51 protein-coding genes (2 of these 51 running past the window's edge) are annotated in these 56729 nt (G+C 64.2%); 30 read left to right on the top strand and 21 right to left on the bottom strand.

Annotation, left to right across the window (positions count from 1 at the left end; genetic code table 11):
• The 3 genes from AUL31_RS13375 to AUL31_RS13365 all read right to left on the bottom strand — a co-directional run.
• Nucleotides 1-633 carry the start of a L,D-transpeptidase family protein gene (locus AUL31_RS13375; RefSeq protein ID WP_060608079.1) on the bottom strand. It extends 696 nt beyond the left edge of the window, so the window shows 633 of its 1329 coding nt (coding positions 1-633); the start codon lies at nt 631-633; the stop codon falls past the left edge of the window.
• A gap of 247 nt (nt 634-880) precedes the next feature.
• Nucleotides 881-1405: a transcriptional regulator LdtR gene (gene ldtR, locus AUL31_RS13370; RefSeq protein WP_060607391.1), complete on the bottom strand. Its 525-nt coding sequence runs from the start codon at nt 1403-1405 to the stop codon at nt 881-883.
• Between the two features lie 148 nt (nt 1406-1553).
• On the bottom strand, nt 1554-2006 hold the full coding sequence (locus AUL31_RS13365) for a DUF6163 family protein (RefSeq protein WP_073469337.1): 453 nt from the start codon (nt 2004-2006) through the stop codon (nt 1554-1556).
• A 131-nt stretch (nt 2007-2137) separates the two neighbouring features.
• On the opposite strand from AUL31_RS13365, the gene hemB reads away from it, so the two are divergent.
• The 3 genes from hemB to AUL31_RS13350 all read left to right on the top strand — a co-directional run bounded on the left by hemB (nt 2138) and on the right by AUL31_RS13350 (nt 4555).
• The gene (gene hemB, locus AUL31_RS13360) at nt 2138-3160 is read left to right on the top strand and encodes a porphobilinogen synthase (protein WP_060607385.1); all 1023 of its coding nucleotides are present in this window, start codon (nt 2138-2140) and stop codon (nt 3158-3160) included.
• Nucleotides 3161-3228: 68 nt separating this feature from the next.
• The gene (locus AUL31_RS13355) at nt 3229-3693 is read left to right on the top strand and encodes an RDD family protein (protein ID WP_060607382.1); all 465 of its coding nucleotides are present in this window, start codon (nt 3229-3231) and stop codon (nt 3691-3693) included.
• Between the two features lie 103 nt (nt 3694-3796).
• Nucleotides 3797-4555 carry an arginyltransferase gene (locus AUL31_RS13350; RefSeq protein ID WP_060607379.1) on the top strand — a complete coding sequence of 253 codons (759 nt, stop codon included), beginning with the start codon at nt 3797-3799 and terminating at the stop codon, nt 4553-4555.
• Nucleotides 4556-4559: 4 nt separating this feature from the next.
• Here AUL31_RS13350 and AUL31_RS13345 read toward each other — a convergent pair whose 3' ends face one another.
• Together AUL31_RS13345 and parC are read right to left on the bottom strand one after the other, a co-directional pair.
• Complete coding sequence (locus tag AUL31_RS13345; protein WP_060607376.1) at nt 4560-5696, bottom strand: iron-containing alcohol dehydrogenase; 1137 nt, start codon at nt 5694-5696, stop codon at nt 4560-4562.
• A gap of 56 nt (nt 5697-5752) precedes the next feature.
• On the bottom strand, nt 5753-8005 hold the full coding sequence (gene parC / locus AUL31_RS13340; protein ID WP_060607373.1) for a DNA topoisomerase IV subunit A: 2253 nt from the start codon (nt 8003-8005) through the stop codon (nt 5753-5755).
• 202 nt (nt 8006-8207) lie between these two features.
• Between parC and AUL31_RS13335 the strand changes: the two genes are divergently transcribed.
• Complete coding sequence (locus tag AUL31_RS13335) at nt 8208-9386, top strand: hypothetical protein (protein WP_060607370.1); 1179 nt, start codon at nt 8208-8210, stop codon at nt 9384-9386.
• 79 nt (nt 9387-9465) lie between these two features.
• Here the strand turns inward: AUL31_RS13335 and aspS are convergent, their stop codons facing one another.
• A complete protein-coding gene (gene aspS / locus AUL31_RS13330; RefSeq protein ID WP_060608075.1) occupies nt 9466-11253 on the bottom strand; it encodes an aspartate--tRNA ligase in 1788 nt (595 codons plus the stop codon).
• A gap of 168 nt (nt 11254-11421) precedes the next feature.
• On the opposite strand from aspS, the gene rnd reads away from it, so the two are divergent.
• The 6 genes from rnd (at nt 11422) to AUL31_RS13300 (ending at nt 19426) form a co-directional block, all read left to right on the top strand.
• A complete protein-coding gene (gene rnd / locus AUL31_RS13325; RefSeq protein WP_060608072.1) occupies nt 11422-12582 on the top strand; it encodes a ribonuclease D in 1161 nt (386 codons plus the stop codon).
• A gap of 103 nt (nt 12583-12685) precedes the next feature.
• Entirely contained in the window at nt 12686-13486 is an 801-nt protein-coding gene (locus AUL31_RS13320) for a FadR/GntR family transcriptional regulator (protein WP_073469283.1), read from the top strand.
• 43 nt (nt 13487-13529) lie between these two features.
• The gene (locus tag AUL31_RS13315; RefSeq protein ID WP_060607367.1) at nt 13530-14513 is read left to right on the top strand and encodes a substrate-binding domain-containing protein; all 984 of its coding nucleotides are present in this window, start codon (nt 13530-13532) and stop codon (nt 14511-14513) included.
• 73 nt (nt 14514-14586) lie between these two features.
• Nucleotides 14587-16482 carry a sugar ABC transporter ATP-binding protein gene (locus AUL31_RS13310; protein ID WP_060608069.1) on the top strand — a complete coding sequence of 632 codons (1896 nt, stop codon included), beginning with the start codon at nt 14587-14589 and terminating at the stop codon, nt 16480-16482.
• A gap of 11 nt (nt 16483-16493) precedes the next feature.
• Complete coding sequence (locus AUL31_RS13305) at nt 16494-17477, top strand: ABC transporter permease (RefSeq protein WP_060607365.1); 984 nt, start codon at nt 16494-16496, stop codon at nt 17475-17477.
• Complete coding sequence (locus tag AUL31_RS13300) at nt 17474-19426, top strand: hypothetical protein (RefSeq protein WP_060607361.1); 1953 nt, start codon at nt 17474-17476, stop codon at nt 19424-19426. Before AUL31_RS13305 ends, AUL31_RS13300 begins: the two co-directional genes overlap by 4 nt.
• Nucleotides 19427-19478: 52 nt before the next feature.
• Here the strand turns inward: AUL31_RS13300 and AUL31_RS13295 are convergent, their stop codons facing one another.
• From AUL31_RS13295 to AUL31_RS13270, 6 genes are all read right to left on the bottom strand, one after another.
• Nucleotides 19479-20270 carry a class I SAM-dependent methyltransferase gene (locus AUL31_RS13295; RefSeq protein WP_060607357.1) on the bottom strand — a complete coding sequence of 264 codons (792 nt, stop codon included), beginning with the start codon at nt 20268-20270 and terminating at the stop codon, nt 19479-19481.
• Complete coding sequence (locus AUL31_RS13290; protein WP_060607354.1) at nt 20267-22225, bottom strand: HAD family hydrolase; 1959 nt, start codon at nt 22223-22225, stop codon at nt 20267-20269. The genes AUL31_RS13295 and AUL31_RS13290 overlap by 4 nt, the downstream gene beginning before the upstream one ends.
• Before the next feature lie 132 nt (nt 22226-22357).
• The gene (locus AUL31_RS13285; RefSeq protein WP_082646941.1) at nt 22358-23917 is read right to left on the bottom strand and encodes a Ppx/GppA phosphatase family protein; all 1560 of its coding nucleotides are present in this window, start codon (nt 23915-23917) and stop codon (nt 22358-22360) included.
• Nucleotides 23865-26060, bottom strand: a complete 2196-nt coding sequence (locus AUL31_RS13280; RefSeq protein WP_060608063.1) for an RNA degradosome polyphosphate kinase — start codon at nt 26058-26060, stop codon at nt 23865-23867. Before AUL31_RS13280 ends, AUL31_RS13285 begins: the two co-directional genes overlap by 53 nt.
• 323 nt (nt 26061-26383) lie before the next feature.
• Nucleotides 26384-27043 carry an HdaA/DnaA family protein gene (locus AUL31_RS13275; protein WP_060607351.1) on the bottom strand — a complete coding sequence of 220 codons (660 nt, stop codon included), beginning with the start codon at nt 27041-27043 and terminating at the stop codon, nt 26384-26386.
• On the bottom strand, nt 27040-28221 hold the full coding sequence (locus AUL31_RS13270; RefSeq protein WP_060607348.1) for an AI-2E family transporter: 1182 nt from the start codon (nt 28219-28221) through the stop codon (nt 27040-27042). The genes AUL31_RS13275 and AUL31_RS13270 overlap by 4 nt, the downstream gene beginning before the upstream one ends.
• 190 nt (nt 28222-28411) lie before the next feature.
• On the opposite strand from AUL31_RS13270, the gene purM reads away from it, so the two are divergent.
• Both purM and purN read left to right on the top strand, forming a co-directional pair.
• Nucleotides 28412-29482 carry a phosphoribosylformylglycinamidine cyclo-ligase gene (gene purM / locus AUL31_RS13265; RefSeq protein ID WP_060607345.1) on the top strand — a complete coding sequence of 357 codons (1071 nt, stop codon included), beginning with the start codon at nt 28412-28414 and terminating at the stop codon, nt 29480-29482.
• Nucleotides 29479-30135: a phosphoribosylglycinamide formyltransferase gene (gene purN, locus AUL31_RS13260; protein ID WP_073469285.1), complete on the top strand. Its 657-nt coding sequence runs from the start codon at nt 29479-29481 to the stop codon at nt 30133-30135. The genes purM and purN overlap by 4 nt, the downstream gene beginning before the upstream one ends.
• Before the next feature lie 12 nt (nt 30136-30147).
• Here purN and AUL31_RS13255 read toward each other — a convergent pair whose 3' ends face one another.
• Both AUL31_RS13255 and AUL31_RS13250 read right to left on the bottom strand, forming a co-directional pair.
• Nucleotides 30148-32256: a molybdopterin-containing oxidoreductase family protein gene (locus tag AUL31_RS13255; protein ID WP_060607342.1), complete on the bottom strand. Its 2109-nt coding sequence runs from the start codon at nt 32254-32256 to the stop codon at nt 30148-30150.
• Between the two features lie 88 nt (nt 32257-32344).
• Nucleotides 32345-33457, bottom strand: a complete 1113-nt coding sequence (locus AUL31_RS13250; protein WP_200801677.1) for an alkene reductase — start codon at nt 33455-33457, stop codon at nt 32345-32347.
• 139 nt (nt 33458-33596) lie between these two features.
• Here AUL31_RS13250 and AUL31_RS13245 point away from each other — a divergent pair, with 139 nt between their 5' ends.
• From AUL31_RS13245 to AUL31_RS13230, 4 genes are all read left to right on the top strand, one after another.
• Nucleotides 33597-34445 carry a 23S rRNA (adenine(2030)-N(6))-methyltransferase RlmJ gene (locus tag AUL31_RS13245; RefSeq protein WP_060607336.1) on the top strand — a complete coding sequence of 283 codons (849 nt, stop codon included), beginning with the start codon at nt 33597-33599 and terminating at the stop codon, nt 34443-34445.
• A gap of 53 nt (nt 34446-34498) precedes the next feature.
• Nucleotides 34499-34972 carry a hypothetical protein gene (locus tag AUL31_RS13240; RefSeq protein ID WP_060607333.1) on the top strand — a complete coding sequence of 158 codons (474 nt, stop codon included), beginning with the start codon at nt 34499-34501 and terminating at the stop codon, nt 34970-34972.
• Nucleotides 34938-35594 (top strand): glutathione S-transferase family protein, encoded by a 657-nt coding sequence (locus AUL31_RS13235; protein WP_244489407.1) that lies wholly within the window; start codon nt 34938-34940, stop codon nt 35592-35594. The genes AUL31_RS13240 and AUL31_RS13235 overlap by 35 nt, the downstream gene beginning before the upstream one ends.
• Nucleotides 35595-37136: 1542 nt before the next feature.
• Nucleotides 37137-37409 carry a hypothetical protein gene (locus AUL31_RS13230; RefSeq protein ID WP_060604092.1) on the top strand — a complete coding sequence of 91 codons (273 nt, stop codon included), beginning with the start codon at nt 37137-37139 and terminating at the stop codon, nt 37407-37409.
• A gap of 69 nt (nt 37410-37478) precedes the next feature.
• On the opposite strand, the gene AUL31_RS13225 is transcribed toward AUL31_RS13230, so the two are convergent.
• From AUL31_RS13225 to AUL31_RS13200, 6 genes are all read right to left on the bottom strand, one after another.
• On the bottom strand, nt 37479-37847 hold the full coding sequence (locus AUL31_RS13225; protein ID WP_244489416.1) for a DUF2155 domain-containing protein: 369 nt from the start codon (nt 37845-37847) through the stop codon (nt 37479-37481).
• Between the two features lie 38 nt (nt 37848-37885).
• Nucleotides 37886-38272 (bottom strand): NADH:ubiquinone oxidoreductase subunit NDUFA12, encoded by a 387-nt coding sequence (locus AUL31_RS13220; RefSeq protein ID WP_409359969.1) that lies wholly within the window; start codon nt 38270-38272, stop codon nt 37886-37888.
• Between the two features lie 76 nt (nt 38273-38348).
• Nucleotides 38349-39845 carry an Asp-tRNA(Asn)/Glu-tRNA(Gln) amidotransferase subunit GatB gene (gene gatB, locus AUL31_RS13215; RefSeq protein ID WP_060607330.1) on the bottom strand — a complete coding sequence of 499 codons (1497 nt, stop codon included), beginning with the start codon at nt 39843-39845 and terminating at the stop codon, nt 38349-38351.
• Nucleotides 39846-39911: 66 nt separating this feature from the next.
• Entirely contained in the window at nt 39912-41393 is a 1482-nt protein-coding gene (gene gatA, locus AUL31_RS13210) for an Asp-tRNA(Asn)/Glu-tRNA(Gln) amidotransferase subunit GatA (RefSeq protein WP_060607327.1), read from the bottom strand.
• A gap of 45 nt (nt 41394-41438) precedes the next feature.
• Nucleotides 41439-41726, bottom strand: a complete 288-nt coding sequence (gene gatC, locus AUL31_RS13205; protein ID WP_060607323.1) for an Asp-tRNA(Asn)/Glu-tRNA(Gln) amidotransferase subunit GatC — start codon at nt 41724-41726, stop codon at nt 41439-41441.
• A 105-nt stretch (nt 41727-41831) separates the two neighbouring features.
• Complete coding sequence (locus tag AUL31_RS13200; RefSeq protein WP_060607320.1) at nt 41832-42533, bottom strand: metal-dependent hydrolase; 702 nt, start codon at nt 42531-42533, stop codon at nt 41832-41834.
• A 65-nt stretch (nt 42534-42598) separates the two neighbouring features.
• Between AUL31_RS13200 and ruvX the strand changes: the two genes are divergently transcribed.
• From ruvX to rpmG, 11 genes are all read left to right on the top strand, one after another.
• Complete coding sequence (gene ruvX / locus AUL31_RS13195) at nt 42599-43084, top strand: Holliday junction resolvase RuvX (RefSeq protein ID WP_060607316.1); 486 nt, start codon at nt 42599-42601, stop codon at nt 43082-43084.
• On the top strand, nt 43081-44034 hold the full coding sequence (locus tag AUL31_RS13190; RefSeq protein ID WP_060607312.1) for an aspartate carbamoyltransferase catalytic subunit: 954 nt from the start codon (nt 43081-43083) through the stop codon (nt 44032-44034). The genes ruvX and AUL31_RS13190 overlap by 4 nt, the downstream gene beginning before the upstream one ends.
• A complete protein-coding gene (locus AUL31_RS13185) occupies nt 44031-45338 on the top strand; it encodes a dihydroorotase (protein WP_060607308.1) in 1308 nt (435 codons plus the stop codon). The genes AUL31_RS13190 and AUL31_RS13185 overlap by 4 nt, the downstream gene beginning before the upstream one ends.
• A complete protein-coding gene (gene plsY / locus AUL31_RS13180; protein ID WP_060607305.1) occupies nt 45335-45946 on the top strand; it encodes a glycerol-3-phosphate 1-O-acyltransferase PlsY in 612 nt (203 codons plus the stop codon). Before AUL31_RS13185 ends, plsY begins: the two co-directional genes overlap by 4 nt.
• A gap of 5 nt (nt 45947-45951) precedes the next feature.
• Nucleotides 45952-47043: a DNA-processing protein DprA gene (gene dprA, locus AUL31_RS13175; protein WP_060607302.1), complete on the top strand. Its 1092-nt coding sequence runs from the start codon at nt 45952-45954 to the stop codon at nt 47041-47043.
• A gap of 131 nt (nt 47044-47174) precedes the next feature.
• Entirely contained in the window at nt 47175-49829 is a 2655-nt protein-coding gene (gene topA / locus AUL31_RS13170) for a type I DNA topoisomerase (RefSeq protein WP_060607299.1), read from the top strand.
• Nucleotide 49830: 1 nt separating this feature from the next.
• The gene (rnr, locus tag AUL31_RS13165; protein WP_082646940.1) at nt 49831-52110 is read left to right on the top strand and encodes a ribonuclease R; all 2280 of its coding nucleotides are present in this window, start codon (nt 49831-49833) and stop codon (nt 52108-52110) included.
• Complete coding sequence (locus AUL31_RS13160) at nt 52110-52535, top strand: DUF983 domain-containing protein (protein ID WP_060607293.1); 426 nt, start codon at nt 52110-52112, stop codon at nt 52533-52535. Before rnr ends, AUL31_RS13160 begins: the two co-directional genes overlap by 1 nt.
• 5 nt (nt 52536-52540) lie before the next feature.
• On the top strand, nt 52541-53242 hold the full coding sequence (locus tag AUL31_RS13155) for an NUDIX hydrolase (RefSeq protein WP_060607292.1): 702 nt from the start codon (nt 52541-52543) through the stop codon (nt 53240-53242).
• 13 nt (nt 53243-53255) lie between these two features.
• Nucleotides 53256-54446, top strand: coding sequence for an MFS transporter (locus AUL31_RS13150; RefSeq protein WP_060607290.1), 1191 nt, complete (start codon nt 53256-53258; stop codon nt 54444-54446).
• Between the two features lie 92 nt (nt 54447-54538).
• Complete coding sequence (gene rpmG, locus AUL31_RS13145; protein WP_039190164.1) at nt 54539-54706, top strand: 50S ribosomal protein L33; 168 nt, start codon at nt 54539-54541, stop codon at nt 54704-54706.
• Nucleotides 54707-54770: 64 nt separating this feature from the next.
• Here the strand turns inward: rpmG and AUL31_RS13140 are convergent, their stop codons facing one another.
• A complete protein-coding gene (locus AUL31_RS13140) occupies nt 54771-55145 on the bottom strand; it encodes a response regulator (protein ID WP_060607288.1) in 375 nt (124 codons plus the stop codon).
• Nucleotides 55146-55275: 130 nt separating this feature from the next.
• Between AUL31_RS13140 and AUL31_RS13135 the strand changes: the two genes are divergently transcribed.
• The 3 genes in view from AUL31_RS13135 to AUL31_RS13125 are tightly spaced (at most 4 nt apart) and all read left to right on the top strand, a layout consistent with a single transcriptional unit that may run on beyond the window.
• On the top strand, nt 55276-55584 hold the full coding sequence (locus tag AUL31_RS13135) for a DUF3572 domain-containing protein (RefSeq protein ID WP_073469292.1): 309 nt from the start codon (nt 55276-55278) through the stop codon (nt 55582-55584).
• A 1-nt stretch (nt 55585) separates the two neighbouring features.
• Nucleotides 55586-56248 carry a hypothetical protein gene (locus AUL31_RS13130; RefSeq protein WP_060607282.1) on the top strand — a complete coding sequence of 221 codons (663 nt, stop codon included), beginning with the start codon at nt 55586-55588 and terminating at the stop codon, nt 56246-56248.
• A gap of 4 nt (nt 56249-56252) precedes the next feature.
• On the top strand, nt 56253-56729 hold the 5' end (the start) of the coding sequence (locus tag AUL31_RS13125) for a DNA polymerase IV (RefSeq protein WP_143190231.1). 813 nt of this gene lie beyond the right edge of the window; only the first 477 of its 1290 coding nucleotides appear in the window; the start codon lies at nt 56253-56255; its stop codon lies off the right edge, out of view.

Here is a 56729-nt window from a genome sequence, read left to right as displayed (position 1 = left end):
CTCGACAGCCTCGATCGACGCCGCCGGGATATTCACCATGACGAAGCGCGGCGCGTCGTAGCTTTCGGCCTGAAGGCGCTGCAGGTTCACCTGCAACTGGCTGAGGCGCACGCTGGTCGGCACGTTCATGGCCTTGAACGTATGCTCGGAAACGACACCGTCGGACGGCAGGCCGTGCCGGGTCTGGAAGCGCTTGACCGCCGCGTCGACATAGGTGTCGAACGAAGCGGACTGCCCGGCCGAGCGCGGCAGATCGCCCGAAATGGCAAGGCGCTCGCGCAGGGCCATGACGGCGGGATGCTCGACACCCAGCTTCAGCACCTGGCCTTCCGGCACCATCGGCCAGCCGCCGGCCATCGAAATCTGGTTATAGGCGGCAATGGCCTGCTGCATGGCAGCCGCCGTGTTGGGCGAGAAAACCGGCTGGTTGGACCGCACGGAGGCGACATTGGCCGACCGGGTGTCGAACTGGTCGTTCCAGCCGCCACGGTTGGGGGCCATGAGCACGTCCTGCAAGGCCGACTGGGCCAGTGCCGAGCCCGGAAGGGCGGCAAGCCCCGCAACCGTTGCCGCACCGGCAACGACGCTGCGACGCGTGAATCTTGCACGTCCGAACCTGGAAATCGCATCCATGATGAGCACCCCCTGCAACCTGAGCCGGCCTTTGAGCCGAAATCCCTACCATGCGCATGGTAAATCAATTGGAAATCCGGCAGGCTGAGCCCTTGCCGCAAGAATTTCCTGCAAGCCATGTCAATATGGCCAAACCGTGGAAACGGAAAGGGAATCCGTTGCCACCCGCCACATTTGCCAATGTACGACAAGGCGCTGCGACAGAAGTGTCACAGCGCCCTGATGCCTGTTCGAAAGATATGCCCGGTTACAGGCGATACATGATGGTGTCGTTCCAGAACCTGTCGAGCCGCTGCAGCGACCGATTCATCTTCTGGAATTCCTGCTCGCCGAGGCCGCCCACCTTGTCGATGGACACGATGTGCCGATCGTAGAGTTCGGCCACGGTTTCGGCGATCGCAAGCCCCTCGGGCGTCAGCGAAATGCGCACGGCGCGCTTGTCGCTGGCCGACTTCTGATGGTCGATGAAACCGAGCTCCACCAGCTTCTTCAGATTGTAGGAGACATTCGACCCCAGGTAGAACCCGCGTGAGCGCAGCTCCCCCGCGGTCAGGATGCTATCCCCGATATTGAAGAGCAGAAGGGCCTGCACCGCATTGATATCGGTGCGTCCGGCGCGGTCGAACTCGTCCTTGACGACATCCAGCAGACGCCGGTGCAGCCGCTCCACCAGTTGCAGTGTTTCGAGGTAGAGCGTCTTCAGCGGAGCATCGTCCTCCGACGCTCCCTCCCTTTGGGCCGCCGCTGCCTGGGCGTTCCTCTGGTTACTCATGAATGGTGCTCCGGTCCTTGTACAGGTAGCCGCACATGACGGCACGATGGGCCGGAGCCTCGCGCGGGGCGCCTAAACGGCTGCTTAATGGGCAGAGTCAACGAAACCTTAAATACCGGTTCCGGCGCAATCGCGCTTAACAAGACGTTTACGAATGCGCCGGAGCCGCCCCGTTGCGCGCGCTCCGCGACCGGGCACGCCGGGCCACGAGATCGGCAATCCTGAGCAGCAGAATAAGCGAAAGTCCGACGCCATGGGCAACGGCGATCGGCCAGTTGACCGAAAACTCCACCGGGCGACCGATGACCAGCCCAGCCTCGATCAAGGCCACCAGCCCCCACAGGACGGCGCCCCAGGAACCGGCAAGCCAGAGGCCCAGACCGGCAAACGGGTACAGCACGGCAAAGGTGCATGCCGCCATGCGCCAGCCCAGCGGCATCAGATCGAAGCGCCACAATGGCGCGTCATACACGCCGGCAAGGCGCACCCAATAATAGGCGCCGGCGGCAAAAAACGCAATTGCTACAATTCGATATATGAATATGCTAATGTTTCGGATTAGGCTGCTGGATGGATTCGCTTGGGGGGTCGAACGCTTCATGCAGTGATTGTGCGCGTGCCGGCGCCGCTTGTGAAGGCGCAAACGGGTACGGCGCGCCTGTACTTTGCGGAATGGTTCCAATTTGCGCCCTCGTGTTCTAGAACGCCGCCAGAGTTCGAAAGGGTTACCGCATGACCGGCCGAGAGCATCGTGACACCACACGCGCCATAGACGCAGCCACGGGCGGCCGGCGCATGCGACGGCTTCGCCAGAACGAATGGTCGCGCCGGCTGGTCCGCGAGACGCGGCTGGCACCGGCAGACCTGATCTGGCCGATCTTCGTTCGGGATGGCGACGGCGCCCCGGAGCCTGTCGCCTCGATGCCGGGCGTGCACCGCCATAGCGTGGCCGGTGCGGTGGAAGCTGCGCGCCAGGCACGAGATCTCGGCATTCCGGTGCTGGCGCTTTTTCCATTCAACGAGGGGGGCTGCCGCGACGAGAACGGCAGCGAGGCGCTGAACCCGGACAATCTCGTCTGCCGCGCCACCCGGGCCATCAAGACGGCCGTGCCGGAAGTCGGCATCCTGTGCGACGTTGCGCTGGACCCTTATACGAGCCACGGCCATGACGGCATCGTGCACAATGGACGCATCGACAACGACCGCTCGGTCGAGGTTCTGTGCCGCCAGGCGATCGTGCAGGCCGAGGCCGGCTGCGACATCGTCGGCCCGTCCGACATGATGGACGGGCGGGTGGCGCTGATCCGGCAGGCGCTGGACGATACCGGGCTGCAGGATACGATGATCATGTCCTACGCGGCCAAATACGCGTCGGTCTTCTACTCCACATTCCGCGATGCGGTCGGCTCGTCCGGCGTTCTGAAGGGCGACAAGCGCACCTACCAGATGGATATGGGCAATTGCGCGGAGGCGCTGCGCGAGGCCGCGCAGGATATCGACGAAGGCGCCGACATGATCATGGTGAAGCCCGGTTTGCCCTATCTCGACGTGCTGACGCGCCTTGTGCAGGAGTTCAACATACCCTGTTTCGCCTATCAGACATCGGGCGAGTACTCGATGATGATGGCCGCCGCCGAACGCGGCTGGCTGGACGGCGATGCCGCCATGATGGAAGTTCTGACGGCCTATAAACGCGCCGGCGCGGCCGGCATCCTCACCTATTTCGCGCCGCGTGCGGCGACAGCGCTGGCCTGAGACTTGCGAAGGGCGTGCGGCAGGGCCATCTGCAAGGGGTCACAGCGATGAAAGAGACGAGACCGCTTATGAGCCAGACCGCCGACGTGAATACCAATCAGGCGATCGTCAACGATGTACGGGCCTATCGCGGCGTGCGTACCCGGCGCATCTTTTCCTTTCTGGTCGACTACGCGATCGTGCTGGCACTGGCCGTACCCGCGGCGATCGTCGTTGCCATACTGGGGCTGCTGACGCTCGGTCTCGGCTGGGCGCTCTACGCGGTGATGCTGCCGCTGATCGCCATTCTCTACATTGGCTTCACGATGGGCGGCCGTGCACAGGCAACGCTTGGCATGCGCCTTTTCGATATCCGCGTGGCGCGGCTCGACGGGCAGGCGGTAGACCCCGTTCTGGCGGTGCTTCACGGTGTGCTGTTCTGGGCCAGCGTGTCGCTTCTGACACCGCTTGTGCTTCTGGTGTCGCTGTTCACCCGGCACAAGGAGCTGCTGCACGACTACCTGCTCGGTACCGTCGTCGTCAGAAATCACTGATTGTTCGCCGCGTGTCCGACGCGCCACTTCCCTACTGCCCGGCTTTGGGTAAGATATGGCAGGCAACCGGCGCATCCGGCGCTCGGTATCGGTTCGGTGAGAGATGACAGCGCATCATCCGCAAACGCCGCAGTTTTTCCTGACGTCCCCATCCGTTTGCCCGTATCTACCCGGACAACTCGAACGCAAGGTCTTCACGCATCTCGTCGGCACGCGTGCCGGAGAGTTGCTGGATCTGTTGACGCAGGGCGGTTTCCGGCGCAGTCAGAACATCGCCTACAGGCCTGCCTGTGAGCGGTGCCGCGCCTGCATTTCCGTTCGCATCCTCGTGGACGAGTTTCGCCCCACGCAATCCATGCGCCGGGTGATGCGCAACAACCGCGATCTCATCGGCCGGATGGATTCCGCCTCGGCCAGCAGCGAGCAGTATTCGCTGTTCCGCCGCTATCTGGATACGCGCCATGCCCAGGGCGGCATGTCGGAAATGTCGGTGCTGGACTACTCGATGATGATCGAGGACAGCCAGGTCGATACCCAGTTGATCCAGTATCGCAGGCGGGGGCCGGACTCGGCTTTCTCGCGCTCGTCCGATGGCGCACTGGTGGGCGTGGCCCTGACCGACGTGATGGCCGACGGTCTGTCGATGGTCTACTCGTTCTACGAGCCCGCCGAGATCGACCGCAGCCTCGGCACCTACATGATCGTCGATCATGTGGAGCGCGCCCGCGCCCTGGGCCTTCCCTATGTCTATCTCGGCTATTGGGTCGAGGGGTCCGAGAAGATGGGCTACAAGATCCGCTTCCAGCCACAGGAGCATCTGCGCCCCGCCGGCTGGGAACGGTATATGCCGCCCGAGGTCTAGCGCGTTACTCCGAAGCGCGCAGCATATCGAGATAGTCCTGCCGGCTCGCCTCGCGCGGGTTGGTCTGGTGCGTATGATCCTTCAAGGCGCCATCGGCAACGGCATCGAACATGTCCGGCCCGACGCCCAGTTGCGACAGGCCGGTCGGCAGGCCGAGGCGCGCCGACAGGGCAGCAAAGGCCGGAATGACGGCATCCTCCCCCGGAAGGCCCATGACGGCCGCCAGCCGCGCAAACTTGCCGTCGGCGCTTACGCTGTCCGCACCGCGGTTGAAAGCCAGCACCGCGGGAAGGAAGATCGCGTTCAGCGTGCCGTGGTGCAGCTTCGGGTTCAACCCGCCCAGCGCATGGCTGAGGCTGTGGACGCAGCCAAGCCCCTTCTGGAAGGCCATGGCCCCCATCATCGATGCAGCCATCATGTCGCGGCGGGCGGCGCGGTCCTGCGGAGACTCGGTCGCGCGGACGATGGCGCCGTAGCCGAGCCGCAGTCCCTCCAGCGCGATGCCGTCGGCCGGCGGGTTGTAGGCTGCCGAAAGATAGGTTTCCACGCAATGCGACAGGGCATCCATGCCCGTCGCCGCCGTCAGCCCGGCCGGAAGCGTTACCGTCAGGTCAGGATCGCAGATGGCACGGCGCGGGATAAGGTAGGGCGACAGCAGCCCGACCTTGCGCCCATCATCGAGAATGATGATCGCGCCCCGCCCCACTTCGCTGCCGGTACCTGCCGTCGTCGGCACCGCCACCACGGGCGCAGTGCGCGCCGTAATGCGCGCCGCACCGCCGGCGATCACGGCATAATCCTTCAGCGGGCCGTCATGGGTGGCCGCGATGGCAACACCCTTTGCCAGGTCGATGGCCGAGCCGCCACCGATGGCGACGATGCCGTCCGCCCCGCTTTCCAGATAGGCGGCGGCTGCCGCCCTGACGGCGGCCTCCGTCGGGTTGCCGGGCGTTTCGTCGAAGATGCCGGCGGTCTTTTCTGCAAGGCTGGCAAGCGCCTTGTCCAGAAGGCCGGCCTGGCGCACCCCCTTATCCGTCACGACAAGCGGACGCTCTATCCCCAATGCCGCAAGTTCCTGCGCCAAAAGGCCAACCGCGCCCTCCGCAAATTGTATCTGCGTCAGGTAATTGATCAGCGCCATCCGGTTTCCTCCCTCGGTTGGCTTATCGGGTTTTGCGCAGTCGCCTGGAAAATCCGTCAACTACCGGAGAAGCGACCGCTTTTCGGGAATCCCTTGGGCACCAGCCGCCCGGCCTGTGCGCGGTCGCCGCGCCATTCCAGAAGCTCGGCCTCGCCACGCACGAAAAGACGGCCGCCGCCATCGGTCCATGTCAGCCCATCTGCCATCCGGAAGACCTTGGCGTCGGCAAGGCCGCCATCCTTGTAGCGTTGCAGGCGCACACCCTTGCCACGCGCCATGTCCGGCACCTGCGACAGCGGGAACACCAGCAATTTGCGGTTTTCGCCGACAACGGCGACGCTGTCGCCATCCACCGGCACGGCCAGCGCCAACCGTCCCTTGGCGGTGACGTTCAGGATCTGCTTGCCGCGCCGCATACCGGAGACGAGGTCGCCCTCGCCCACGATGAAACCATTGCCGTCATCGGCAACAACCAGCCGGCGCGCACTTGGATTGGCGACGAAACCGGTGACGATGTCCTGATCGTCTTCCAGTTCGATGGCCAGCCGGATCGGGTCGCCATGGCCCCGCCCGCCCGGCAGCTTGTCGGCCGCCAGCGTGAACGCCCGCCCGTTGGTGGACAGGAAGACGAGCTTGTCGGTCGTATGGGCGGCAAACGCCATCTTCAGCTTGTCGCCCTCCCGGAAGGTCAGGGTGGACGTATCGGCCATGTGGCCACGCATCGCCCGCAGGAAGCCCTTCTGCGACAGGACGATGGTTACCGGCTCGCGCTCGATCATCGCCTCGGCGATCACGTCCGCATCGTGGTTGGGCGCCTCCGCAAACAAAGTGCGCCGGCGCCCGATCGCCGTCTTCTTGGAGAAGGTCTCGCGAACCTCGCGGATCTCCTCGCCGATGGCCGACCATTGAAGTTCGGCAGACGCCATCAACGCTTCCTTGCGCGCCTTCTCCTCGCTCAGCGAGTCGAACTCGCGCCGCAGTTCCATCTCTTCCAGCTTGCGCAAAGACCGCAGGCGCAGGTTGAGGACGGCTTCGGCCTGGACATCCGTCAACTCGAAGGTGCGCATCAGCTCGGCCTTCGGCTCGTCCTCCTCGCGGATGATCCGGATCACCTCGTCGATGTTCAGGAAGACGACCAGATAGCCGGACACGATCTCGAGCCTGCGGGCTATCTGCCCAAGGCGGAAGGCGGTGCGCCGCTGCAGCACTTCGCGTCGATGGGCAAGCCATTCCACCAGCACGTCGCGCAACGACATGACCCGGGGTACCTTGCCGCCGGACAGGACGTTCATGTTCAGCGGAATGCGGCTTTCCAGGTCGGTCAGGCGGAACAGCGATTCCATCAGCAGTTCCGGGTCGACGGTGCGCGAGCGCGGCTCGAGGACGATGCGCACGTCCTCGGCGGATTCATCGCGCACATCGGCCAGCAGCGGCAGCTTGCGGGCGGTCAGAAGGTCGGCGATCTTTTCGATCAGCCGCGATTTCTGCACCATGTAGGGGATCTGCGTAACGACCACGACATATGAGCCGCGCCCGGTGTCTTCCTTGTCCCAACGGGCACGCACCCGGAAAGAGCCCCGGCCGGTGGCATAGGCTTCGCGGATGGCGGCTGCATCTTCCACGACGACGCCGCCCGTGGGGAAGTCCGGCCCCTGCACGAAACGCAGAAGCGCTTCCACGGGCGCGTCGGGCGTTTCGATAAGCTTTAACGCCGCATCGCAGATCTCGGCCACGTTGTGCGGCGGTATCGACGTTGCCATGCCCACGGCGATGCCGGACGCGCCATTGGCAAGAAGGTTCGGGAACGCGCCCGGCAGGACGATCGGTTCCTGGTCTTCCTCGTTGTAGGTGGGGCGGAAATCCACGGCGTCTTCATCGATGCCGCGCAGAAGCAGCGTCGCGACATCCGTCATCCGCGCTTCGGTGTAGCGCATGGCGGCGGCGCTATCGCCATCGACATTGCCGAAATTGCCCTGCCCGTCGATCAGCGGATAGCGGATCGCGAAATCCTGCGACAGGCGGACCAGCGCATCGTAGATGGAGGCATCACCGTGCGGATGGAACTTGCCCATCACATCGCCGACGATGCGCGCGCACTTCTTGTAGCCTTGGCCCGGATCCAGCCGCAGCACCCGCATGGCGTGCACGATGCGGCGGTGCACGGGCTTCAGCCCGTCGCGCACATCGGGCAAGGCGCGCCCCATGATGGTTGACAAGGCATAGGCCAGATAGCGCTCTTCCAGCGCGGTCTTCAGATCTACCGGTTCGATGTCGCCGCCGCCGGCGGGCGGTTCAACGCTTTTGCCCATGGTTTCCGGCCTAGCCGAAGGACATGAAAAGAACAAGCGATGAACAGAGCTTATCCAAGGCTTTGCGCGGTCGGGACGCTTTTTGCAGACACCATGGATTGCCTTCCGTCGCGCCTGCGCCATAAACCGGGCAGAAAGTCGAGATTCGACACATATTGCCGGACCGCGCTGACGCGGCGGCCGTTTGATGAGGTTGCAATCGATGATGCATTTCCGCACCCGTGGCATAATGGCCGGCCTGATCGTCGGACTGATGAGTTCGACGGCGGCGCATGCCGCGGATGGCGAGGCTTTCGCCCAGCGCCTGAAGACCCTTCTGGCGCCGCAGGGCGTCACGCTCAACTATACGGGCGTCTCGGAAAGCGGCAGCGATGTCGTCCTGCAGGGCGCGTCGATCGCCAGTGAAGGCGAGTCGCTGGACCTTGGCGACCTGACCTTCGAGAATGTCGACGGCACCGCCGAGGATGGCTTCACGGCCGATCGAGTCGGTCTGCGCGATGTCGACCGCACCGAAAGCGACAGCCGCCTGCAGGTGACGGGCATGGAAGTCGAGGGGCTGCGCCTTGCCGGCACCGCCGCCGCGACAGACCCGGCCCTGCCCAGCAACATCCAGATCGACCGTGCCGGCTTCGATGCCATCACCATGCAGCATCAGGGCAAGGACGTGCTGACGGTCGGCACGACCGAACTGACGAGCCAGCAAGGCTCGGCCGGGGGAATCTCCGGGACGTTCGACGTCAGCGAATTCAGCTTCGACACCACGGTCGAGCCGGAGTCGGAAGGTGCCCGCACCATGGCCGCCATCGGCTATCCGCAGATTCACGGCAGCATGAGCGGACAGGCCGAGTGGAACCCCGCCGACGGCCTCCTGAAGCTCGATCCGCTGAAAGTCGTCTGGGACGATGCAGCCGAACTGGAGTTCGCTTACACCATAACCGGTTACACGCCCGCCTTCATTCAGCAGCTTAGCCAGCTCCAACAGCAGATGGCGGCCAACCCGGAGGGCAGCGACTCTACCGGCATGGCCATGCTGGGCCTGATTTCGCAGCTCTATCTCAACAATGCCCGGCTGGCGATCACCGACAATTCGCTGACCAACAAGCTGCTCGACCATTATGCCCAGCGTAACGGCCAGACCCGCGACCAGCTCGTGCAGCAGTTGCAGGCAATGCTGCCGTCCATGCTTGCCTATATCCAGAACCCGGCCTTCCAGACCAAGGTGCAGGAGGCGGTCTCCGCTTACCTCACCAACCCCGAGAACCTGTCCATCGTGGTCGCGCCGCAGACACCGGTTCCGGCAACCCAGGTCATGGGAGCGGCAATGGGCGCGCCGCAGACGCTGCCGGAGGTTCTGAACCTCGACATCACCGCAAACCAGTAACCCTAAAAACACCAAGAACCCGGCTTCGCCTGTGGCGAAGCCGGGTTTTTTATCGCTCGAATGTCAGATGGCGGCCGGCTCAGGCTTTGGGCTGCGGCGTGGTGCGGATTGCCAGCTCACGTAGCTGCGCCGTCGACGCTTCCGAAGGCGCGTTCATCAGAAGATCGTAAGCCTGCTGGTTCATCGGGAACATGGTGATCTCGCGCAGGTTGCGCACGCCGCACAACAGCATCACGATCCGGTCCACGCCGGCCGCCATGCCGCCATGCGGCGGGGCGCCGTACTGGAAGGCCCGGTACAGGCCGCCGAACCGGTCTTCCACGTCCTGACGCGAATATCCGGCAATCTCGAACGCCTTCACCATGGTTTCCGGCAGATGGTTGCGGATACCGCCCGAGGCGATTTCAAAGCCGTTGCAGACGATGTCGTACTGGAAGGCCTTGATGGTCAGCGGCTCCTGCCCTTCCAGTGCCTCGATGCCACCCTGCGGCATGGAGAACGGGTTGTGCGAGAAGTCGATCTTCTTTTCCTCTTCCTGCCACTCGTAGAAGGGGAAATCGATGATCCACGCCAGCTCGAAGCGGTCGCGGTCCACAAGGTTCAGTTCTTCGCCGACGCGCGTGCGCGCAGCCCCGGCGAAATCGACGAACTTCTTCGGCTGCCCCGCCACGAAGAAGCAGGCGTCGCCGGCTTCCAGCCCCATGGCCTGGCGCACCGCTTCGGTCCGCTCTTCGCCGATATTCTTGGCCAGCGGGCCGGCGCCGGCCACCTTGCCGTCTTCTTCGCGCCAGAAGATGTAGCCCAGGCCCGGCTGTCCCTCGCCCTGCGCCCAGCTGTTCATGCGGTCGCAGAAGGCGCGCGAGCCACCGGTGCGCGCCGGAATCGCCCAGACCTCGACCGAGGGGGCGGAGGCGATCATGTTTGCGAACACCTTGAAGCCCGACCCGGCGAAATGCTCGGTCACGGCCTGCATCTCGATAGGGTTGCGCAGATCCGGCTTGTCGCTGCCGTATTTGCGCATCGCCTCGTCGTAGGGGATGCGGCGGAACTCCTGCGAGACCGGCTTGCCCTCGGAGAATTCCTCGAAGATGCCGCGGATCACCGGCTCCATCGTCTGGAAGATGTCTTCCTGCGTGACGAAGCTCATTTCCAGGTCGAGCTGGTAGAACTCGCCCGGCAGCCGGTCGGCGCGCGGATCCTCGTCGCGGAAGCACGGGGCAATCTGGAAGTAGCGGTCGAAGCCGCTCATCATGATGAGCTGCTTGTACTGCTGCGGCGCCTGCGGCAGCGCATAGAACTTGCCCTGGTGGATGCGCGACGGCACCAGGAAGTCGCGTGCGCCCTCCGGCGAGGACGCCGTCAGGATCGGCGTCGAGAATTCGGTGAAGCTGGCCTCGCCCATGCGGCGGCGCATGGCGGCGATGATCTGCGTGCGGCGCATGATGTTCCGGTGCAGCGTCTCGCGCCGCAGGTCGAGGAAGCGGAACTTCAGCCGCGTATCTTCCGGATAATCCGGCTCTCCGAATACGGGGAGCGGCAGCTCCCGCGCCTTGCTGAGCACCTCGATCTCGGCGGCGAACACTTCAACCTCGCCGGTCGGCAGCTTGGCGTTGACCGTCTCGGGCGAGCGCGCCTTGACCGCGCCGTCGACGCGGATCACCCATTCGCTGCGCACGGTTTCGGCCGTTGCGAAGGCCGGCGAGTCCGGGTCCACCACGATCTGCGTGATGCCGTAATGATCGCGCAGGTCGATGAACAGCAGTCCCCCATGGTCCCGAACGCGGTGGACCCAGCCCGACAGGCGGGCGGTGCTTCCGACGTCGGCGGCCCGGAGGGCCGCGCATGTGTGGCTGCGATAGCGATGCATGGTCTCTTTCTTCCCGGCGCCGCCACAGGCCGCGCCCAATCCTGTCCCGGGTGTCGGGCGTTCAATTCGCGCGGAAAAGCGCATGGCGCGCCTGTCCTGTCAAGATTTTCGCGCCCCCTGCCGCAGAACGCGGTTCAAAGGCGGCGGCCGTTGATCTATGAAGACCTCATGGAGCCCATCACCACCTCATCCGCCCTTGCCGAAGCCTGCGACGCCCTTGCCCGGGCGCAATTCGTGACCGTGGACACCGAGTTCATCCGGGAAACGACCTTCTGGCCCGAACTGTGCCTCATCCAGATGGCCAGCGACGAGCACGCCGTGCTGGTGGACCCGCTGGCCGAGGGGATGGACCTTGCCCCCTTCTTTGCGTTGATGGCCGACACCGCCGTCGTCAAGGTGTTCCATGCCGCGCGCCAGGACGTCGAGATCATCTACAAGCTCGGCAACATCATACCGGCGCCCCTGTTCGATACGCAGGTCGCCGCCATGGTGTGCGGCTTCGGCGAGGCGATCGCCTACGACCAGCTCGTCGCCCGGACCACCGAAGGGCGAATCGACAAGACTTCGCGCTTCACCGATTGGCGCGCCCGCCCGCTGTCCCCCAGCCAGCTTCAATACGCCCTCGCCGACGTTACCTATCTGCGCGACGCCTATCGCTATCTGACCGCGATGATCGACAGGCAGGATCGCCGCGAGTGGCTGGACGGCGAAATGGCCATCCTGACGGCGCCGGAAACCTACGATCTGCACCCCGACCTTGCCTATACGCGGGTGAAGATGCGGGTGAAGAAGCCCATCGAGCTGGCCGTACTCAAGGAAGTGGCCGCCTGGCGCGAGCGTGAAGCGCGCCTGAAGAACCTGCCGCGCGGCCGCGTGCTGAAGGACGATGCCCTACAGGAGATCGCCCAGCAGCAACCGCGCACCGAAGAAGCGCTCGGTCGCCTGCGCACCATTCCGCGCGGCTATGAGCGTTCGTCGGCCGGACGTGAGATCCTGGCCGGCGTCCAGCGGGCCCTTGCCATTCCCAAGGCCGAACTGCCGGCATTGCCGCGCCCGCCGGCCCTGCCCGAGGGTACGGGTGCGGCGGTCGAGTTTCTGAAGGTCCTGTTGAAGATCGTGACCGAGGAAGAAGGCGTCGCCGCCAAGATCCTCGTCAGCGGCGACGACCTCGAAAAGCTGGCGGTCCACGGCGAGGCCGCACAGATCGAAGCGCTGTCCGGCTGGCGCCGGGAGATATTCGGCAAGCGCGCGCTGGAGCTTCTTTCGGGCCAATCCGCGCTGGTGTACCGAAACCGCAAGGTTGAAATCGTCCCCATGCCCGACGCCTGAACCAGCGGCCCGGGATTACCGCTTTTGCGGTATCTTGACAGGTGCGACGTTTCGTCATTCTCTGAAGTGGTCTACTGGTCCAACCAGTCCATCAGAGGGCTCCATGGGTGCTGCCGGGCATACGCTGCAGCTGTCCGACCTGCCGATCTTCCGCGAGGGGATCGTGCGAAAGCCCATTCGCGAAGTCATTGCCGATAAGCTGTCGACCCTCGTTGCCAGCGGCATATTGCAGGTCGGCGACACGCTGCCCGGCGAGCGCGACCTGGCATTGGCGCTCAATGTCAGCCGCGAGGCCGTGCGCGGCGCCATACAAACCCTTGCCGCGCGCGGTATCCTCGAAGTCAGCCATGGCGCTCGCACCCGTGTTCTCAGCGCCGATGTCGGCCCCGTCACGGTGGGTCTGGCGCTGGCGCGCGCCATCGACGCCTACGATATCGACAATGTCCATGCGGCGCGCACTCTGGTGGAGCAGAAGCTCGTTGCCGATGTCGCGCACATGGCCAACCGCCGGCTCTGCCGCACCCTGCGCGACCTTTTGCAGGCGCAGGCCGGCATGCTGGACGACCCCGTCCGCTTTCTGATCTGCGACCGCGAATTCCATGTGGCGATCTACCGGGCGCCGGGCAACCGGCTTCTGGCCGACTTCGCCACCGACCTCTACACCTACATGATGGAGTACCGGCGCCGGGCCATCGGCCAACCCGATGCGATCGGCCGCAGCTACGCCGAGCACGAGGCCATCGTCTCCGCCATCGAGGCCGGAGACGCGAATGCGGCGGTGTCGGCTTTCGCCGTCCATACCGGCCGCATCTACACCACGACGCGCTTCGTGATGGAGGGGCAGGCACCCCCGATCATTGGCAGCGCCCCAGCCGGCAAAGACCGGCGGCGGCGCAAAGCCTGACACTTCGGAAAATCCAACATTTCGTTCGGGAGGAGAACACGAAATGGAACGCAGAACAGTCTTGAAGCTCGCCATCGGCGGCGCCGTCATGGCAGGCACCGGTTTCTCGGCCTTTACCTCGGCCATCGCCCAGGGCAAGGACATCGTCTACCTGACGCCCGGCCTCGACCTGCCCTTCTGGCGCTATCTGTCCAAAGGCATCGAAAGCGCGGTGAAGGCCAAGGGTTACGGCTTCCAGGCGCTTGATTCCCACAACAGCGCGCAGACCCAGTTGCAGAACGCGCAGGATTCCATCACGCGCGGCGTGGGTGGCATCATCATTTCGCCCACCGATTCCTCGACCGCGCCCAGCGTGCTGCAACTTGCCCAGCGCGCCGGCATACCGGTGGTCATTGCCGATATCGGCACCAATAGCGGCGAGTATGCCTCGTTCATCATCTCCGACAATTATCGCGGCGCGCACGACGTGGGCACCGCGCTGGCAGCGGCATTGAAGGAAAAGGGCTGGGAGGGCGGCGACGTCGCCATCGTCGCCATTTCGCAGGCCCGCAAGAACGGCCAGGCACGCACCCAGGGCTTCCTCGACGGGCTGAAGGAAGGCGGCTTCACGGGCCGCGAGGCCGGCATGCAGCAGATGCAGTCTTATACGACCGACGAGACCTTCAAGTTTACACAGGATATCCTGACCGCCAATCCCGGCTTGCGCGGGCTGTTCATCCAGACCGACCAGCCGGCCATGGGCGCCCTGCGCGCCATCAAGGCGGCGCGCAAGGACGGCGAAGTGCTGGTAGCGGCCTTCGACGGTATCCCGGACTTCGTCCCCCTGCTGGAATCGGGCGACCTCGTCGTGTCCGGCATGCAGCAGCCTTACCTGATGGGCGTGCGTTCGGGCGAAGCGATGATCGACGTCCTGGACGGCAAGACGCCCGAAAAGGAAATCACCGTTCCCATCCTTGCGATCACAAGCAAGAACATCGCCCAGGAGCTGCCGACGGTGAAGGAAACCGTCTTCGCAAACGAAGTCTGATACCCGCCAGATCCGGCAGGCCGTGTCGCGGCCCGGCCTGCCGGCCTCATGGTTCGACCTTCGGAGATGCGACGTGGTGGATGCGGATAAGGCGCACGGAGATATCCTTCTCAGCGCGCGCGGACTGACCAAGACTTTCGAGCGCACACGCGCCCTTGCCGGAGCCGACTTCGAGCTGCGGGAGGGCGAGGTGCATGGGTTGCTGGGTGCCAACGGGGCGGGCAAATCGACGCTGTCGAAGGTGATCTCCGGGCACATCATGGCCGACGCCGGCGACATCACCTATCGCGGCCATGACATCCACATGCGCAGCACCCGCGATGCGCTGCAGGCCGGCATCGCCATCGTCATGCAGGAAACCAGCCTCGTGCCGGACCTGACGGTGCTGGAAAACATGTTCCTGCCAGAGCTCGCACGCCCCGGCCGCCTCGATTACCGTGCCTTGCGCGCCCAAGGAGAAGTCATTCTCGATGCGCTCGGCCAGCGAGAAGGGCTGCCGTTCGACAGGGAGGTGCGAACCCTTTCTTCGGCGCAGAAGCAGCTTGTCGAGATTGCCAAGGCACTCGGTGTCCGCGCCAAGCTCATCATTTTCGACGAGCCGACAGCGGCGCTCAGCCCGGGCGAGGTGGAACGCCTGTTCGAGGTCATGGAGCGCCTTCGTGCATCGGGCCGCGGCCTCGTCTTCGTATCGCATCGGCTGGAAGAGGTCTTCTCCATCACCGACCGCGTCACCGTGATGCGCGAGGGGCGCACCGTCATGAATGCGCGGCCCACCGCCAGCCTCAGCCAGGGAGAGCTGATCCGGGCGATGGTGGGTAGCGAGTTGCAGTCGATCTATCACCGCGAGGGCGCAGCGCTGCCACCGGCTGGCGGCGAACCCGCGCTCGAAGTCCGCAACCTGAGGTCCGCACCGCTTGTGCGCGACGTGTCGTTTGCCGTCCGCAAGGGCGAAATTCTGGGGCTCGGCGGGCTTGTCGGCGCCGGCCGCTCCGAAACGATCGAGGCCATCTTCGGCCTGCGCAAGCGCGATGGCGGCACCGTCATGCTGGAGGGCAAGCCCCTGCCCGCCGACCGGCCCGACAAGGCCATGCGGGCCGGGCTGGGATTCGTGGCAGAGGACAGGCGCAGCCAGAACATCGTTCCGGATTTTTCCGTGCGCGAAAACCTTCTTCTTGCCCATCTCGGCGCCCATCGCGGCTTTTTCTGCAATTACCGCGCCCGCGACAAGCAGGTGTCGCGGCTTCTGGCCAGTCTGGGCCTGCCCGAAGAGCGGCTCATGGATGCCTCCATGCTGAACTTCTCGGGCGGCATGCAGCAGAAGGTGATCATCGCCCGCTGGCTGCTTCTGGAGCCGCGCGTGCTTATTCTGGACGAACCGACCAAGGGCGTCGATATCGGCACCCGGGCCGGCATCTATGCCATGCTCCGCGAGGTTGCCGCGCAAGGCGTTGCGCTGGTGATCGTATCGTCCGATTTCGAAGAGTTGCTCGGCCTTGCCGACCGGGTCGTCGTCATCAGCGATGGGCGTTCCATCGCAGACGTGCCCAGCGCCATGCTGGACGAGGAAAAACTCACGCTTCTGGCCGCGCCGCGAACGTCCATGGCGCGCAACACAGAGCTTCTGCAGAATCTTGCCCGCCAGCATGGCGGCGCGGGCTTCTGGGCCCTCATGGAAGATGACAGCCTGATCTGCCTGAATGCCGTGGTGGAAAACGCAAACGCCGACCCCGGCTTTCGCAGTGGCGAGGCGCGCCGCTTCGCCCAGACGCATATTCCTTCGGCCCTTGCCCGGCGCGACGCAGGCTTCGTTACCGATACGGCCAGCGGCCGCGCAACGCTGCTGACGCAGATGCGCAGTGCGCGCGGGCATGACTTCGGCTGGGTGGGCATCAGCCTGCCGGACGGCGCGCCCCTGCCCGCACCGGAAACTATTCGCAGCCACATCGACGCGATGGCGAAAACGCTTTGAGGTTTTTGGACATGACCGCAGATACCGCTTCTCAGAGATCGAGCCCCGGTCGCTCCATCGGCCGCCGGCTGATCGGCCGACTCGAAGTGCGCATGACGCTGCTGGCGTTGCTGATCGCCTTCTGCCTGTCGTTCATGTCTCCGTACTTCCTGACGCAATCCAACATCTTCAACATGCTGGACCAGTCCGTCGTCATCGGCATCGTGGCCGTGGGCATGACCTTCGTGATCCTGACCGGCGGCATCGATCTGTCCGTCGGGTCCGTCGCCGGACTGACGGGCATCATCCTGGGCCTCGCCCTGCGCGAGATGCCGATCGTGCCGGCAATTGCACTGGCGGTCGCCGCAGGCGGCTTCATCGGACTTGTGTCCGGCCTGCTCATCAACGTCTTCGGCCTTGCCGCCTTCGTGGTGACGCTGGGGGTCATGGCCATCGGCCGCAGCCTTGCCTACATCCTGTCCGGACAGACGGCCATCTCGACCATTCCGGATGCCATGCAGTCCATCGTCTACACCACCGTGCTCGGTGTGCCGACCAACGTCATCTTCCTGCTGGCGCTCTACCTCGCCGCCTTCCTGTATCTCACCTACACCAAGGGCGGGCGCACCATCTATGCGGTCGGCTCCAACAAGGAGGCCGCACGGGCAGCCGGCCTGAGCGTTCTTTTCTATGCCGTCCTGCCTTACGTGATTTCCGGGGCGCTTTCGGCCGTCGCGATCACCTTCTCCATCGCGCAGCTTCTGTCGGCCGACCCGCTGATGGGCAATGCGATGGAACTCGACGCCATCGCGGCGGTCGTCATCGGGGGCGCCAGCCTCTATGGCGGACGCGGCTCGATCATCGGCACCCTGTTCGGCGTGTTCATCATGGTGATGATCCGCAATGGGCTGAACCTGATGGGCGTTTCGCCCTTCTGGCAAGGAACCGCAATCGGCACGATCATCATCGTCGCCCTCCTGGCCGAACGCCTTGTCAGCTCGAAGGTCAATCCATGACGCAGCAACCCACCATGTCCGTTCGCCGGTTCGGAACGGACGAGCCCGCACCGCGACCCCGCATCCTCACCGCCGGCCAACTCACGGCCGAGCTGGACGCCGGAAACCTGCGGCATATCCGCTTTAATGGCGTGGAGCTGATCCGGGCGATATCCTTCATCGTGCGGGACAGGAACTGGGGCACCTACAACCCGGCGATCGAAAACCTCATCGTCGACGAGACTGCCGATGGATTCAGCGTCACCTACGACGCGCTCGCACGGGACGCGGCGCAGGCCTTCCGCTACAGCGCGCGGATTTCAGCCACGCCGGCCGGTCAGTTGACCTTCAGTGCCGATGGCTCGGCCGATACCGACTTCATCACCAATCGCACCGGCTTCGTGGTGCTGCATCCCATCGTCGGCGTCGCCGGCCGTGCGGTGCGGATCGAGCATGCCGACGGGACGATCGAAGACGGCGTCTTCCCGCAATTGATTGACCCCGTACAGCCGATGATGAACCTGCGCGCCCTGACGCATGAGGCAGCGCCCGGCCTGTCCGTCACCTGCCGGATGGAAGGCGACGTCTATGAGATGGAAGACCAGCGCAACTGGACCGACGCTTCCTACAAGACCTATGTGCGCCCCCTTGCGCTGCCATGGCCCTACACGCTGGACAAGGGCGAACATATCGCACAGGCCGTGACGCTGACGGTCGACGGCGCATCGGCGGCGAAGAAGGCGGATAGGGCCGAAGAGCGCGTGTCCATCGGCAGGCAAGCCGGCACCATGCCGTCCATCGGCTATGGCCTTGACCCCTCGGAAATCGAAGCGGTGCGCGGGCAAGCCGATGTGCTGTCGACGATCCGGCCGGGACAGATCATCTGTCATTACAATGCGGCGCTCGGCCATGACGCGGCCACCCTCGGTGCCTTGGTGGACACCGCGCGTTTGCTGGGAGGCGAAATCTGGCTGGAGGCGGTCATCCAGTCGGTTGACGGCTTCGAAGCCGAATTGGTGGCGCTCGGCCGCAGCGTGGACGCTTTGGGGCGGCCGTTCGCCACTGTTCTTGTCTCGCCGGCGCCCGATCTCAAGTGCACGCTGCCAGGCAGCGTATGGCCCGATGCGCCACCGCCCCGCCGGATGTTCGAGGCGGCGCGGCTGGCCTTTCCGGGCGCACGCATCGGCGGCGGCATGTTCAGCTACTTCACCGAGATGAACCGCAAGCGCCCGCCGGCCGATCTTCTGGACCTCGTCAGCTTTACCACCACGGCGACCCTGCATGCGGGCGATGACCATTCGATCATGGAAGGCCTGGAGTCCCTTCCCGCCATCGCCGACAGTGCACGGGCCATTGCTGCGGGCAAACCGATCGCCGTCGGCCCCAGCGCCATCGGCATGCGCATGAACCCCTATGGGGATGCGCCAATGGCCAACCCGGCCAATATCCGGCAGGCGATGAACTTCAACGACCCGCGCCAGCGCGGCCTGCTCGGTGCCGCATGGATGCTGGGCTATATCGCGCGGCTTGCCGAGGGCGGCGCAAGCGCCGTAAGCCTGGGAGGCGCAACCGGCCCGTTCGGCCTGGTGGCGACGCCCCGGGACTGGCCCCAGCCATGGTACGATCAGGCCGGCGGCCTGTTCCCAGTGTTCCACGTGCTGCGCGGCCTTGCCGCCCTGCATGGGCTGCCGCGCCTTTCCATTTCGCATGGCGACACCGTAGAGGCCCTCGCCGTGCAAGACGGCGAGGAAACGATCCTGTGGATCGCCAACCGGACCGGCGAGGACTGCGAAGTGTCTGTGCCGGAGGGGTTTCGATCCTGCGCGATGTTGGACGAGGAGAGCTTTGCGGTCGCAAGTCAGGACGTGCGCTCACTCCAATCGCTGCGCAAGCCATTCACCGGAACACGTATCAGCCTGCGCCCTTATGCCGTCGCCATACTTGCAGGCCGTCCGCAAAAGTCGGAATAGCCCGCAGCATGATCACCGCCCAGGAATGAATAGCTGGCGTGAGGAGGCATTTTCAGGCTGTCAGCCGCAGAACCTCCAGATAATTGCGCAGGCGATTTTCCTCGAGCGCAATGATCATGTCGTTATCTGCGAAGGGTTCGAGCTTGTCGGCGATGTCGTTGCGGAACGGGTGGTTATGGGCGACGAGGATACCGAGCCCGAAAACAGCCTTTACGCAATGAAAATCAAAGGCGCCGCCCTCTTCATCGATAAAGTCTTCCACGGCAGTCAGCACGCCGTTCCGCGCCCCCCCTTCCGCTTTTGCCCAGGCAAATACGCCGTTGCCCCGAAACCCCCAAGGCTGCAATGACGGATCGTCCATTACCACGCCAGCTTCCCAATCATGGGGATGGGTGAAAGCTTCCGGTATGGAGCTCGGATCGTAATAGCAATCGCGGCGGGCGCACGGCCAACAGACATCATGCAGAAAGGCCAGCATCGGCTTTCGATCCTGTCGACTGCGTTTCCGAATGGCCCGCAATTCATTGATGACGGTGTACCAATTGTGGTCTCCGTCGATAAACCATGCGTCGATGCCGGCAATCTGAGGGATACCGTCCAGGCTGCGGCTATGAACGAAGGTGGCTTGGTCACCCCAGCTCTGGCGCGCCTTCACGATCGCGTTCATGTCGCTGTCGAGCGAATGGACTCGCCCGCCCACCGACTGGGCGTAGTCGATAAGCAGGCCGGTATTTCCGCCATGCTCGAGACCGATCTCGGCAATTGCCTTGGCCCCTACGGCAGACAGTATGGGTAGGGTCAGCGATGAGAATTCGGCCATTGAATGGATCAGCAGATTTTTCATTTTATGCGGCCTGTGACGAAACGCGTCAGGTAACGTGCATTCTTCGCGCCCAGGACAGCCGAGACTGCCAAGCGGGCAGCGACGCGCAGGGAAGGCCTGACATCGCCGCTGGCCGAGGGCTCCGGGGGCGTGGGCGGGGCATTGTGCGACGGGGGACGCCACCAGTTCGAGATCGGACTATGCCGGGATGCCCCGATCTCCCGTGCATGCGGAATTTTGCCGATTGTCCCGTACTCGCCCGGGGTCGGATTGACCGCGATATTGCCCATCACCTCGGCGGCGAGGTCGGTAACAACAGAGGTGTCCATCTCGCCTGAAAAGGGTTTCACGTCTTGGAGAAAGGTGCGGATTCCGCGCTGAACGTGGCGCACGTAGATATCCCTGGACATGTCTTCCGGATCGCGGTCATGGAGCACCGGGCTGAAGAGCCCATCCGGGCCTCTACGCTCCATTCGTATGGCAGACGGCGACGCATCCGAGAAAAACAGCTCCAGCACTTCCACCGCGCCCATCAGACGCTCGGTCCTGTCAGAGGGCTGACCGTGCAGGAACAGTGATCCGTCGATCAGGTCGGTGTGGTAGGCGTGCGCATGGGTGCCGCAGTAAATGCCATGCAGACGCTGGCCGAGAATGCTTTCGATCGCCCTGTGGGAGTTGAGGCCCCAGCCAACATCCACGATGGCAACGGCATCGATCGGCGTCGCGCCGATGACCGAGCGTAGGTAATCCCTGTAGACGTCGGTCTCGTCGCCGACGAGCGCCTCCCATGGAACCTCGCGCTCCAGGTGTCGCACAAATTCGTCCCAGTCATTTGTAACGAAGTTAGTGATGTTCGCGACGTCGGCCAGGTTCAATCTCTGCAACTCGACATGCAGATCGTAGACGGCTTCATGCCGCCTCGGAAAAAGCATGGGCAGCACCCACCATTCCTTGCGCGTCAGCAGCGGCACGAGGCACATGCGGCGTGAGGAATAGACGACGTCGTAACTGCAGGCATCGAAACCATAAGCGGTCAGATAATCCGCGATCGCGAAGCCGTCCCTCGTCAGGAGGAGCAGTTTCCTGATGCCGTGCCTCGCTACAACCTCTTCGATGCGCTTGATCAACCCAAGCGCAACCAGGCCCCCATAGAAGTAGCTGACGGCTTTGCACTCGTCGAACGGCAGACCGAGATAGCCGTGCGCATGGCGATGCGCGAGGGCGCCCAAAACCACAGCACCCTCAGGCGTCTTGGCGCGATCGATCAGATGTATCGAATGCAGGTTCAGGCGCGTATCGGTGAACAATTCATGCAGGTTGGTCGTCATGTGGATGGCGGCAAGACCCGCCTTCGTAGCCTGGACGAAATCAGACTGCCAATTGTCGCCGAAGTGGATCATACGGCCGGGCTCTACGCCGCACTGCTGCGCCGCGATAGGAAAGATCTTTCCGTTGTATTTTCCGATGTTCTGCTGACGATGATCGGACGACGACATTACGAAGTCGACGAAAATTCCATTGCACTCGAGGAGATGACGGATAACGTCCGACGACAAATACATGTCGCTGACGGCGATCGTGATCTTCCCCAGCCGCTTAGCCGCCTTGTAGATCGCAACTCCCCGTGGACTTGGCCGCAGAAGGCTACGCTCCACGTCGATCTCGCGTTCGATTCCGCGAAGGGTTTCAGTCTCGCTCAGGCCGAAACTTTCGTAAATTTCGCCGATGCTGGTTTCTTCGGAGCCGAACCGGGATCGGCCGCGCGATCGCGCATCGATCTCGGCCTGAATCCGACGCTCCGCGAAACCACCTATCCCATATCGCCGTTCGATGATGTGGAACACATCATGCGGACTGGCAACCAGCCGGTGTAGGAGTGTATCGAAAACGTCGAACGAGATGGCCTGAAAGGGCGCCAGCGTCCGCTCGATCGATTCAGCGGAGAACAATCCGCCAAGAGAATTGATTTGCAACATGATAATTGTTCATCGTATTACCAATAACTAATAAATTCATAGGATATATGTAGAGGTAATGCAACGTCGCCTGGCTGCGCCGAGCGTAATTTTTCGTCGCTCCGATCTATCGAAGCGCACACCAGGGGTTTTTCAGAGAACCTCGATACGCAAGGTGCGCTCCACAACCTTGGCGAACTGCTGGAAACGCGCGCGCGGCCTTTCCCCCACAAGGTCCGCAAGGTTCGCCGGCACGGCAAGCGTGAAGCCACCGCGCGGATCCTGTACCCAGCGCAATTGGCCCAGCACGCCCGGAATGCCGGCCGTGAGCAGGAACACGACCCGGAACAGCGAGGCCAGCACCCGCGCACGCTGCAGCATGCGCGGCGGGATCAGCCTTTCCAGGTCGGGCATCATGCCCTGCTCGAAATGGCCCTCGTAGCGGAAGTAGTTCGTCAGCCCCAAAAACGTGCGGCCGGCATGGTCCAGGGCGGGCAGCGCCGCATGTACCGTGAAGGACAGCGCCTGCCCGCCCCGATAGTCCGGGTGGGCGCGCCAGCTCACATCGGCCAAAAGGCAGGCGGCGTCGCGCAGGCGCTCGTCCTCGGGCGTTTCGTCGATGCCCAGGGCGTGGAACGTGTCGGAGGCGAAGCGGACCAGCTCTTCGTTGTGGATCGGCGAGCGGGAGCGCAGGATCGACAGCTCCCGCGCCGTGACCAGCAGCGCATCCTTCTCCACTTCGGCCTCGGGTAGAAGCGCGTGGAGATACCCTTCGCGCACGCCATAGGCCGATACCACGATGTCCATGGGCTTCAGATTGGCAATGACCGATTGCAGCGTGACGGCGCCATAGGGAAGAAGCGAGCGACGGCTGCGCGATACGGCCTCGATACCCGGCAGTTTCTCTGGATCGCCGGTCGCCACCTTGTCGAGGAAGTCGGCAAGCTCGGCCACGGCGACCCGATAGCCCTGCATGACCTGCAATGGATATCGCGTCTGTTCCATGTGCAGCTTGGCAAGGTTACGCCAGGTGCCGCCAACGGCGTAGAAGCTCTTGCCCTCGCAGGCGCCCGCCAGCGCCGAGCCGCCGATCTCCCCGTCGGCGATGGCGCGTGCCTTGGCGATATCGCCGCCGGACAGGTCGCGCAGGCGCAGGCCGCCGAGCGGCGTCGTCAAGCCGGTGCCGAACCGCCCGGACGACACCTCGACCAGCTCCAGGCTGCCCCCGCCCAGATCGCCCACGATGCCGTTGGGCGCGAAGAAGCCGGCGACCACACCTTCGGCGGCGTAGCGGGCTTCGTCAGCGCCGGACAGGATGATGATGTCGCGGCCGATCGCGCCTGTCGCCGCCTCGATGAATTCCGCCCCGTTGGACGCCTCGCGCGCCGCCGCCGTCGCCAGCGGGTAGATTTCCGTGCAGCCCGCCAGCTCTGCCAGCGCACGAAACCGCGTCAGTGCGGCAAGCGCACTGGCAACGCTTTTGTCGTCGAGCCGGCCCGTGCGGGCCAGGCCCTTGCCCAGCCCGCTCAGGACCTTTTCGTTGAAAAGCTGCACCGGCGCGCGGCTGTTGCCCTCATAGATGACGAGGCGCACCGAGTTGGAGCCGATGTCGACGACCGCCACGGGCAATCGCCCGGCAATACGGCCCTGGCCTGTAAGATCAATCGAAACGGGAGTGCTCCGCGCGTTGCCTTGCAATGAGCTTGGGCGCATTCGACTTCAGGGCCTTGCCGCGCCCGGACAGGCTCGGATTGGTCATGAAGTAGCGCTGCGCGTCGAAGGGCTGTTCGCCGACCGACGCGCTGATGCGCCGCGAAGTTCCGTCCGACAGGACGGACCAACTCTGCTGGTTGTCGAGAATATTGCCGAGCATGATCTGCGACAGAACCTGGCTGTGCACGGTCGGGGTTGCCATCGGAATCATCGTTTCCACCCGCCGGTCGAGGTTGCGTGGCATCAGGTCGGCCGAGCTCATGTAGACGATGGCCTTTTCCGATGGCAACCCATGGCCGTTGCCGAAACAGTAGATTCGGCTGTGTTCCAGGAAGCGGCCCACGATGGATTTGACGCGTATGTTGTCGGAAAGGCCCGGTACGCGCGGCCGCAGGCAGCAGATGCCCCGCACGATCAGGTCGATCTCCACGCCGGCCTGACTGGCGCGATACAGCGCGTCGATGATCTTCGGGTCGACGAGCGAGTTCATCTTCATCCAGATCTGGCCGCTGCGCCCGGCGCGCTGGTGCTGCACCTCTTCCTCGATATGCTGGATGATGCGCTGGCGCAGGTTCAGCGGCGAGACGGCAAGCTTGCGCAGTTCCGTCGGCTCCGCATAGCCGGTGATGTAGTTGAAGATCATCGACACGTCGTGTGCGATGTCCGGGTCGGCCGTGAAGTAGGACAGGTCGGTATAGATGCGCGCGGTGATCGGGTGGTAGTTTCCCGTGCCCATATGCACGAACGACACCATCCGCCCTTCCTCGCGCCGCACGACGAGCGACAGCTTGGAGTGGGTCTTCTTCTCGATAAAGCCGAACACCACCTGCACGCCGGCCCGCTCCAGGTCGCGCGCCCATTTGATGTTCGCCTCTTCGTCGAAGCGGGCCTTCAGCTCCACGAGCGCCGTGACCGACTTGCCGGCCTCGGCCGCGTCGATGAGCGCGCGCACGATGGGCGAGTCGTTGGAGGTGCGGTACAGGGTCTGCTTGATCGCGACCACATTCGGGTCCGATGCCGCCTGACGCAGGAACTGCACCACCACGTCGAAGGATTCGTAGGGGTGATGGACGACGATGTCCTTCTCGCGGATGGCGGCGAAGCAGTCGCCATTATGCTCGCGGATACGCTCCGGGAACCGCGGTATGTAGGGCTCGAACTTCAGGTCCTCGCGCGGCAGCTTCACGATCTGCGACACGGCGTCGAGCGCCAGCATGCCATCCATCACCGAGACGCGGTTTTCGGCCACGGCCAGTTCGGTGGCAACGAAGTTGCGCAGGCTCTCGGGCATCACCGAATCGAACTCGATGCGGATCACCGAGCCGCGCCGCCGCCGCTTGAGCGCGGATTCGAACAGGCGGACGAGGTCTTCCGCCTCTTCCTCCACTTCGATATCGGAATCGCGGATCAGGCGGAACGTGCCCTGCCCGCGCACCCTGTAGCCGGGGAACAGCCGCCCGATGAAAAGCGCGACGACGCTTTCCAGCGGCACGAAGCGGTTTTCGCCGGCCGGCGTCACCGGCATCTCGATAAAGCGCTGCAAGGCGACCGGCAGGCGCAGAAGCGCGTTCATGCGGTGGGAATCGCGCTCGCGGACCAGCGACAGCGCCATCGAGAATCCCAGATTGGGAATGAAGGGAAACGGGTGCGCCGGATCGATCGACAGCGGCGTCAGCACCGGAAAGATGGTCTCGTCGAAATGGCGCTCCAGCCATTCGCGGTCGGGTTTCTTCAACTCTCCGGCGGCGACGATGTTGATGCGCTCGGCCTTCAGCGCCTTGACCAGATCCGCAAGCGTCGCCTGCTGCGCGGATTGAAGAAGCTCGACCTCGTCCAGGACCCTGTCAAGCTGCTCCTGCGGCAGAAGCCCGTCGGCGCTGCGCACCGGTATCTTCTCACGCACCTGGCCCGCCAGCCCGGCCACGCGCACCATGAAGAACTCGTCCAGATTGTCGGCCGAGATCGACAGGAAGCGCAGCCGCTCCAGCAGCGGATGCTTGGTGTTTTCCGCCTCTTCGAGCACGCGGCGGTTGAACTGCAGCCACGAGAACTCGCGGTTCACGAAGCGGTCGGCCGGCAATTCGTCGGCGGCGGGCGGATTGTCGATTCGCGGGGCGACCGGAACGACGCCGATCGCTTCCATCAGCGGACGGTCCGGCATCATGGCAGGTGACATCCCGTCCGCGCCGGCATGAGCTGCGGTTACCACCGCGGTCGCTGCCAGGTTACCGACGAGCCCGTCCACTACGGCGGCTGCCGCCACCTCCGCACGCTCGACATCCGCCTTGGCGATGGCCGGCTCCTTGCGCTTGCGAGGGGCCGCCCGCCGTGCGGGCTGCTCTGCCGTTGCGCCGGTTTTGCTACGGGTGGTCTTGCCGCTCATCTCGCTCACTCGATTCTTCCCGCCGTCATCTTAGGACAAAACTGCTAGGCGCATAGCCGCGTGCGGCGACGCTTTGATGACGGTCAGGCCTCTCCATCCTCGAGCACTGAGGCAACCATCGCCCGGGTGATACGGCGCCCGCTGGCGAGGCTTTCCCGGTCCAACCGTGCAACCAGTGCCTCGGCAGAGGCGATGGAACGCTCCATCCGCGACAGGATATAGGCCAGGAGCTTCGGGTCGACATCCATCTGGCGGTCGGCGAACAGCTTTACCAACACGCCGTGCAGCAGCATGTCGTCGGGCGCCCCTAGCTCTATCTGGGTTGCCGCCCGAAGCCTCGAAGCCAGGTCCGGCAGGCGAAGGTGCAGAAGCGGAGCAGGCGTGCGGCTGGTCAACAGCACATGGCCAAGGCCGGCCCGCGCGGCGTTGACGATGGCGAATATCTCTTCCTCCGCCATGTCGGTCCGATCGACATCGTCGATCACGCGCACGAAGCCCGATTGCGGCTCGAAGACGTCTCCGGCCCTGGCATGGCGGCCGCCGGACATTGCCGCGAATGCCTCGGCGATGTGCGTCTTGCCGCTCCCCACGGGCCCGGCGATCAACAGCACCGGGTGCGGCCAGGCCGGCCATGAGTCGATGGCCTCGATGGCGAGTTGGTTGGCATCGCTTTCGATCAGGTCCGCGCGGTCGAAGGACGCGTTGTGCGGCAGCTCGAACGGAAGTTGACGTGTCGTGCTCATGCTTCGCCTCCGTCCCCGGCCTCACCCCGGGGCGAGAATTCGCTGCGGATGGCAGCGGACAGGTTCAGGCTTTCCACCACGGGCGCCGGTTGCTGCTCGATGGTGCGCCCGTAATAGACATCGCTTTCAAGATATTTGCCGAGCGCGAAGCGCACCAGCACGCCCACGGCCGCTGCCGCCGGCACGGCGATCAGCAGGCCGACGAAGCCGAACATCGCGCCGAAGGCGAAGAGGGCGAACATCAGCCAGACGGGATGCAGGCCGACCGAAGCCCCCACAAGCTTCGGCTGCAATATGTTGCCCTCGATGAACTGCCCGGTCAGGAACACGCCGGCCGTCGCCGCCACCCAGACCCAGTCGGGCCAGAACTGCACCAGTGCAACGCCGATGGCCACGACCAGCCCCAGCGCCGAGCCGACATAGGGAATGAAGGAGATCATCCCTGCGAAGAAGCCGATCAACAACCCGAAATTGAGACCGACGAGCGTCAGGCCGACGGCGTAGTAGGTGCCGAGGATCAGGCACAGGCTGCCCTGCCCGCGCACGAACCCGGCCACCGAGCGGTCCACCTCGCGCGCGAGGCGGCGCACGGTGCCCAGATGCTGGCGCGGAACCCAGGCGTCGATCTTGTCGATCATGCGGTCCCAGTCGAGCAACAGATAGAAGGCGACCACCGGCGTGACGACGAAGAGCGACAGGAAGTTGACCAGCGCGAGGCTCGACGTCCACAACTGCCCCACGAAGGAGGTGAAGAAGGCGGTGCTCTGCCGCACGATGTCGGAGAAATCCTGGCTGAGACTCTGCTCCTGGTCTTGGAACAGCCAGGACAGCGGCCCGGTGCGCGCCTCGATGGCCAGCACCTGAAGGCGCTGCAGATAATGCGGCAGGTTGAAGACGAAGGCGGTGATCTGGCTGGAGATGACCGGCACGACCACCAGGATCAACGCGATGATCAGCACGACGAACAGCACCAGTATGACCAGCGAGGCCGTCAGCCGCGACAGGCCACGCCGGGTGAACCAGTCGGCGATCGGATCGAGGAAATAGGCCAGCACCATGCCCAGCACGAAGGGCAGCAGGATGGAGCTGAACAGCCAGATGAAGGCCAGCACCACCGCGGCGGCGATGCCCCAGAACATGGCCTGACGCCGGAGAAGCCGGCTGCGATCCTTTACCATTGGCTCGTGCTGCTCTTTCCCCGGCGGATGCGGCCCCGCGGCCGTCTGGCTTCAAAGACGAGATAGGCAGCCGCCGGACAAGGGGTCAAGGGATGCCGAGCCGCATTATCCCGCCTTTTCCGTACGTTTTGCACTTGTTTCCCATCCCCGCTTCTGTCAACCGAACGGCAAAGACGAAGGTTTCGAGACAATGACCGACCAGAAGACCAACGGCCTCACCTATCGCGACGCGGGCGTGGACATCGATGCCGGCAACGAACTCGTCCAGCGCATCAAGCCGCTGGTCAAGTCTACCCGGCGTCCCGGCGCGGATGGCGAGATCGGCGGGTTCGGCGGCCTTTTCGACCTGAAGGCGGCGGGCTTTTCCGATCCTGTGCTCGTTGCCGCCAATGACGGCGTCGGCACCAAGCTGAAGATCGCCATCGATACCGGCCTTCACGATACGATCGGCATCGACCTCGTGGCGATGTGCGTCAACGATCTGGTCGTGCAGGGGGCCGAGCCTCTCTTCTTCCTGGACTATTTCGCCACCGGCCGGCTCGACCCGGCGCAGGGCGAAGCCATCGTTGCCGGCATCGCCGAAGGGTGCCGCCAGGCGGGGTGCGCGCTCATCGGCGGCGAGACGGCGGAGATGCCCGGCCTCTACGCCGAGAAGGATTACGACCTTGCGGGCTTTGCCGTCGGCGCGGCGGAACGCGGGCAGTTGCTGCCCTCGGCCGGCCTTGCCGATGGTGACATGATCCTCGGCCTCGCCTCCTCCGGCATCCACTCCAACGGCTACTCGCTGGTACGCCGCATCGTGGAGCGGAGCGGCGCCGCCTACGACGCGCCCGCCCCCTTCGACGACAGCCGCACGCTTGCGGCCGCGTTGATCGAGCCGACACGCATCTATGTAAAGCCGCTGCTCGCCGCCATCCGCGAGACCGGCGGCATCAAGGCGCTGGCGCACATCACCGGCGGCGGCTTCCCGGAAAACATCCCGCGCGTTCTGCCCGAGCACCTGCGCGCCGACATCGACCTTGACGCCTTCAAGGTGCCGGCGGTGTTCCAATGGCTGGCGCAGCAGGGCGGTGTTTCCGAGCCCGAAATGCTCCGCACCTTCAACTGCGGCATCGGCATGATCGTCGTCGTGCCGGCGGCGGATGCGGCAACGGTCGGCGCCGTGCTTCAGCGCGAAGGCGAAACGGTGGTGCCACTGGGCCGTATCCTCGGGCGGCATGCCGGCCCGGCAGTCACATTCAACGGAAGCCTGTCGCTGTGACGCAGAGGAAGCGCATCGCCGTGCTTGTTTCAGGGCGCGGCTCCAATATGGAAGCCCTGATCGAGGCATCCAAAGCTGCCGATTTCCCGGGAGAGATCGTGCTGGTTCTGTCCAACCGGCCCGAGGCCAAGGGGCTTCAGGCGGCTGCGGCTGCCGGAATTGATACCCTGGCGCTCGACCACAAGGCCTATCCCGATCGGGCGGCGCACGAGGCGGCGGTTGCGCAAGCCCTGGATGCCGCGCGGCCGGACGTCATCTGCCTTGCCGGATACATGCGCCTTTTGGGTCGCGATTTCGTGGAACGGTTTCTTGGGCGGATGATCAATATTCACCCCTCCCTGCTGCCTCTGTTTCCGGGCCTGCATACGCATGAGCGAGCCATTGAGGCAGGCATGCGGGTGCACGGATGCACCGTCCATTTCGTGACGGAAGAGATGGACGGCGGCCCCATCATCGCGCAGGCGGCCGTACCGATCGTGCCCGGCGACGACGCCGATACGCTGTCGTCCCGCCTGCTTCGTGCCGAGCATCGCCTGTATCCGCACGCGCTTGCCATGGTGCTGCGCGGCGATGTCGCCTATCGCGACGGCAAGGCCGAGCTGACCTCCGGCAACATCGGCGCGAGCGACGAGATACTCGTCAGCCCGGCCTGAGCCCCTGGCGCCTCAGGCCGGGCGCACCCATACCCGCGTATCGTGGAAGGCCGCGCCGCCAAAGGGCGGTGGCGCATCTGCGCCTGTCAGCACGTTAATGCCCTCGCCCCGCTCGAATGCGCTGTTGGGCCAGAGCCCTTCATGAACCAGCACGCCGGACCGCACCGTATCGCTTGCCTTGACCGGCATCGTCACATCGCCCCGCCCGTTGCCCACCACGACGCGCTGCCCGTCGGCAAGGCCGAGGCGATCGAGATCGTCGGGGTGCATCATCAGTTCCGGACGCCCTTCCTTCTGCTGTGAGCCTTTCGTCTCCGCGAAGGTCGAGTTCAGAAACTGCCGCGCCGGCGACGTGGCCAGGCGGAACGGATGTTTCTCATCCGCTTCCTCGATCAGCGTCACATGGTCGGGGAAGTCCGGAAGCCTGTGATAGTCGCCAAGCAGGCCCATGCGCTCGTTCGGCTGGGTTCCGGGGCGCATGCCCGTCCAGTCCGGGCTGAAACGAAACTTTCCGTCCGCCCAGCCGAAGCCGTCAATGAAATGCGCCTTCTCGAAGGCCGGCTGCACATCCAGCCACTGCTTGTCTTCCAATTCCGCCAGCCCGCCGGAATAGCCGCTTGTCTTCAGCATCCGGTCGATATGCTCGCGCTCGGTCAGGCCAAAGCCCGGGCGGTCTGCGACGCCAAGCCGCTTCGCCAGTTCCTCGATCACGAAGTGGTTGCTGCGGACCGTATCCGGCCCGTCGATCAGCTTGGGCCCAAGCAGGATGTGGCTCTGGCCACCGCCGCGATAGATGTCGTCATGCTCCAGAAACATCGTTGCCGGCAGCACAAGGTCGGCCAGCTTCGCGGTATCGGTCATGAACTGCTCGTGCACGGCGACGAAGTGATCGTCGCGCATCAGCCCTTCATGCACCAGCCGCTGCTCCGGGCAGACATTGGCCGGATTGGTGTTCTGCACCAGCATCGCCGTAACCGGCGGGCCACCCTGCAGGGCAGCCGCATCGCCCGTCAAAACACGGCCGAACTGGGTCTGGTCGAGGTGGCGGATCGACGGGTCTTCGTAGGAGCCGCCCTCAACGAAACTCTTGTTGAGCCCGAATATGCCGCCATTCGTATGGAAGGCCCCGCCGCCTTCATGCTGCCAGTGTCCGAACACGGCAGGCACGCAGGAAGCGGCGTGCATCGCCACCGCGCCATTGCGCTGGCGTGTGAACCCGTAGCCGAGGCGAAAATAGGTACGCGGCGTATGGCCAATCAGTGCGCCAAACGCCTCGATTTCCTCGACGCTCAACCCGGTGATGCCCGCTGCCCATTCCGGCGTACGCGACCGTAGATGCGCTTCCAGTCCCGCCGGATCGTCGGTCATGCGCTCAAGGTAGGCGCGGTCGGCCGTTCCGTCCCGGAACCCGATATGCATCAGTGCACAAGCCAGCGCCGCATCGGTGCCGGGCCGCAGCTTCAACGCCATGTCCGCCTGCTTCATCGTGGCGTTGTCGTAGATGTCGACCACCACGATCTTCGCGCCGCGCTCCTTGCGGCCGCGTATCGCATGGGTCATCACGTTGACCTGCGTTGCCACCGCATTGGTGCCCCAGATGACGATGCAATCGGCCTTGGCCATCTCGCGCGGGTCGACGCCCGACAGCGCCCCGGTGCCGGCATACCAGCCCGTCCAGGCCGTGTTGACGCATATGGAGCCGAACTCGCCGGAGTAGCGTTTGGCATGCCGCAGGCGGTTGATGCCGTCGCGCTGCACCAGCCCCATGGTACCCGCATAGTAGAACGGCCAGACCGCCTCGGAGCCGTATCGTGCCTCTGCCTTCACGAAGGCGTCGGCAACGATGTCGAGCGCGTCGCTCCAGGCGATGGGGCGCCAATTGCCCTCGCCCTTGGCGCCCACGCGCTGCAGGGGCAGCATCAGGCGGTCGGGGTTGTGCACGCGTTCCGCGTAGCGGGCAACCTTGGCGCAGATGACGCCCGCCGTATAGCTGTTGGCATCCGAACCGCGCACGCGCCCTATGGTGCGACTGTCGATCAGGTCCACCTCGAGCGCGCAGGTGGACGGGCAATCGTGCGGGCAGGCCGTATGGCCCTTGGCGATGGGAAGCGGCTTGTTCATGCGCCCCTTATATCAAAGCACGCAGCCGCTTTCCTCATTCAAATTGGCGATCCGAGACATCCGGATCGCTCATGTGTCGTGGCGCTACTCAGACGGCCCTGCTGTACCGGGCGATCTCCTCCGGCGTCAGTGCCGGATAGTCCGTGTAGCCATGCTCGTCGCCGCCATAGAAGGTGCTTTCGTCCCATTCGGCCAGGGGCGCCCCCAGCTCCAGGCGGCGGACAAGATCCGGATTGGAGATGAACGGCCGGCCGAAACAGGCCATGTCGATTTCGCCTGCGTCGACCCGCTCCAGGGCCAGCTCGCGCGTGTAGCCGTTATTGGCCATGTAGAGACCGGAAAAATGGTCCTTCAGGCTCCAGGGCTTGAAGCGGTTGACATCGCGGTCGCCCCGCGTGGCGCCTTCGATGACATGCAGGTAGACGAGCTTGCGGCGCGACAGCTCTTCCACGTAGGGCACGAACACCTTCGCCGGATCGCTATCGATCAGATCGTTGGCCGGGCTCACCGGCGATATCCGGATACCGGTGCGCTCGGGGCCCCAGATCTCGGTTACCGCGTCGACCACCTCTAGCGGGAAACACAACCGGTTTTCAACGGAGCCGCCATAGGCATCGGTGCGCTTGTTGGCGCCGTCGCGCAGGAACTGGTCCAGAAGATAGCCATTGGCCGAATGGATCTCGACGCCATCGAACCCGGCAATTTTGGCCTGCCTGGCGGCATGCCTGTAATCGTCCACAACGCGCGGCAATTCGGAAATATCCAGCGCGCGCGGCGTTACCATGTCCTGCATGCCGGCCTCGGTGAAGCTCTGGCCATTCGCCTTGACCGCGGAGGGCGCCACGGGCAAAGCGCCACCGGGCTGCAGGTCGGGGTGGGACACGCGTCCGACATGCCAGAGCTGAAGGTAGATGTGGCCGCCGGCCTCGTGGACGGCATCCGTCACCTTGCGCCACCCGACAACCTGGGAATCGGTCCAGATTCCCGGTGTCCAAGCATAACCACGGCCCTCGGCGGAAATGTTGGTCGCCTCTGCGATGATCAGCCCTGTACCGGCGCGCTGGCGATAATAGTCGATATGCATGTCTTGCGGCACGCCGTCCGGCGTTGCCCGCGAGCGCGTCAGCGGCGCCATGGCGACACGGTTCTGCAGGCGCACGGGACCGAGATCGACCGGCTCGAATAGCTTGTGATGGCTCACGGATATTCCCCTCTTCATTGATCCGGAACGAACACGCTTCCGGCGGGCAGAGTTCCTCGATATGGCTACGGCAAACTCCTGGCGCGTCCGGCAAACCATGAACGGAGCGTTCGCAAAAGCGAGACAAGGCGGCAAGCACTTGAATTATCGACACGCATTCCATGCGGGAAATTTCGCCGATGTGCACAAGCACGCGCTTCTGGCCCGGCTTGTGGAAAGCTTCAAGCGCAAGGACAAGGCGTTCCGCGTCTACGATACCCATGCCGGTATCGGTGTTTACGACCTGGCATCCGAGGCGGCATTGCGCACCGGCGAGGCAAAGGCCGGCATCGACCTCTTCATGGCAAGCGACGCGCGATCGCACCCGCTTCTGGCCGCCTACGCCGATGCGGTCGAAACGGTCGACAGTCGGCCCGGCCACAGGGCCTATCCCGGCTCGCCGATGCTGATCCGTCGTCTGCTGCGCCCCCAGGACAGGCTTTCGGCCTACGAACTGCACCCGGAGGACGCAAGGACACTGGCCGATAATTTCGCCGGCGACGTGCAGGTAAAGGCTATTCATCTGGACGGCTGGCTTGCGCTCGGCGCGCATCTGCCGCCCAAGGAAAAGCGCGGAATGGTGCTGATCGACCCTCCCTTCGAGGAGGCGGGCGAGTTCCGGCGCATCGTGGAGCATCTGCAAAAGGCCGTTCGCCGCTGGGCGGGCGGGACGTTCGCGGTATGGTATCCCATCAAGCGAAAGTCGGACGTTGCCCAATTCCACGAGGCGCTGTTGGACAGCCTCATACCGGATATTCTGGCGCTCGATTTCCTGCGCGAGGATTTTGGTGCCGAAGACAGGCTCGGCGGCTCCGGACTGGTGGTCATAAACCCGCCCTACGGCTTCGCGCAGGAAGCCCAAACCATAATGGAAGTGTTGCTGCCTGTCCTCTCCACTTCGTCCACGGCGCATTGTGGCATCAATGTGCTGGCGGCGGAGCGCATATGAGCTATGTTACCAGCAGTTGCATATCTCATACCGCCTGAGGGGACGAAACAGTCATGAAGCTCGGTATTCTGGCCGCGACAAGCGTGATGGCCAGCCTTGCGGCGGGGGCCGCTCAGGCCGCCGATTATTTTCGCGCAGTGCCGGAGGCACAGACGGCCGTCGTGGTTCGCAGCAACCTGCCCGCGTGCAACGATCCGCGCGTCCTTGCGAAGATCGAGGATCAGTTCGAGTACGGTGCACCCAACGTACAGGGACGTCCGCTGGCCGTGATGGAGTTTGCCGGACTCCAGGAGAAGGCATACTTCCCCGCCATCGGGCTGCGCACCGTCGAGCGCCGCTATTGCCAGGGGCAGGCCCTGGTGACCGGCGGCGACTACAAGGGCGGCACCACGGCCAACAACGTCTACTACGTCATCGAATACCCGATGGGCTTCGCTGGTGTGGGTTGGCGCGCGGAAGGCTGCTTCCTCGGCTATGATGCCTGGCGCGTCTATGGCGCAAACTGCCAATCGCTGCGTCGCTTCTGACGCAGCCCCTGCATCGGGAATCATCATGCGACTTATGTATTCCAAGCCTTCGCCCTATGCATCGAAGGTCCGCCTGGCCGCGCACCATTGCGACCTCATGCTGGAGCTCGTCCCTACGGATACCGGCTCCGCGCCGGCCGAACTGATCGAGGCGAACGCGCTGGGCAAGATCCCGGTTCTGATTCTCGACGACGGAACCTCCGTGCATGACAGCAAGGTCATCTGCGAATATTTCGACAGGCTGAGCGGAAATCTCCTGATACCGCAGACCATGGAAGCATGGCTGCAGGCCAAGCGCACGGAGTCGCTGATCGACGGCGCCACCGAATGTGCGCAGCTGCGTCTCTATGAAGTCCGCTACCGGCCGGAGGAGATGCGCTACCAGCCGATGATGGACAAGCAGTGGGGCCGTGCGATGCGTGCCCTGAAAGTGCTGGACGGCGAAGTTGCCGCCCTGCCCGATCAGCCGAATATCGCTCATTTTGCGCTGGCCGCAGATCTCGGATGGTTGTCCCTCCGTTTCGGCGGTGAATGGGAAGGTGAGAACCCCAATCTTGTCCGCTGGCTGGAGGAGTTCGCAAAGTCCTATCCGGCGTTCGAGGAATTGAAGCCTATGGCGTGACCGAACGTAGGGCGAAACTGGCTTGATGGACGGAGCCGTTTCGCCTATCGTCCGGAGCGCCCCCGGGTGTTTGCGCACCCGGGGACTGACACTAACTTGCTAGAATTGTTACCCGGAGCTTGGCCTGCCAGCCACTCCGGGTTTTTCTAACATGTAGTGTGATCACACTCCTCATCGAGGGCAAGCCTGTTGCCTCAGCCTTGGAGGCTCATCGTCCAAGGCAGCGTTGGGCTGGCGCAACGCTTTTCTGCTTCGCCCCGATGCCGGCGGCCCATAGAACAAGCCGACGCAATCCCCTTTAGCGAAACGGCGCATCGATTCCTATATCGAATATCTGAATGATTATTTTTCGGGCCACTTGATCGAGGCTTGTAGCGCCGCTATCTTCAGAAGTGCCCCCGGGTGCTGTTACACCCGAGGGCTTTTCACTACCTGACCAGAATAATCACCCGGAGCTTGGCCTGCCAGCCGCTCCGGGTTTTTCTGATGTGTAGCGTGATCACGAACGGTAGAACCATCGCTCTCACTCCTGATCGAGGACAAGCCTGTTGCCTCAGCCTTGGAGGCTCATCGTCCAAGGCAGCGTTGGGCTGGCGCAACGCTTTTCTGCTTCGCCCCGATGCCGGCCGCCCATAGCACAAGCCGACGTAATCGCCTTTAGCGAAACGGCGCATCGATTCCTATATCGAATATCTGAATGATTATTTTTTGGGCCACTTGATCGAGGCTTGTAGCGCCGCTATCTTCAGAAGTGGCCCCCAGGTGCTCTAACACCCGAGGGCCTTTCACTACACTGTCAGAAATATTATCCGGAGCTTGGCCAGCCAGCCGCTCCGGGTTTTTCTGATGCGCAGCGTGATTACGATCGGTAGAACCATCGCTCTCACTCCTGATCGAGGACAAGCCTGTTGCCTCAGCCTTGGAGGCTCATCGTCCAAGGCAGCGTCGGGCTGGCGCAACGCTTTTCTGCTTCGCCCCGATGCCGGCCGCCCATAGGACGCGCCGACGCAATCGCCTTTAGCGAAAAGGTGCTAGGATTCCTATATCTGATATGAGTTAGTCGACCGGTCGACTTGATGCAGGACCGGAAGCCGATTATTGTCAGGAGTGTCCCCGAGCGACGCACCCGGGGACGTTGCACTACTTAATGAGAAGCATGATCCGGAGCTTGGCCTGCCAGCCGCTCCGGGTCTTTCTCACGTGTAGCGTGATCACGATTGGTAGAACCATCGCTCTCACTCCTCATCGAGGACAAGCCTGTTGCCTCAGCCTTGGAGGCTCATCGTCCAAGGCAGCGTCGGGCTGGCGCAACGCTTTACTGCTTTGCCCCGATGCCGCGCTCGTAGCAGGCAAAATACAGGAGGTCGATTGCCGTCCTGCAACTTTATTCCTATAAAGCTAATCGGCCCGATGGGGAGCTGGCACTCCCACACCGGGCCTAACCGTAACGCTCTTTCACGGAGTTCAGAGCATCATGGCTAATCCATCCTCTAACATATTTCCTCCACCGTCTGCATCATTCCTTCCGCCCTTGGAAGGCTGATGCACGTCCGGTTCAAGACCGGCGAATGGAGGCTTATCCCCGGACGTCTCATCGAGACGGAAGACGGCTATCTCCTGCCGGTGGATGCATTCACGGGCATTGCCCACAGAATCGTTCCCGAAGACCTGCTTTTCGTCGCGCGCAAGCTGGTGAAGACAGCAGCTCAACGGCGTTGGCAGATCCGCCAGTCGCAACTCAACCGGATGCGGCTTGAGCTCGCAAGGGAGTGCATCCAGCACGCCCTCGCGGATTGGGAAGTGAACTACTATTAGAGGTTGGCGGTGGGGCGGTTTCGTCCGCGCTTCCGCCCCCTCGCCCAAGGCGAGCGGCCAGGCCCGCCGTCAGCCCTGCGGCGGCGGCACGCTGGAATCGTCTCGGCAATCTTTCAGCCAGACATCGTAGACCGGATGCTCCACGGCATTCAGGCCCGGTGAATCCGCAAACATCCACCCGGTAAAGATACGCCGGATTTCACGCTCCAGGGTAATCTCGTCCACCTCTACGAAGCTGTCGGTCTTGGGCGCTTCGTCCGGCGAACGGCTGTAGCAGACGCGCGGCGTAACCTGCAGGGTGCCGAACTGCACAGTCTCGTTCACATAGGCGTCGAAACTGGTGATCCGGCCCGTAATCTTGTCGAGCCCCGAAAACACGGCAACGCGGTTTTCCAGCCGTGCTGCGTCAGCCGGTATCGCAGCCACGACGACAGCCACGGCAGCGAATGCCGTTCGCTTGCAGAAGGTGGAAAGGCTCACGGCTGCCAGGCGTCGTAATCGCCGGTAACGCGCGGGCGCTCCGCCGTGTTGAGAAGCGATCCCTTGGGGCGGTAGGCCAGCCCGGTGCCCGTCAGGTTTTGCTGATGCGGCTTCTGCCACGCGCGCGGCTGATAATCTTCCTGCGAGGGCGGGGTATCCACACGGAAATGCATCCAGCCGTGCCAGCCGGTTCCGATGGCCGTTGCCTCGACGGGGCCATTGAAGACGACCCACCGACGCGACCCGTCGGCATTCTGGTAGAAGACGTTGCCGCGCTCATCCTCGCCCACGCGCTTGCCGAAGCGCCAGGTGTAAAAGCGGGTTCCGATGGTCTGGCCGTGCCACCAGGTGAACGTTTCCAGGAGCCAGTCTTTCAACTTCATCGCGTCATTCCCGGTTTGCCGGGCGTGCCCGGCCTTGCCTGATCTGCATATGCGCCGACACGGCACAAATGTCCAATCAATCCAGCCCCAGCCGCGCCTTGACCAGGTCGTTCACGGCCTGAGGATTGGCTTTGCCGCCCGTCGCTCTCATCACCTGCCCGACAAACCAGCCAGCCAGCGTCGGCTTGGCCCTGGCCTGCTCGACCTTGTCCGGATTGGCCGCGATCACCTCGTCCACGGCCTTCTCGATCGCGCCCGTATCCGTCACCTGCTTCAGGCCCCGGCTTTCCACGAGCTCGCGCGGGTCGCCGCCCTCCGTCCAGACGATCTCGAACAGGTCCTTGGCGATCTTGCCGGAAATGACCCCTTCGCGGATCAGGTCCAGCACGGCACCCATCTGCGCGGCGCTAACCGGAGTCTGGTCGATGGAAAGCCCATTCTTGTTGAGCGCGCCCAGAAGATCGTTGATCACCCAGTTCGCCGCCTGCTTGGCGTCGCGCCCTTCGGCAACCTGCTCGAAAAAGTCGGCAATCGCCTTTTCCGACACGAGGATGGACGCGTCGTAGGCCGAGAGGCCTCCGGCGATCAGGCGTGCGCGCTTGTCGTCCGGCAGTTCGGGCAGCTTTTCACCCAGCGCCGCTACGAACGCGTCGTCGAACTCCAGCGGCAGAAGATCCGGGTCCGGGAAGTAGCGGTAGTCGTGCGCGTCTTCCTTGGTGCGCATCGATCGCGTTTCGCCCTTGGCCGGGTCGAAGAGGCGCGTTTCCTGCTCCACCGTCCCGCCATCCTCGATCAGGGCAATCTGCCGACGAGCCTCGGTTTCGACGGCCTGTCCGACGAAGCGGATGGAATTGACGTTCTTGATCTCGCACCGCATCCCGAACTCGCCCCCCGGACGGCGCACCGACACGTTGACGTCGGCGCGCATGGAGCCCTGATCCATGTTGCCGTCGCAGGTGCCGAGATAGCGCAGAAGCGTACGAAGCTTGGTCAGGTAGGCGCGTGCCTCTTCCGCCGAGCGGATATCGGGCTTGGAGACGATCTCCATCAGCGCGACGCCCGAGCGGTTCAGGTCCACGTAGGACATGGTGGGATGCTGGTCGTGCATCGACTTGCCGGCATCCTGCTCGAGGTGCAGGCGCTCGATGCCCACCTCGATCTCCTCGAACTCGCCTTTCGAATCCGGCCCAACGGACACCTTGACGATGCCTTCGCCGACGATCGGCTGTTGGAACTGCGATATCTGGTAGCCCTGCGGCAGATCGGGATAGAAGTAGTTCTTCCGATCGAAGACCGAGCGATTGTTGATCTTCGCCTTCAGGCCGATTCCGGTACGAACGGCCTGCCGGACGCACTCCTCGTTGATGACCGGCAGCATGCCGGGCATCGCCGCGTCGACCAGGCTGACATTCTCGTTCGGCCCGGCGCCGAAGGTGGTGGAGGCACCGGAAAACAGCTTCGCCTCGGACAGGACCTGGGCGTGGACTTCCATTCCGACGATGATTTCCCAATCGCCGGTGGCGCCGGAAATAAACTTCTTCGGATCGGGTATGCGCGTATCGACGATGGTCATTCAACTATCTCGTATCGTTCGACGCAGCCGCATGACGGCGCATCCTGTCTTGCCGGAAAGATTCGCCTACCACCATCTGGCAGGCGTGAAACGTCCCGCCGCCTGCTCGATCACCGAGGCCGTCGCAAACAGCGTCTCTTCGTCGAAGGGGCGGCCGATCAACTGCAGCGCCAGCGGCGTGCCCTGCCCCGACAGCCCTGCCGGCACGGCGATGCCCGGCAGGCCCGCCATGTTGACCGTAACGGTGAACACGTCGTTCAGGTACATCTTGACCGGGTCGGAATTCATCTCTTCGTCGCCGATGGCGAAGGCCGCGCTGGGCGTTGCCGGCGTCAGCAGCGCATCCACGCCATCCGCGAAGACGGTCTCGAAATCCCGCTTGATCAGCGTGCGGATTTTCTGCGCTTTCAGGTAATAGGCGTCGTAGTAGCCCGCCGACAGCACATAGGTGCCGATCAGGATGCGGCGCTTGACCTCCGCCCCAAAGCCGGCCGCCCGCGTGTTCTCGTACAGCGAGGCGATGTCCTTGCCGGGCACGCGCAGGCCGTAGCGCACGCCATCATAACGCGCCAGGTTGGACGACGCCTCTGCCGGAGCCACGATGTAATAGGCCGGCAGGGCATATTTCGTATGGGGCAGCGACACGTCCACGATGTCCGCGCCAGCATCGCGCAGCCACGCAATGCCCTGTTGCCAAAGCGCCTCGATCTCTTCCGGCATGCCGTCCACGCGGTACTCGCGCGGGATGCCGATGCGCATTCCCTTCACCGACCGGCCGACCGAAGCCTCGTAATCCGGAACGGGCCGGTCCACCGAGGTGGTGTCCTTGTCGTCCACCGAGGCCATCGATTTCAGCAAAATGGCGGCATCGCGGACATCGCGCGCGATGGGGCCGGCCTGATCCAGCGACGAGGCGAAAGCCACCGTACCCCAGCGCGAGCAGCGGCCATAGGTGGGCTTGATTCCGACCGTTCCGGTGAAGGCAGCCGGCTGGCGGATGGAGCCGCCGGTATCGGTGGCCGTCGCGCCGGCGCACAGATGCGCAGCGACGGCCGCGGCCGAACCACCGGACGACCCGCCGGGAACGAGGTTCCGGTTGGAGCCCTCGGCGCGCCAGGGGTTGACCACCGGGCCGTAATGGCTGGTCTCGTTGGACGAGCCCATGGCGAACTCGTCCATGTTGAGTTTGCCGAGCATTACCGCGCCATCGGCCCACAGATTGGCCGTGACGGTGGATTCGTAGCGGGGGCGAAAGCCGTCCAGGATATGGCTGGCCGCCTGGGTGTGCTCGCCCTCGGTGGCGAACAGGTCCTTGACGCCGAGGGGGATACCCTCCAGCGCGCCGGCCGTGCCGGCTGCCAACCGCGCGTCCGAGGCCTGCGCCATGCCCCGCGCCTTGTCGGCGGTAACGCTGACATAGGCGTTGAAGGCCGGGTTCGCGGCTTCGATCGCGGCGAGATAGGCGTCGGTCAGCTCGACGGCGGACAGGCTGCGCGCCTTCAGCGCATCGCGCGCTTCTGCAATGGTAAGGCTTGTCGGTTCGGTCATCGTGATATCGCAGTTCTTGAAAGCGTGGACGGGCGGTTGACTGGCCTACTCGACCACTTTCGGCACGACGAAATAATTGTCTTCGGACGCGGGCGCATTGGCGAGGATGTCGGCCACCTTGTTGCCGTCCGTCACGCTATCCTGCCGCTTCTTCATGGCCATGGGCGTCACCGAGGTCATCGGCTCCACGCCCTCGACATCCACTTCGCCCAGTTGCTCGACGAAGCCGAGAATGGCGTTCAACTCGCCCTGCATCGAATCGAGCTGGTCTTCGGAAACGGCGATGCGCGCCAGGCGGGCGACGCGACGGACGGTTTCTTTATCGACGGACACGGGTACGGCCTTCCAAACAGGGATGACGAGGTTTGCCCCGTCGCTATATCGGGCCGGGCGTCCGGGGGCAACGGTGCCACCCGAACGCACTTTGGCTGCAGGGCGTCAAACCTCGAAGGGCACGCCGATCCGCGGCTTGAGGACGCGCGATGCGTCCTCGTCCATGGCTTCCTCGAAACGCTCGGTGCCCTGGTCGAGCGGCGGGAACGTGCCCCAATGGATCGGCACGATCTTCTGGAAGGTGAAGTAGCGGCGGCAGGCAAGCGCCGCGACGGCCGCGCCCATGGTGAAGCGATCGCCCATCGGCACCAGGCCGATCTGCGGGTGATGCAACTCCTGGATCAGGGCCATGTCGCCGAAGATGTCGGTATCGCCCATGTGATAGATGCTGGGCCCGTCGGAAAAATGGAAGACCAGCCCGTTCGGCATTCCAAGATAGGTTACCTGCCCGTCCTCCTCGACATTGCCGGAAGAGTGGAATGCCTGGGTGAAGGTGACGGAAAAGTCGTCGAAGCGGAGTGTGCCGCCGGTATTGCCGGGCTCCACGTTTGCAACGCCCTTTCCGGCCAGCCAGCTTGCCAGCTCGAAATTGCCGATCACGCGCGCATCGGTCTGCCGGGCTATTTCCAGCGTATCGCCAACATGGTCGGAATGACCGTGCGTCAGCGCGATATGCGTGACGCCCTTTGCCACCTCGGCGACATCGCCGGTGAAGTGGCGATTCCCCGTCAGGAACGGATCGACGAGAATCGTGCTCGATCCGGCCTCGATCCGGAAGGCCGAATGGCCGTAATAGGTCAGTCTCATGCTAGAAGCGCTCCGCGTGCGTGATACGCCATATGTGACGCCACACCCCGGAGGATCAAGAACCGATGGCCATCGTGGAAATTGCGGATCTTTCCGCCCTTCTGCCCGCCGGAACCGTGGTTGCCGGGCTCGACCTCGGCACCAAGACCATCGGCCTTGCCGTGTCGGACCTCGGCCTGCGGTTCGCCACGCCGCGCCCCGTGCTGGCCCGCGTGAAGTTCACCCAGGATGCGGTGGCCCTGCGCAAGGCGCTGGACGAAGCCCGCTGCGGCGCCATCGTGCTGGGGCTGCCGCTCAACATGGATGGCAGCGAAGGGCCGCGTGTCCAGTCGACACGGGCGTTCGCGCGCAATTACAGCCGGCTGGACGAGAGGCCCATCGCCTTCTGGGACGAGCGGCTTTCCACCGTCGCGGCCGAGCGCGGCATGATCGAGGCCGACCTGTCGCGCCGCAAGCGCGCCGCGAAGATCGATTCGGCGGCGGCTGCCTTCATCCTGCAAGGTGCGCTCGACAGGCTGGCCGGGCTGGCCTATGAGCAGGACTCGATATGAGCCCAGCACAGACCACCCCCGCCCCGACGCGCCGGCACCTGACCGGGATCGCGCAGCTTTCGCTGCCGGAAATCCACCATTTGCTCGATCTCGCCGACAGCGAGATCGCCGTCAGCCGCTCGCGCGACAAGAAGAAGTCCGCCCTGAAGGGGCGTACGCAGATCAACCTCTTCTTCGAAGCGTCCACCCGCACGCAATCGTCGTTCGAGCTGGCAGGCAAACGCCTCGGCGCCGACGTCATGAACATGTCGGTGGCCAATTCCTCGGTGAAGAAGGGTGAAACCCTCGTCGATACGGCAATGACGCTGAATGCGATGCGGCCCGATATCCTCGTGGTGCGCCATCACGCAGCCGGCGCGGTGGCGCTGCTGGCACAGAAGGTCGATTGCTCCGTCGTCAATGCCGGCGACGGTGCACACGAGCATCCGACGCAGGCGCTTCTGGACGCGCTCACCATCCGGCGTAGAAAAGGCCGTGTCGCCGGACTGTCCGTCGCCATCTGCGGCGACGTTCTGCACAGCCGCGTCGCACGGTCCAACATCCTGCTTCTCAACGCATTGGGCGCCGAAGTCCGCGTGGTTGGCCCATCCACCCTGATGCCATCCGGCATCGAGGACATGGGTGTCAGCGTCCACCGCAACATGGCCGAGGGCCTGCGCGACGTCGACGTGGTGATGATGTTGCGCCTTCAGCGCGAGCGCATGGAGGGTGCGTTCGTGCCCTCTGTCCGCGAATATTTCCGGCATTTCGGACTGGACGCCGAAAAGCTTTCGCTGGCACGGCCCGATGCGCTTGTCATGCATCCCGGCCCCATGAACCGCGGTGTGGAAATCGCCTCCGGCATTGCCGACGGGCCGCAAAGCGTGATCGAGGAACAGGTGGAAATGGGCGTCGCCGTGCGCATGGCCGTCATGGAATGGCTGGCCGGAAACGACGGAGACAATGCATGAGAACCCGCCCGCTCGTCATTGAAAATGCAAGGATAATCGACCCGTCGCGCAATCTGGACGAGGTCGGCGCGATCATCGTTCGGGACGGCGTGGTGGCGGCCTGCGGGCGCGATGCCCTGAATGCCGGCCATCCCGACGGCGCCGATGTCATCGACGCGCGCGGCCTTCTTGCCATGCCGGGCCTTGTGGATGCCCGGGTGTTCATCGGCGAACCGGGTTTCGAGCATCGCGAGACGATCCATTCGGTCGGAGAGGCTGCGGCGGCCGGAGGCGTCACCTCCATCCTGACCATGCCGGACACAAACCCGGTAATCGACGAGGTTGCGCTGGCGCAGTTCGTCATGCGCACCGCGCGCGAGACATGCGCCGTCAACGTGTTTCCCTCCGCCGCACTGACGCGCGGCCTGCTGGGCCAGGAAATGTCGGAGATCGGCATTCTTACCGAGGCCGGGGTCCATACATTCACCGAGGGGCGCCGCACCCTGTCCAATCCGGCGCTGATCCGCCGCATCATGACTTATGTGCGCGATTTCGACGCCTTGTTCTGCCACGAGACACAGGATGAGGCGCTGACCGGCTCGGGCGTGATGAACGAAGGGCTGCTCGCCTCATGGCTGGGCTTGCCGGGCATCCCGCGCGAGGCCGAAACCATACCGCTGGAACGCGACCTGCGGTTGGCCGCGCTGACGGGCGTTCGATATCACGCGGCGCAGCTTTCGTGCGGCCTGTCGGTGGATGCCATGCGCCTCGCCAAGGACAAGGGCGTGTCGGCGACCGCGGGCGTCTCCATCAACCACTTGACGCTGAACGAAAACGATATCGGTGAGTATCGCACCTTCTTCCGCCTGTCGCCGCCACTGCGCCGCGAGGAAGACAGGCAGGCCATGGTGGATGCGCTGGTCGACGGTACGCTGGACATTATCGTTTCCTCGCACGATCCGCAGGATGCCGACGTGAAGCGCCGCCCCTTTGCCGAGGCAGCGGCCGGCGCCATCGGCCTGGAAAGCCTTTTGCCTGCGGCCTTGCGGCTGTATCACTCCGGCGCAGTGCCCCTGATGCGCCTGCTTTCCGCCTTGACAATCGGTCCGGCGCGGCTGCTGAAGCTGGATGGCGGTACGCTGGCGCCGGGCAAGCCGGCCGACATCGCCCTCGTCGATCTGGACCGGCCTTTCATCTTCGGCCCCGGCGATATCCGCTCGTTGCAGAAAAACACCGCATTCGAAAATGCCCGCTTCCAGGGCCGTGCCGTCTGTACCATCGTCGGCGGAAAGGTCGTCTATCGATTGGCGGAGGATGATGCATGATAGCGATGCCGGGGGACCTGTCCGTACAGACCGCGTTACTGGCCGCATGCATCGGCTATCTATGCGGCAGCATACCCTTCGGCCTCGTGCTGGCACGGGCCTTCGGCTTTGGGGATATCCGCAAGATCGGCTCCGGCAATATCGGCGCCACCAATGCCTTAAGAACCGGCAACAAGCCATTGGCCGCGCTGACTTTGGCCGGCGATATCCTCAAGGGCACAGTCCCCGTCCTGGTGTGCTGGCGCTGGGGTGTCGAGGCTGCCTGCACGGCGGGCCTTTTTGCCTTTCTCGGCCATCTCTTTCCCGTCTGGCTGGGTTTCAAGGGTGGCAAGGGTGTCGCCACCTATATCGGCATTCTGCTGGGCCTTGCCCCCTTGGGCGTCGCCATCTTTGTGGCCGTCTGGCTCGGGATGGCGCTGCTGTTTCGCTATTCATCGCTGGCGGCCCTGACGGCGACACTCGTCGTTCCGGTCGCCCTCTGGCTGCTGGGATATGACATCATAGCGGGTCTGGCAGCACTTCTGACCGTACTGGTTTACCTGAAGCATCATGCCAACATCCGCCGCCTTGCCTCTGGAACCGAAGCGAAAATTGGTTCGAAGGGCTGAACGCAATGCCCTCGGATGCGGTCCTTCCGGATGAAGAGAAGCTGGCCCGCCTGCAACTCGCGCGCGGACGGGGCATCGGGCCTGCAAGCTTCAAGGCGCTGATCGCCGCGCATGGCGATGCCGTAAGCGCGGTACGGGCGATCTCGGACCGGGGCGGCAACGCCGGCCGCCGCTTCCAGCCGGCAGACCGTGCGCAGGCCGAAACGGAAATCGAGAAGGCCACGCGCTTCGGCGCACGCATCCTCTTTCATGGCGAGGCCGATTATCCGCCTGCTCTGGCGCGGCTGACGCCGCCGCCACCCGTGTTGACGGTGATGGGCGATGCAGCCCTGCCGAAGCGGCGGGCGCTTGCCATCGTCGGCGCACGCAATGCTTCTCTGGCCGGCAGCCGCCTCGCGCGCAGCCTTGCAGAGGCCGCGGGCCAGGCCGGGCTGTCGGTCGTGTCCGGCCTGGCGCGCGGGATAGACGCCGCAGCGCATGAGGGCAGCCTTGCCACCGGCACGGCAGGCATCTTCGCCGGCGGGCTCGACAGGCCGTATCCCCCCGAGAACAAGCCGCTCATGCGGCGGATCCTCGATCATGGCGGGTGCCTGATATCGGAAATGCCATTCGGCTGGACGGCCCGTGCGGCCGATTTTCCACGCCGCAACAGGCTGGTGGCCGGGCTCGCGGATGGCTTACTGGTGGTTGAGGCCGCCTTGCGTTCCGGCTCTCTCATCAGCGCCCGCCTGGCGCAGGAGATGGGACGGCCGGTGATGGCTGTTCCCGGCTCTCCGCTCGACGCTCGGGCGGCGGGGCCGAACCTTCTGATCCGCCAGGGCGCGGTTTTGATACGCGACGGAGCCGACCTCGCCGAGGCGCTCGGGCTGGAGGCTGGGCCACAAACCGGCCTTTGCAGCGCGATCGGCGTCGAGGGCGTTGTGGCCGCAGAAGACAGCATCGTTGTCGATGCTCTGGGCACGGCACCGGTGACCGTGGACGAGCTGGTGGCGCATACGGGCAGCTCCGCGCGCCGCATCCAGCAGTTGTTGATGGAGCTGGATCTGGCGGGCCGGTTGCAGCGTCATGCCGGTGGTCGGGTATCGCTTTACCGTTGATCTGCCGGCCGGCGGATTCCACTGTCGGACTTGACCGGCGCAACCGCGCTGTCCATGTGAGCGCAGCACCATGATTCGGGCGGGGTGGTGGAATCGGCCGCCCCGCAACAAACATCCGGGACACATTGCCTATGGACGTCGTCATCGTCGAATCGCCGGCCAAAGCGAAGACGATCAACAAGTATCTTGGAAGCGACTACAAGGTATTCGCTTCGTTCGGGCATGTGCGCGACCTGCCGCCCAAGGACGGCTCCGTGCGTCCGGACGACGACTTTTTCATGGAATGGGAAGTCGACAAGCCGAGCCAGAAGCGGTTGAGCGAAATCGCCCAGGCGGTCAAAAGCGCGGATGGCGTCATCCTCGCCACCGACCCCGACCGCGAGGGCGAGGCCATTTCCTGGCATGTGCTGGAGGTTTTGCGGCAGAAGCGCGTCATCGGCCAGAAGCCGGTACGCCGCGTCGTCTTCAACGCCATCACCAAGCAGGCCGTGCTGGAAGCCATGGCCAACCCGCGCGAGATCGACGCGCCGCTGGTGGACGCCTATCTGGCGCGCCGCGCGCTGGACTACCTCGTCGGCTTTACCCTTTCGCCCGTATTGTGGCGCAAATTGCCGGGCGCACGGTCGGCCGGCCGTGTGCAGTCGGTGGCGCTGCGCCTCGTCTGTGACCGCGAATCCGAGATCGAGCGCTTCAAGCCGGAAGAATACTGGAAAATCCTCGCCCGGCTCGAAACACCACGCTCCGAAGGCTTCACCGCGCGGCTGACCGGTTTCGACGGCAAGAAGCTTGACAGGCTGGGCGTCAACAATGGCGAGCTGGCGGGCAAGATCGGCTCCATGCTGGAGGGGGCAAGCTTCCGCGCCACGGGTGTCGAAGCCAAGCCCACGAAGCGCAATCCCGGCCCGCCCTTCACCACCTCGACGCTGCAGCAGGCAGCCTCCGCCAAGCTCGGCTTCTCGGCATCGCGCACGATGCAGGTGGCGCAGCGCCTGTACGAAGGCATGGATATTGGTGGCGAGACCGTCGGTCTCATCACCTATATGCGTACGGACGGCGTCCAGATGGCGCCGGAGGCGGTCACCGCCGCGCGCAAGGCGATCGCCTCCACCTTCGGCGAGCGGTATCTGCCAGAGAAGCCACGCTTCTATTCCACCAAGGCCAAGAACGCGCAGGAAGCGCACGAGGCGATCCGCCCCACCAGCTTCGACCGCCATCCGAAGGATATGGAGCGGTTTCTGGACAGGGATCAGGCGCGGCTCTACGAACTCGTCTGGAAGCGGGCCATCGCCAGCCAGATGGCGTCGGCCGAGATCGAGCGCACCACGGTCGACATCCTGGCCGAGAACGGCGGCAGCAAGGCCAATCTGCGCGCCACCGGCTCGGTCATCCGGTTCGACGGCTTTATCGGAGCCTATATCGACCACCGGGACGACAGCCGCCCCACGGCGGACGCGCAGGATGACGACGATGAGTCGGCGCGCCTGCCGGAAGTGCGCGAGGGCGAAGACCTCAAGCGCCTCGGCATCGATTCCAGCCAGCACTTCACCGAGCCGCCCCCGCGCTACTCGGAAGCATCGCTGATCAAGAAGATGGAAGAGCTCGGCATCGGCCGGCCGTCCACCTATGCGGCCACGTTGCAGACGCTGGAGGACCGCGAATACATCGTGCAGGATAAGCGTAAGCTGCTGCCGGACTCCAAAGGCCGGCTGGTGACGGCCTTCCTGCACAACTTCTTCGACAAGTATGTCGAGTATGACTTCACCGCCGACCTGGAAGGCAAGCTCGACCAGATCTCCGCGGGAGAGCTGTCGTGGAAGGATGTGCTGCGCGAGTTCTGGCGCGACTTCTCCTCGCATGTCGACCAGACCAAGGAGCTGCGCGTCACCGACGTGCTCGACGCGCTGAACGAGGAACTGGCGCCGCTGGTCTTCCCGGAGCGGGAAGATGGCGGAGACCCGCGCATCTGCCCCCGTTGCGGCAATGGCAAGCTGTCGTTGAAGCTCGGCCGCTTCGGCGCCTTCGTGGGCTGCTCCAACTATCCGGAATGCGGCTTCACGCGGCAGCTTGGCACCCATATGTCGGCCGAGGCGGCCGACACCACCAATGACCCGCAGGAATTGGGCACCGACCCGGTCACGGGCGAGGCGATCACGCTTCGCAACGGGCGTTTCGGACCGTATGTCCAGCGTGGCGATGGCAAGGAAGCCAAACGTTCGTCCCTTCCGAAAGGCTGGGTGCCGGCCGAACTCGACCTCGACAAGGCATTGAAGCTCATCAACCTGCCGCGCGAAGTCGGAACCCACCCGGAAAGCGGCAAACCCATCCTGGCCGGCCTTGGCCGCTATGGTCCGTTCCTGCAGCATGACGGGGCATACGCCAACCTCGAATCCATCGAGGACGTATTCTCCGTCGGCCTCAACCGCGCCGTCACCGTGCTGGCTGAAAAGAAGGAGCGCGGCGGACGCGGGCGCTCGACGCCGGCCGCCATCGCGACGCTTGGCGAGCATCCTGCCATCGGCGGTCCCATCACCGTGCGTGACGGGCGCTTCGGCCCCTATGTCAATGCCGGCAAGGTGAACGCCACCCTGCCCAAGGGCAAGGATCCTGCCAGCGTCACGCTGGAAGAGGCGATCCAGCTTTTGAACGAGCGTGCCGAGAAGACCGGCGCAAAGGTAAAGAAGGCGCCGGCCAAGAAGGCGGCGTCGCCGAAGACCAAGGCCAAGGCTGCGGCCAAGCCCCGCGCCAAGGCAAAGGCCGGCGCGAAGGCGAAGGCGGATAAGGAGTAGCATGGCGCGTCGCCCGAAGGGAGAATCCCGGCAGCCGGACAAGGGCCGGCCGGACCTTACCCGCGAGGAAGTCTTGCGCTTCATTGCGGAAAACCCCACCCGGGCGACGAAGCGCGATATCGCCAAGGCCTTCGGCATCAAGGGCGACATGCGCGCCGCGCTGAAGGACATACTGAACGATCTTCAGGCCGAGGGTCTTCTGGAAGGCGGACGCAAGAGCTACTCGACGCCGGGCGCGCGGCCGGCGATCGGCGTACTCGACGTGCGCAGCCGCGACGACGAGGGAGGGCTTCTTGCCGATCCGGTCTCGTGGAACGAGGACGAACTTGGCGAGACGCCTCGTTTCCGCCTGCGCCAGCCAAGCAGCGGCCCGGCAGCCGGCGTCGGCGACAGGGTTTTGGCGCATCTAGACTATGACGCAGACGGTGGACCATCGGCGCGGGTGATCCGCGTTCTGGATCGCCGCAAGGCGCTGGCACTGGGCGTATTCCGCAGCCGCCGTGGCGGCGGTGGCCGTGTCGAACCGGTGGAACGCCAGCAGCCCGAATTCATGGTGGCTGCCGACGATGTGAAGGGCGCCCGCGACGGAGACCTGGTGGAGGTGGAGCCGCACCGCGTCCACAAGGCCGGCCTGCCAACGGCAAGCGTGGTCGACGTCCTGGGCGCGCTCGGCACCGAAAAGGCCATCTCGGCTATCGCCCTTCATGCGCATGGTATTCCGCATGTCTTCCCCAAGGCGGTGATGGACGAGGCCGAGAAAGCCGGCGCGGCTGACATGGACCACCGGGAGGATTGGCGTGCGCTGCCGCTGGTGACCATCGACCCGCGCGACGCCAAGGATCATGACGACGCCGTGCACGCCGTGCCCGACACCGACCCGGCCAATCCCGGCGGGCATGTGGTGACGGTCGCCATCGCCGACGTGTCCTGGTACGTGCGGCCGGGCACGAAACTGGATGCCGAAGCGCGGTTGCGCGGCAATTCCGTCTACTTTCCCGACAGGGTCGTGCCGATGCTGCCCGAGCGCATCTCGAACGATCTTTGCTCGCTGCGCGAAGGGGTAGACCGACCGGCCATCGCGGTGCGCATGGTGTTCCGCAGCGATGGCGGCAAAGTCAGTCATCGCTTCCACCGCATCATGATGCGCAGCCACGCCAAGCTGGCCTACGAGGATGCGCAGGCCGCCATCGACGGCGCCCCCGGCGACGTCCCCGCAGAGCTTGTCTCCACTGTGCTGCGGCCGCTGTGGAACGCCTATGCGGCGCTGTCCGACGCGCGCCGGCGCCGCCAGCCGCTGGAACTGGACCTGCCGGAGCGCAAGCTGAAACTGCGCCCGGACGGCAAGGTGGACCGCGTGATCGTGCCGGAGCGGCTGGATGCGCACCGCCTGATCGAAGAGATGATGATCCAGGCCAACGTGGCTGCCGCCGAAACGCTGGAGAACGCGCGCCAGGCACTGATCTACCGCGGCCACGATTCCCCGTCCCTGGCGCGGCTGGAATCGCTGCGCGAGTTTTTGCGCTCATTGGAGATTCCGCTGGCGAAAAGCGGCGCCCTGCGCCCCTCGCACTTCAACGAGATCCTGGCGCAGGTGCGCGATACGGAGCACGAGAGCCTCGTCAACGAGGTGGTTTTGCGCTCGCAGAGCCAGGCGGCCTACACGCCGGAGAATATCGGCCATTTCGGCCTGAACCTGATGCGCTACGCGCATTTTACGTCGCCGATCCGCCGCTACGCGGATTTGATCGTGCACCGCGCGCTGGTCACCGCACTCGGCCTCGGGCAAGGCGGCCTCAGCCGCCAGGACGAGGAAAGCCTGGAGGCGACGGCCGAAGAGATTTCGAAGGCCGAGCGCCGTGCCATGGCGGCCGAGCGTGATACGGTCGACAGGCTGATCGCCCATCATCTGGCCGACCATCTGGGCGACAGCTTCGACGGGCGCATCACCGGCGTCACGCGGGCCGGCCTGTTCGTGCAGTTGCCGACCTTCGGCGCGGACGGTTTCGTACCGATGGGCAGCCTTGGCAATGATTACTACCATTACGACGAAACGGGCCATATGATCGTCGGACAACGCACCCAGCTCGGTTACAGGCTGGGCGACGCGGTAGAAGTCCGGCTGGTGGAGGCCATCCCCCTGGCCGGGTCCATGCGCTTCCAGATGCTGAGCGAGCCCAGGAAGTTGCCGGGGTCGACCGCGTCGCACCACAAGGCGCGCGGACGCATGAAGCGGCCGGGCGGCAGAAGCGGCCCTCCCCATGGCCGCAGAAGGAGGGGTTGATGACGGTACGGCAGGAAACCCGACTGGAACTCGGCGGCAAGGCCGGGCAGCGGGATCTCGTCACCGCGCTGAAGCGCGGATTCCTGTGCCGTTGCCCCAATTGCGGCAAGGGCCGCCTGTTCAAGAGCTTCCTGCGCAGCGTCGATGCCTGCGCGCAATGCGGCGAAACCTACCATCACCATCGCGCCGACGATCTGCCGCCCTATCTGACGATCTTCATCGTCGGGCATGTGGTGGTTGCCCTGTTCATGGGGGTCGAAGAAATCGGCGACCTGCCATTGTGGGCGCATCTGGCCATCTGGGTTCCACTCACCACCGTCTTCACCCTTGCCCTGCTGCAGCCGATCAAGGGCGCCACGATCGGCCTGCAATGGGCCCTGCGCATGCACGGCTTCGGCGGCGAAGACGAGACGACGCACCACTGATCGCCATGGACGCGCCCGCCCGGATCAAACCCGCCATCCATGACGCCGCATCGCTGTTCGTCATCGACGCAAGCGGTAGCGAACCGCGCGTCCTGGCCGGGCGCCGGGCCTCGGGCCATGTCTTCATGGCCGGCAAGACTGTGTTTCCGGGCGGCCGTGTCGACAGGGACGACAGCCGGCTGGCGCGTCGCTACGAGATTTCCCCGCCGGCATGTGCGCGGCTGCTGGCCGGCGTGCGCCGTGGCTTCACCGCCAACCGCGCCACCGCGATAGCCCTTGCCGCTATCCGCGAAGGCTACGAAGAGGCCGGCATCATGATCGGCAGGCCGGGAACGTTCCGCGCACCCTGCCCGGCCTGGGCCGCCTTCGAGGAGCGCGCCATCCAACCCGCGCCCGACCTTCTGACGCCCGTGGCACGCGCCATCACGCCGCCGGGCCAGAAGCGCCGTTTCGACGCGCGCTTCTTTGCCGTGGATGCACGCCATATCGCATGGCGTACCGAGGCCGACGCGCTGCCGACCGACGAGCTGGACGACGTGGCCTGGATGAGTTTTGAGGAATTGCAGCGCCAGCCGCTGGCGGAAATCACGCAACTGATACTTTCCGGCCTTATACGGCGCATCGCAGACGGCAATCTGTTCGATTCGTCGGCTCCGATGGTCGTGCATCGCCGGCAGCCGAACGGCTTTCAAACCATTTTCGTCTGAGCGGCGGGACATCATGGATCACAATTCAGGGCGGCCATCGACGGGGCCGGACGAGGTTACCGACTGGCTCGGCGCCGCCGCCGCCATCGCCTCGATCACGGCGGTTGGCATAGCCCTGGGCCTCGGACTGCCACTCTTGAGCGTCATCCTGGAACGGCGCGGCGTGTCGTCCACCATGATCGGCCTCAACACCGCCGTGGCCGGCCTCGCCTCGCTGATCGCAACGCCCCTGACAACGCCGCTGGCCCGGCGCTTCGGCGTGCGGCAAACCATGATGGCTTGCATCGTCGCCGCATCGGCCTCGGCGCTCGGCTTCTATTACTTCACCTCGCTGGCGGCCTGGTTTCCGCTGCGGCTGGTGTTCCATTTCGCCGTCACGACGATGTTCGTCCTTTCGGAATTCTGGATCAACACGGCCGCGCCCCCGAAGCGGCGCGGGCTCGTGCTTGGCATCTACGCGACATGTCTGGCGCTGGGTTTTGCCGGCGGACCGTTCATCTTCTCGCAGGTCGGCTCGCAGGGCCTGACGCCCTTCGCACTGGGGGCCGGAATCATCCTGGCGGCGGCGATCCCGCTGATCGCGGCGTGGCGCCGCGAGCCGCCACTTGAGAAATCCCACCGCGATGCCGGCTTCCGCCGCCATATCTTTTCCGTGCCGGCCGCCACCGCGGCCGTGCTGGTATTCGGCGCGGTGGAAGCCGGAGGCTTTGCCCTCTTCCCCATCTTCGGCAGCCGGCTCGGCATGGACGAGGCGTCGGCGGCACAGCTTTTGACGGCGGTCGGGCTTGGCAGCGTCGCCCTGCAGATACCCATCGGCCTCGTGAGCGACCGCGTGCGGGACAGGCGGCACCTGCTGCTTCTGTTCGCCCTCGTCGGGCTTGCCGGCTCGCTCGCCCTGCCCTTCCTGTCGTTGAACTGGTGGGCCATGGCGGCGGTGCTTTTCGTGTGGGGCGGCGTCGTGGCCGGGCTCTACACGGTGGGGCTGGCGCATCTGGGCTCGCGCCTGTCCGGCGCGGACCTGGCGTCTGCCAATGCGGCCTTCATCTTCTGCTATTCGATCGGCATGCTGGTCGGCCCGCAATGGATCGGCGGCGCCATGGACATATTCGGCAGCAGCGGATTCGCGTGGTCCATCGCATCCATGTTCGCGGCCTATTTCGTTTTCATGGCGTTCCGACTGGCGAAAACAAGCGGAAGAACTTGACTTCGCAGCCTTTACGAGTAGTGTCCGCCGCAAATGCCGGCGGTGGGTGCACCGTTCTGCCGGTTCACCAATTCCCAAACGGATAGACCGCAATGGCCAAGGCAACCACGATCAAGATCAAGCTGCTCAGCACCGCTGACACCGGCTATTTCTACGTCACGACGAAGAACAGCCGTACGATGACCGAGAAGATGGTCAAGACCAAGTACGATCCGGTCGCGCGCAAGCACGTCGAGTTCCGCGAAGCGAAGATCAAGTAATCTTCTACGCGCCAGGGGCTCTGCCCTCATTGCATTGGGCCCGGCTTTGCCGGGCCTTTTCTGTTTATGCGGCGTCGCCCAGGAACTGCTTGATCGTATCGATGAAGTGCGTGACGGAGATGGGCTTGGAAATATAGGCCTCGCAACCGCCCTGCCGGATTCGCTCCTCGTCGCCCTTCATGGCGAATGCCGTAACGGCAATCACGGGAATCGACTTCAATGCGTCATCGGCCTTGAGCTTGCGGGTCACATCGAGACCTGAAATCTCCGGTAGCTGAATGTCCATCAGGATCAGGTCGGGCCGGTGCTCTCTCGCCAGATCCATCGCCGCCAGCCCGCTGCGCGTATGCACCGTCTTGTAGCCATTGGCTTCGATCAGGTCGCGGAAGAGCTTCATGTTCAGCTCATTGTCTTCGACGATCATCACTGTCTTGGACATCCGCAATACTCCAAAGTCCGGCCGATTTTGCGGACAGGCAGACTTCTCCCGCATCCTCGCATCGAGTCGTAGAACGATATCATTTAAGAATTGAGAATCGAGAACAACGCAAATTGTCGGACGCTTCTTCATGCTTGATTCACACGGCCGAAAGCCGCGCACCATGGCCCCGGAGGCAGCCGAAAGCCTGTCCATAGAAGGACTGTCTTTCCTGGCGCAGAACGAAGACGAATTTCTTCGTTTTCTGGCGCTGTCCGGGCTGACGGTGGGCGAGTTGCGGCAGGCGGCGCAAAGCAAGGCCTTTCTGGCCGGAGTCCTGGATTACATCCTCGGCAACGAAAAGACGCTTCTTGCCTTCGCGGCCCATGCCGACGTCTCGCCCGACAGCGTCGGGGCGGCCCGCAGCGCGCTTGCCCCGGTCTTTGGAACTTCCGATTGAGATGGCTTCGCGCAAGCCCCTGACAGCCGGCCCCCTCGTCTGCGATATCGACCGGCATCATGATCACCTGCTCGTTCTCGACATCGACGAGGTGGTGCTTCAGTTCATCGACCCGTTCGTCGCCCTGCTGGCCGAGGTGGGGGCTCATTTGAAGCCCGATTCCTTCCGGCTGACGGGTCAGGTCCGGTCGCAATCCACCGGGGCGGCCCTGGGCGGCGAGGAGCTGAAAGGGCTCATGCACCGTCTGTACGAAGAGCAGGCCGTGCGGCAGATGCCGGTTGCCGGTGTCGTCGACGCGCTTGAGCGGCTCGCCGGCCAGGCGGACATCGTCTTTCTGACGGCCATGGCGCCGCACTGGCACCAGACGCGCAGGCTGCATCTCGACGCATCCGGCCTGCCCTATCCGATGATCGCCACCGAAAGGGACAAGGGCGCGGTCATCTGCGAATTGCAGGAGCGCTGGCAAGGGACGATCGTCTTCGTGGACGACCTGCCCTCGAACCTTGAAAAAGTCCGCCGGAGCGCGCCGCAGACCCGGCTTCTTCATCTTATGGCCAGCAGCCTGTTCTGGCCTTATCTTCCCGGCCTGCCCCAGGGCGTCACCAGCGCCCGGACATGGCAGGAGGCAGAGGATCGTATCGGCCGCATTCTTTCGGGAGAATGACCCATTGAGCGATGAAGGCGCATTCTGCCGCGACTGCCTGAGGGCGCAGCCGGCCGGAACGCGTCGCTGCATCGCCTGCGGAAGCCCGCGCGTGCTGCGCCACCCCGAGCTGAATGCCCTGTCCATCGCCCATATCGATTGCGACGCATTCTACGCGACGGTGGAAAAACGCGACCGGCCCGACCTTGCCGACAAACCTGTCATCATCGGTGGACGCAGGCGCGGCGTGGTGCTGACCTGCTGCTACAACGCCCGCATCTACGGGGTGCGCTCGGCGATGCCGATGTTCAAGGCGCTGGAACTCTGCCCGCATGCGGTGGTGCTGAAGCCCGACATGGCCAAGTACAGGCAGGTCGGCCTTGCCGTCCGCGAGCGGATGCGTGACCTGACCCCCTTGGTGGAACCCCTGTCCATCGACGAGGCGTTCCTGGATCTCAGCGGCACCGAATTGCTGCATAAGGCCACGCCGGCCCTGTCGCTG

The sequence above is a fragment of the Aureimonas altamirensis genome (genome assembly GCF_001463885.1).
Taxonomy (GTDB): domain Bacteria; phylum Pseudomonadota; class Alphaproteobacteria; order Rhizobiales; family Rhizobiaceae; genus Aureimonas; species Aureimonas altamirensis.
The sequence above is the reverse complement of the archived record's forward strand: the minus strand, read 5'-3'. Positions and strand labels throughout refer to the sequence as shown.

What these genes read in the sequence shown, in the direction of transcription:
- ldtR (WP_060607391.1), bottom strand. Translation starts at nt 1,405, where the DNA reads ATGAGTAACCAGAGGAACGCCCAGGCAGCGGCGGCCCAAAGGGAGGGA.
- AUL31_RS13365 (WP_073469337.1), bottom strand. Translation starts at nt 2,006, where the DNA reads ATGAAGCGTTCGACCCCCCAAGCGAATCCATCCAGCAGCCTAATCCGA.
- hemB (WP_060607385.1), top strand. Translation starts at nt 2,138, where the DNA reads ATGACCGGCCGAGAGCATCGTGACACCACACGCGCCATAGACGCAGCC.
- AUL31_RS13355 (WP_060607382.1), top strand. Translation starts at nt 3,229, where the DNA reads ATGAGCCAGACCGCCGACGTGAATACCAATCAGGCGATCGTCAACGAT.
- AUL31_RS13350 (WP_060607379.1), top strand. Translation starts at nt 3,797, where the DNA reads ATGACAGCGCATCATCCGCAAACGCCGCAGTTTTTCCTGACGTCCCCA.
- AUL31_RS13345 (WP_060607376.1), bottom strand. Translation starts at nt 5,696, where the DNA reads ATGGCGCTGATCAATTACCTGACGCAGATACAATTTGCGGAGGGCGCG.
- parC (WP_060607373.1), bottom strand. Translation starts at nt 8,005, where the DNA reads ATGGGCAAAAGCGTTGAACCGCCCGCCGGCGGCGGCGACATCGAACCG.
- AUL31_RS13335 (WP_060607370.1), top strand. Translation starts at nt 8,208, where the DNA reads ATGATGCATTTCCGCACCCGTGGCATAATGGCCGGCCTGATCGTCGGA.
- aspS (WP_060608075.1), bottom strand. Translation starts at nt 11,253, where the DNA reads ATGCATCGCTATCGCAGCCACACATGCGCGGCCCTCCGGGCCGCCGAC.
- rnd (WP_060608072.1), top strand. Translation starts at nt 11,422, where the DNA reads ATGGAGCCCATCACCACCTCATCCGCCCTTGCCGAAGCCTGCGACGCC.
- AUL31_RS13320 (WP_073469283.1), top strand. Translation starts at nt 12,686, where the DNA reads ATGGGTGCTGCCGGGCATACGCTGCAGCTGTCCGACCTGCCGATCTTC.
- AUL31_RS13315 (WP_060607367.1), top strand. Translation starts at nt 13,530, where the DNA reads ATGGAACGCAGAACAGTCTTGAAGCTCGCCATCGGCGGCGCCGTCATG.
- AUL31_RS13305 (WP_060607365.1), top strand. Translation starts at nt 16,494, where the DNA reads ATGACCGCAGATACCGCTTCTCAGAGATCGAGCCCCGGTCGCTCCATC.
- AUL31_RS13300 (WP_060607361.1), top strand. Translation starts at nt 17,474, where the DNA reads ATGACGCAGCAACCCACCATGTCCGTTCGCCGGTTCGGAACGGACGAG.
- AUL31_RS13295 (WP_060607357.1), bottom strand. Translation starts at nt 20,270, where the DNA reads ATGAAAAATCTGCTGATCCATTCAATGGCCGAATTCTCATCGCTGACC.
- AUL31_RS13290 (WP_060607354.1), bottom strand. Translation starts at nt 22,225, where the DNA reads ATGTTGCAAATCAATTCTCTTGGCGGATTGTTCTCCGCTGAATCGATC.
- AUL31_RS13285 (WP_082646941.1), bottom strand. Translation starts at nt 23,917, where the DNA reads ATGCGCCCAAGCTCATTGCAAGGCAACGCGCGGAGCACTCCCGTTTCG.
- AUL31_RS13280 (WP_060608063.1), bottom strand. Translation starts at nt 26,060, where the DNA reads ATGGAAGCGATCGGCGTCGTTCCGGTCGCCCCGCGAATCGACAATCCG.
- AUL31_RS13275 (WP_060607351.1), bottom strand. Translation starts at nt 27,043, where the DNA reads ATGAGCACGACACGTCAACTTCCGTTCGAGCTGCCGCACAACGCGTCC.
- AUL31_RS13270 (WP_060607348.1), bottom strand. Translation starts at nt 28,221, where the DNA reads ATGGTAAAGGATCGCAGCCGGCTTCTCCGGCGTCAGGCCATGTTCTGG.
- purM (WP_060607345.1), top strand. Translation starts at nt 28,412, where the DNA reads ATGACCGACCAGAAGACCAACGGCCTCACCTATCGCGACGCGGGCGTG.
- AUL31_RS13255 (WP_060607342.1), bottom strand. Translation starts at nt 32,256, where the DNA reads ATGAACAAGCCGCTTCCCATCGCCAAGGGCCATACGGCCTGCCCGCAC.
- AUL31_RS13240 (WP_060607333.1), top strand. Translation starts at nt 34,499, where the DNA reads ATGAAGCTCGGTATTCTGGCCGCGACAAGCGTGATGGCCAGCCTTGCG.
- AUL31_RS13235 (WP_244489407.1), top strand. Translation starts at nt 34,938, where the DNA reads ATGGCGCAAACTGCCAATCGCTGCGTCGCTTCTGACGCAGCCCCTGCA.
- AUL31_RS13230 (WP_060604092.1), top strand. Translation starts at nt 37,137, where the DNA reads ATGCACGTCCGGTTCAAGACCGGCGAATGGAGGCTTATCCCCGGACGT.
- AUL31_RS13220 (WP_409359969.1), bottom strand. Translation starts at nt 38,272, where the DNA reads ATGAAGTTGAAAGACTGGCTCCTGGAAACGTTCACCTGGTGGCACGGC.
- gatB (WP_060607330.1), bottom strand. Translation starts at nt 39,845, where the DNA reads ATGACCATCGTCGATACGCGCATACCCGATCCGAAGAAGTTTATTTCC.
- gatA (WP_060607327.1), bottom strand. Translation starts at nt 41,393, where the DNA reads ATGACCGAACCGACAAGCCTTACCATTGCAGAAGCGCGCGATGCGCTG.
- AUL31_RS13200 (WP_060607320.1), bottom strand. Translation starts at nt 42,533, where the DNA reads ATGAGACTGACCTATTACGGCCATTCGGCCTTCCGGATCGAGGCCGGA.
- ruvX (WP_060607316.1), top strand. Translation starts at nt 42,599, where the DNA reads ATGGCCATCGTGGAAATTGCGGATCTTTCCGCCCTTCTGCCCGCCGGA.
- AUL31_RS13190 (WP_060607312.1), top strand. Translation starts at nt 43,081, where the DNA reads ATGAGCCCAGCACAGACCACCCCCGCCCCGACGCGCCGGCACCTGACC.
- AUL31_RS13185 (WP_060607308.1), top strand. Translation starts at nt 44,031, where the DNA reads ATGAGAACCCGCCCGCTCGTCATTGAAAATGCAAGGATAATCGACCCG.
- plsY (WP_060607305.1), top strand. Translation starts at nt 45,335, where the DNA reads ATGATAGCGATGCCGGGGGACCTGTCCGTACAGACCGCGTTACTGGCC.
- dprA (WP_060607302.1), top strand. Translation starts at nt 45,952, where the DNA reads ATGCCCTCGGATGCGGTCCTTCCGGATGAAGAGAAGCTGGCCCGCCTG.
- topA (WP_060607299.1), top strand. Translation starts at nt 47,175, where the DNA reads ATGGACGTCGTCATCGTCGAATCGCCGGCCAAAGCGAAGACGATCAAC.
- rnr (WP_082646940.1), top strand. Translation starts at nt 49,831, where the DNA reads ATGGCGCGTCGCCCGAAGGGAGAATCCCGGCAGCCGGACAAGGGCCGG.
- AUL31_RS13160 (WP_060607293.1), top strand. Translation starts at nt 52,110, where the DNA reads ATGACGGTACGGCAGGAAACCCGACTGGAACTCGGCGGCAAGGCCGGG.
- AUL31_RS13155 (WP_060607292.1), top strand. Translation starts at nt 52,541, where the DNA reads ATGGACGCGCCCGCCCGGATCAAACCCGCCATCCATGACGCCGCATCG.
- AUL31_RS13150 (WP_060607290.1), top strand. Translation starts at nt 53,256, where the DNA reads ATGGATCACAATTCAGGGCGGCCATCGACGGGGCCGGACGAGGTTACC.
- rpmG (WP_039190164.1), top strand. Translation starts at nt 54,539, where the DNA reads ATGGCCAAGGCAACCACGATCAAGATCAAGCTGCTCAGCACCGCTGAC.
- AUL31_RS13140 (WP_060607288.1), bottom strand. Translation starts at nt 55,145, where the DNA reads ATGTCCAAGACAGTGATGATCGTCGAAGACAATGAGCTGAACATGAAG.
- AUL31_RS13135 (WP_073469292.1), top strand. Translation starts at nt 55,276, where the DNA reads ATGCTTGATTCACACGGCCGAAAGCCGCGCACCATGGCCCCGGAGGCA.
- AUL31_RS13130 (WP_060607282.1), top strand. Translation starts at nt 55,586, where the DNA reads ATGGCTTCGCGCAAGCCCCTGACAGCCGGCCCCCTCGTCTGCGATATC.